This is a genomic window from Betaproteobacteria bacterium (genome assembly GCA_016720855.1).
Classification (GTDB): domain Bacteria; phylum Pseudomonadota; class Gammaproteobacteria; order Burkholderiales; family Usitatibacteraceae; genus FEB-7.
In genome coordinates, this window is the sequence record JADKJU010000003.1 from 452559 (window position 1) to 510229 (window position 57671).

Annotated in this window: 45 protein-coding genes and 4 pseudogenes (2 of these 49 cut by a window edge); 27 read left to right on the forward strand and 22 right to left on the reverse strand. The window is 67.6% G+C overall.

All coding sequences use genetic code 11. From position 1 onward, the window contains the following. Nucleotides 1–619, forward strand: the 3' end of a protein-coding gene (locus IPP91_15765) for a caspase family protein (GenBank protein ID MBL0143521.1). Its footprint begins 959 nt before the window's first position; 619 of the gene's 1578 nt are visible here — the last part of the coding sequence; its start codon lies off the left edge, out of view; the stop codon is at nucleotides 617–619. Between the two features lie 65 nt (nucleotides 620–684). Here the strand turns inward: IPP91_15765 and IPP91_15770 are convergent, their stop codons facing one another. After that, nucleotides 685–1077: a YkgJ family cysteine cluster protein gene (locus IPP91_15770; protein ID MBL0143522.1), complete on the reverse strand. Its 393-nt coding sequence runs from the start codon at nucleotides 1075–1077 to the stop codon at nucleotides 685–687. A gap of 68 nt (nucleotides 1078–1145) precedes the next feature. Beyond that, on the reverse strand, nucleotides 1146–2741 hold the full coding sequence (locus IPP91_15775; GenBank protein ID MBL0143523.1) for a caspase family protein: 1596 nt from the start codon (nucleotides 2739–2741) through the stop codon (nucleotides 1146–1148). A gap of 193 nt (nucleotides 2742–2934) precedes the next feature. On the opposite strand from IPP91_15775, the gene IPP91_15780 reads away from it, so the two are divergent. Continuing rightward, on the forward strand, nucleotides 2935–3501 hold the full coding sequence (locus IPP91_15780; GenBank protein MBL0143524.1) for a hypothetical protein: 567 nt from the start codon (nucleotides 2935–2937) through the stop codon (nucleotides 3499–3501). 15 nt (nucleotides 3502–3516) lie between these two features. On the opposite strand, the gene IPP91_15785 is transcribed toward IPP91_15780, so the two are convergent. Then, complete coding sequence (locus IPP91_15785; GenBank protein MBL0143525.1) at nucleotides 3517–4335, reverse strand: metal-dependent hydrolase; 819 nt, start codon at nucleotides 4333–4335, stop codon at nucleotides 3517–3519. Nucleotides 4336–4435: 100 nt separating this feature from the next. Here IPP91_15785 and IPP91_15790 point away from each other — a divergent pair. The 3 genes and pseudogenes from IPP91_15790 (at nucleotide 4436) to IPP91_15800 (ending at nucleotide 6411) form a co-directional block, all read left to right on the forward strand. After that, nucleotides 4436–5382: pseudogene (locus tag IPP91_15790) on the forward strand (aldo/keto reductase). A gap of 5 nt (nucleotides 5383–5387) precedes the next feature. Then, nucleotides 5388–5636: a hypothetical protein gene (locus IPP91_15795; protein ID MBL0143526.1), complete on the forward strand. Its 249-nt coding sequence runs from the start codon at nucleotides 5388–5390 to the stop codon at nucleotides 5634–5636. 25 nt (nucleotides 5637–5661) lie between these two features. Continuing rightward, entirely contained in the window at nucleotides 5662–6411 is a 750-nt protein-coding gene (locus IPP91_15800) for an SDR family oxidoreductase (GenBank protein ID MBL0143527.1), read from the forward strand. Here IPP91_15800 and IPP91_15805 read toward each other — a convergent pair whose 3' ends face one another. Beyond that, nucleotides 6412–7356, reverse strand: coding sequence for a tripartite tricarboxylate transporter substrate binding protein (locus IPP91_15805; protein MBL0143528.1), 945 nt, complete (start codon nucleotides 7354–7356; stop codon nucleotides 6412–6414). It abuts the gene before it with no gap. Further along, nucleotides 7356–8294 (reverse strand): fumarylacetoacetate hydrolase family protein, encoded by a 939-nt coding sequence (locus IPP91_15810; GenBank protein MBL0143529.1) that lies wholly within the window; start codon nucleotides 8292–8294, stop codon nucleotides 7356–7358. The genes IPP91_15805 and IPP91_15810 overlap by 1 nt, the downstream gene beginning before the upstream one ends. Before the next feature lie 152 nt (nucleotides 8295–8446). Here IPP91_15810 and IPP91_15815 point away from each other — a divergent pair, with 152 nt between their 5' ends. From IPP91_15815 to IPP91_15825, 3 genes are read left to right on the forward strand one after another with little or no spacing between them, the layout of a single operon-like run. Then, nucleotides 8447–9784, forward strand: coding sequence for an aspartate aminotransferase family protein (locus IPP91_15815; GenBank protein ID MBL0143530.1), 1338 nt, complete (start codon nucleotides 8447–8449; stop codon nucleotides 9782–9784). Between the two features lie 10 nt (nucleotides 9785–9794). Further along, the gene (locus IPP91_15820; protein ID MBL0143531.1) at nucleotides 9795–10151 is read left to right on the forward strand and encodes a cyclic nucleotide-binding domain-containing protein; all 357 of its coding nucleotides are present in this window, start codon (nucleotides 9795–9797) and stop codon (nucleotides 10149–10151) included. Between the two features lies 1 nt (nucleotide 10152). Further along, nucleotides 10153–11073: a prenyltransferase gene (locus tag IPP91_15825; protein ID MBL0143532.1), complete on the forward strand. Its 921-nt coding sequence runs from the start codon at nucleotides 10153–10155 to the stop codon at nucleotides 11071–11073. A gap of 253 nt (nucleotides 11074–11326) precedes the next feature. On the opposite strand, the gene IPP91_15830 is transcribed toward IPP91_15825, so the two are convergent. The 5 genes from IPP91_15830 to IPP91_15850 all read right to left on the reverse strand — a co-directional run bounded on the left by IPP91_15830 (nucleotide 11327) and on the right by IPP91_15850 (nucleotide 16383). Further along, entirely contained in the window at nucleotides 11327–12499 is a 1173-nt protein-coding gene (locus IPP91_15830; GenBank protein MBL0143533.1) for a serine/threonine protein kinase, read from the reverse strand. A 2-nt stretch (nucleotides 12500–12501) separates the two neighbouring features. Continuing rightward, nucleotides 12502–13392: a PEGA domain-containing protein gene (locus IPP91_15835; GenBank protein MBL0143534.1), complete on the reverse strand. Its 891-nt coding sequence runs from the start codon at nucleotides 13390–13392 to the stop codon at nucleotides 12502–12504. Between the two features lie 72 nt (nucleotides 13393–13464). Continuing rightward, nucleotides 13465–14196 (reverse strand): nitroreductase, encoded by a 732-nt coding sequence (locus IPP91_15840; GenBank protein ID MBL0143535.1) that lies wholly within the window; start codon nucleotides 14194–14196, stop codon nucleotides 13465–13467. A gap of 69 nt (nucleotides 14197–14265) precedes the next feature. Then, nucleotides 14266–15930: an energy-dependent translational throttle protein EttA gene (ettA, locus tag IPP91_15845; GenBank protein MBL0143536.1), complete on the reverse strand. Its 1665-nt coding sequence runs from the start codon at nucleotides 15928–15930 to the stop codon at nucleotides 14266–14268. Nucleotides 15931–16185: 255 nt separating this feature from the next. Beyond that, nucleotides 16186–16383, reverse strand: a complete 198-nt coding sequence (locus IPP91_15850) for a hypothetical protein (GenBank protein ID MBL0143537.1) — start codon at nucleotides 16381–16383, stop codon at nucleotides 16186–16188. 432 nt (nucleotides 16384–16815) lie between these two features. Here IPP91_15850 and IPP91_15855 point away from each other — a divergent pair, with 432 nt between their 5' ends. Genes IPP91_15855 through IPP91_15865 form a run of 3 tightly spaced genes read left to right on the forward strand, consistent with a single transcriptional unit; the run spans nucleotide 16816 to nucleotide 20249 of the window. Beyond that, nucleotides 16816–18057, forward strand: a complete 1242-nt coding sequence (locus IPP91_15855; protein MBL0143538.1) for a cation:proton antiporter — start codon at nucleotides 16816–16818, stop codon at nucleotides 18055–18057. 30 nt (nucleotides 18058–18087) lie between these two features. Further along, nucleotides 18088–19047 (forward strand): GNAT family N-acetyltransferase, encoded by a 960-nt coding sequence (locus tag IPP91_15860; protein ID MBL0143539.1) that lies wholly within the window; start codon nucleotides 18088–18090, stop codon nucleotides 19045–19047. A 2-nt stretch (nucleotides 19048–19049) separates the two neighbouring features. After that, nucleotides 19050–20249 carry an RtcB family protein gene (locus tag IPP91_15865; GenBank protein ID MBL0143540.1) on the forward strand — a complete coding sequence of 400 codons (1200 nt, stop codon included), beginning with the start codon at nucleotides 19050–19052 and terminating at the stop codon, nucleotides 20247–20249. A gap of 27 nt (nucleotides 20250–20276) precedes the next feature. Here the strand turns inward: IPP91_15865 and IPP91_15870 are convergent, their stop codons facing one another. Beyond that, nucleotides 20277–21521 carry a YIP1 family protein gene (locus IPP91_15870; protein MBL0143541.1) on the reverse strand — a complete coding sequence of 415 codons (1245 nt, stop codon included), beginning with the start codon at nucleotides 21519–21521 and terminating at the stop codon, nucleotides 20277–20279. A 969-nt stretch (nucleotides 21522–22490) separates the two neighbouring features. Between IPP91_15870 and IPP91_15875 the strand changes: the two are divergent. Continuing rightward, nucleotides 22491–23741: pseudogene (locus IPP91_15875) on the forward strand (exo-alpha-sialidase). A gap of 250 nt (nucleotides 23742–23991) precedes the next feature. On the opposite strand, the gene IPP91_15880 reads toward IPP91_15875, so the two are convergent. Further along, the gene (locus IPP91_15880; protein ID MBL0143542.1) at nucleotides 23992–24831 is read right to left on the reverse strand and encodes an NYN domain-containing protein; all 840 of its coding nucleotides are present in this window, start codon (nucleotides 24829–24831) and stop codon (nucleotides 23992–23994) included. Nucleotides 24832–24872: 41 nt separating this feature from the next. Here IPP91_15880 and IPP91_15885 point away from each other — a divergent pair, with 41 nt between their 5' ends. Beyond that, the gene (locus tag IPP91_15885) at nucleotides 24873–25715 is read left to right on the forward strand and encodes an ABC transporter ATP-binding protein (GenBank protein ID MBL0143543.1); all 843 of its coding nucleotides are present in this window, start codon (nucleotides 24873–24875) and stop codon (nucleotides 25713–25715) included. 28 nt (nucleotides 25716–25743) lie between these two features. Next, complete coding sequence (locus IPP91_15890; protein ID MBL0143544.1) at nucleotides 25744–26712, forward strand: tripartite tricarboxylate transporter substrate binding protein; 969 nt, start codon at nucleotides 25744–25746, stop codon at nucleotides 26710–26712. 59 nt (nucleotides 26713–26771) lie between these two features. On the opposite strand, the gene gstA is transcribed toward IPP91_15890, so the two are convergent. Next, nucleotides 26772–27380 carry a glutathione transferase GstA gene (gstA, locus tag IPP91_15895; protein ID MBL0143545.1) on the reverse strand — a complete coding sequence of 203 codons (609 nt, stop codon included), beginning with the start codon at nucleotides 27378–27380 and terminating at the stop codon, nucleotides 26772–26774. A gap of 172 nt (nucleotides 27381–27552) precedes the next feature. Between gstA and IPP91_15900 the strand changes: the two genes are divergently transcribed. Genes IPP91_15900 through IPP91_15910 form a run of 3 tightly spaced genes read left to right on the forward strand, consistent with a single transcriptional unit; the run spans nucleotide 27553 to nucleotide 30173 of the window. Continuing rightward, complete coding sequence (locus tag IPP91_15900; protein MBL0143546.1) at nucleotides 27553–28347, forward strand: fumarylacetoacetate hydrolase family protein; 795 nt, start codon at nucleotides 27553–27555, stop codon at nucleotides 28345–28347. Nucleotides 28348–28349: 2 nt separating this feature from the next. Further along, nucleotides 28350–28907, forward strand: coding sequence for a carboxymuconolactone decarboxylase family protein (locus tag IPP91_15905; GenBank protein MBL0143547.1), 558 nt, complete (start codon nucleotides 28350–28352; stop codon nucleotides 28905–28907). 12 nt (nucleotides 28908–28919) lie between these two features. Continuing rightward, complete coding sequence (locus IPP91_15910) at nucleotides 28920–30173, forward strand: hypothetical protein (protein MBL0143548.1); 1254 nt, start codon at nucleotides 28920–28922, stop codon at nucleotides 30171–30173. Here IPP91_15910 and IPP91_15915 read toward each other — a convergent pair. Further along, nucleotides 30142–30570: a thioesterase family protein gene (locus tag IPP91_15915; GenBank protein ID MBL0143549.1), complete on the reverse strand. Its 429-nt coding sequence runs from the start codon at nucleotides 30568–30570 to the stop codon at nucleotides 30142–30144. The two genes, IPP91_15910 and IPP91_15915, sit on opposite strands and share 32 nt — an antisense overlap. A gap of 86 nt (nucleotides 30571–30656) precedes the next feature. Between IPP91_15915 and IPP91_15920 the strand changes: the two genes are divergently transcribed. After that, entirely contained in the window at nucleotides 30657–31499 is an 843-nt protein-coding gene (locus IPP91_15920; GenBank protein ID MBL0143550.1) for a tetratricopeptide repeat protein, read from the forward strand. Nucleotides 31500–31550: 51 nt separating this feature from the next. Next, nucleotides 31551–33380 carry a bifunctional tRNA (5-methylaminomethyl-2-thiouridine)(34)-methyltransferase MnmD/FAD-dependent 5-carboxymethylaminomethyl-2-thiouridine(34) oxidoreductase MnmC gene (gene mnmC, locus IPP91_15925; GenBank protein ID MBL0143551.1) on the forward strand — a complete coding sequence of 610 codons (1830 nt, stop codon included), beginning with the start codon at nucleotides 31551–31553 and terminating at the stop codon, nucleotides 33378–33380. A gap of 72 nt (nucleotides 33381–33452) precedes the next feature. Here mnmC and IPP91_15930 read toward each other — a convergent pair whose 3' ends face one another. From IPP91_15930 to IPP91_15965, 8 genes are all read right to left on the reverse strand, one after another. Continuing rightward, nucleotides 33453–34619 carry an efflux RND transporter periplasmic adaptor subunit gene (locus IPP91_15930; GenBank protein ID MBL0143552.1) on the reverse strand — a complete coding sequence of 389 codons (1167 nt, stop codon included), beginning with the start codon at nucleotides 34617–34619 and terminating at the stop codon, nucleotides 33453–33455. A 13-nt stretch (nucleotides 34620–34632) separates the two neighbouring features. After that, nucleotides 34633–37002 (reverse strand): FtsX-like permease family protein, encoded by a 2370-nt coding sequence (locus IPP91_15935; GenBank protein ID MBL0143553.1) that lies wholly within the window; start codon nucleotides 37000–37002, stop codon nucleotides 34633–34635. Next, complete coding sequence (locus IPP91_15940; protein MBL0143554.1) at nucleotides 36999–37685, reverse strand: ABC transporter ATP-binding protein; 687 nt, start codon at nucleotides 37683–37685, stop codon at nucleotides 36999–37001. The genes IPP91_15935 and IPP91_15940 overlap by 4 nt, the downstream gene beginning before the upstream one ends. 115 nt (nucleotides 37686–37800) lie before the next feature. Continuing rightward, nucleotides 37801–39228, reverse strand: coding sequence for a tetratricopeptide repeat protein (locus tag IPP91_15945; protein MBL0143555.1), 1428 nt, complete (start codon nucleotides 39226–39228; stop codon nucleotides 37801–37803). A gap of 21 nt (nucleotides 39229–39249) precedes the next feature. Beyond that, the gene (locus tag IPP91_15950) at nucleotides 39250–39555 is read right to left on the reverse strand and encodes a hypothetical protein (GenBank protein ID MBL0143556.1); all 306 of its coding nucleotides are present in this window, start codon (nucleotides 39553–39555) and stop codon (nucleotides 39250–39252) included. A gap of 425 nt (nucleotides 39556–39980) precedes the next feature. Further along, nucleotides 39981–41591 (reverse strand): hypothetical protein, encoded by a 1611-nt coding sequence (locus IPP91_15955; GenBank protein MBL0143557.1) that lies wholly within the window; start codon nucleotides 41589–41591, stop codon nucleotides 39981–39983. 38 nt (nucleotides 41592–41629) lie between these two features. Next, entirely contained in the window at nucleotides 41630–41872 is a 243-nt protein-coding gene (locus IPP91_15960) for a hypothetical protein (protein MBL0143558.1), read from the reverse strand. A 1-nt stretch (nucleotide 41873) separates the two neighbouring features. Beyond that, nucleotides 41874–42050: a hypothetical protein gene (locus tag IPP91_15965; protein ID MBL0143559.1), complete on the reverse strand. Its 177-nt coding sequence runs from the start codon at nucleotides 42048–42050 to the stop codon at nucleotides 41874–41876. Nucleotides 42051–42289: 239 nt separating this feature from the next. On the opposite strand from IPP91_15965, the gene uvrA reads away from it, so the two are divergent. The 8 genes and pseudogenes from uvrA to IPP91_16005 form a co-directional block, all read left to right on the forward strand. Next, nucleotides 42290–48058: an excinuclease ABC subunit UvrA gene (gene uvrA, locus IPP91_15970; GenBank protein MBL0143560.1), complete on the forward strand. Its 5769-nt coding sequence runs from the start codon at nucleotides 42290–42292 to the stop codon at nucleotides 48056–48058. 182 nt (nucleotides 48059–48240) lie between these two features. Further along, nucleotides 48241–48492, forward strand: coding sequence for an SAM-dependent DNA methyltransferase (locus IPP91_15975; protein MBL0143561.1), 252 nt, complete (start codon nucleotides 48241–48243; stop codon nucleotides 48490–48492). 2 nt (nucleotides 48493–48494) lie between these two features. Further along, nucleotides 48495–50798 (forward strand): SAM-dependent DNA methyltransferase, encoded by a 2304-nt coding sequence (locus IPP91_15980; protein MBL0143562.1) that lies wholly within the window; start codon nucleotides 48495–48497, stop codon nucleotides 50796–50798. Beyond that, a complete protein-coding gene (locus tag IPP91_15985; protein MBL0143563.1) occupies nucleotides 50795–51838 on the forward strand; it encodes a hypothetical protein in 1044 nt (347 codons plus the stop codon). Before IPP91_15980 ends, IPP91_15985 begins: the two co-directional genes overlap by 4 nt. Further along, complete coding sequence (locus IPP91_15990) at nucleotides 51825–53939, forward strand: DUF1768 domain-containing protein (GenBank protein MBL0143564.1); 2115 nt, start codon at nucleotides 51825–51827, stop codon at nucleotides 53937–53939. The genes IPP91_15985 and IPP91_15990 overlap by 14 nt, the downstream gene beginning before the upstream one ends. Continuing rightward, nucleotides 53936–55904 (forward strand): annotated as a pseudogene (locus IPP91_15995) (type I restriction endonuclease subunit R). Before IPP91_15990 ends, IPP91_15995 begins: the two are co-directional and overlap by 4 nt. 60 nt (nucleotides 55905–55964) lie before the next feature. Continuing rightward, nucleotides 55965–57132 (forward strand): annotated as a pseudogene (locus tag IPP91_16000) (IS3 family transposase). After that, nucleotides 57132–57671 carry the 5' portion of an RNA-directed DNA polymerase gene (locus IPP91_16005; protein MBL0143565.1) on the forward strand. Its footprint extends 726 nt past the window's final position, so 540 of the gene's 1266 nt are visible here — the first part of the coding sequence; its start codon is at nucleotides 57132–57134; the stop codon falls past the right edge of the window. The pseudogene IPP91_16000 and the gene IPP91_16005 overlap by 1 nt, the downstream one beginning before the upstream one ends.

A 57671-nucleotide genomic window follows, 5' to 3' on the forward strand; every position in this document is an offset into this window, starting at 1 on the left:
GCCCGCTCCGGCGAAAAAGCAATCCTCGGTGCCGGCGAAGGACATTGCCTCGCCAAGGAAGGAGCCTACTGCCCCGGCAAAGGAAACCGCACCTGCCGGCAAGAAGCTGCCGGGAACGCTGGACGCATCAGGCAAGGCGATGGCTGCCGCCCGCCCCGAGGAAACCCGGGTCGCGGCCGCGGCCCCTTCCGTCGTGCGTCGCGAATCCGCCGCGAAGGAATGGGCGCGCCGAATCGAGCTCCTGGAGAGCCAGCGCGGCAAGCTGAGCTTTTCCAAGGCCGTGGCGCTGCTCTTCGAGCCGCTCACCGACGAGCAGCTCCTGGTCCTGGTGGAGAGGGAACGCGGCCAGAAGGACCAGCGCTACAACAGCGCGCTGGCGCTCGGAATCAACGCCGGCGGAAAGCTCGCGCGGGGGCGCACGCAGGGCGAGAGCACGCGTGACCTTGCCGTCAATGCCGCCATCGAGCGTTGCACGCAAGCGGCGGTCGCGCGTTGCGCCGTCGTCGTCGTGAATGGCGATTTCCAGGAAGCCGGCTTCCTCGAATGGGCGAGAAGCGCCTCAGGCAAGAGCATCGTGGCGCTGCGCGGCGACTTCCTTCGCCTTCGCAGCGGGCCATAGGCTGCCCGGGCAGGGCGGGACGCAAGCGGGCGCATTGCCCGTTGCCTGCCGCTGAAGGCATCCTCTCAGGTCAGGGCAATGAACCCGGGGTCGTCCTGGTGGTGGCGCTCGAACTTCAGGAAATCGTAATACCCGCAACGCGAGCCGCCGGGGAAATCGCGGCAGATGCCCGGGCGCGCCTCGTAAACGGTGCAGCGGCGCTTTTCCTGGTCGAGGAATGCGCAGGCCGACTTGAAAATGCTGTCCTTGCGGTGGCGCAGGACGCGCGCCTTGTCGTTCTCGTCCGGGCGGGTGAAGCGCTCCCTGGCCTGCTCGGTGTCGATTCCGAAGTGGCGGGAAAGCCGCGCGATGTCGCGGGCCGTCACGGGAATCTCCTCATAGGTGCAGCAATAGGCGGGGCACTTCTTGCAGGAGAAGTTGACGCGCACGGGGACGGGGAAGGGCTTGCTCTTTTTCATCGCTTGCAGGGTGGGTGGCAAAGCGCGGCATTGTACGCGACTTGCGCGGCGCGGCCGGACTCGGCGCCTCAGCGCTGCTCGAACGACACCAGCTCGATCCGGTCGGAGAACATGATCTTCACATGGCCGCCGACCACCATTCGCCGGGTCTCTTCCTTCGCGACCGAGAGCCGAACGCGCCCGGGCGCGTCCCACCGGGTGACGAAAACTTCCAGGTCAGGGCGCCCAGGCTTCCGGTTGATTCCGCGGGCCTCGATCCGGAAGCAGTCGAAGGTGCCGGCGGGCACCGTGATCGCCTCCCGGGCAGTCACCCGGAAATGCACTTCGACGTTCCCCAGGAACTTCCCGCCCTTCGAAATGGCATATCGCGTCGCCCACTTCTTGCCCACGACATAGTCGAGCGGCTGGTCCTGGCGCGGCGTCATCTCGCGGCCGTCGCGGAACCGGACCTGGTTGCCGAGCAGGTCGCGAACTGCCTCCCCGCCGTTGATGATCACGCGATCGTCGGTGATGGCGGTGACTTCGGCCGTGAACCGCCCCGGCTTCTTCCCGAACAGCGTGTTGTCGAATTCGGCGTAGGTGAAGCGGTCGCCCACCCGGAAGCGCGTGTCGGCGCGGGCCGAGCCGGTCGTGAACGGGTTGCCCTTCGAGGGAGCGGCCTCGACCGGCACTTCGCCCTGGCCGGCCAGCACCTGGTCGAGGCGCTGCTGCGCCAGCTCCGCGAAATGCCCGCTCGGGTAGGCGCGCAGGTACACCTCCAGCGGGCCTGGTTCCTTCGCCGCCTTCGCCTTCTCGAACGCCGCGAGTTCCGCCTGGAACTCGCGCTCCTCCTCCTCGCGCGAGAGTTTCCGCAACTGCTCGGGCGGCAGGAAATAGAAGTCCTCTTCGAGCGACGTGCTTTCCCACGGGATCTGCCGGCCGTTGGAGGCGCGCCGCACGCCGAGGCGAACGCGCTTGAACACGTCCTCGATCTTGGCCTCGCGCACCTGCATCTCGCGCAGCAGATTCTCCGTGTAAAGGCCGTTGGCCCCGGCTCCATCGTCCGCCGTGTTTCCCGGCGCCGTCGCGTAGGCGAGCAGGGTGCCCGTCGGCGCATCCATCTGCGACAGGCCTTTCTGTTCCGCGCGCAGCCCCGTTCCGAACGGGTTGTCGCGGCAGGCATCCAGGATGATCACGTTCATCGGGTTGGCCGCCTTGCGGACGCCCCCCATCAGGCTCGTGACGTCCACGCACTGCGCAGCGACATCGGCGGCAGTCGCAATTTTCGCATCGACGGGAAGGAGAAAATTCTGCCACTGGATCTGCAGGCCGTGACCGGCGAAATAGAAGAGGCCCACGCACTTCCTTGCGGCGAGCGCCTTCGCATACGCCTCGATCGCCGCGAGCATCTCCCCGCGCGTGGCGTCCTGCGCGAGCGTCACCTCGAATCCGGAATCGCGAAGGACATCCGCAATCGCGCGCGCGTCGTTGCCGGGATTCTTCAGCGCCGGCACGCTCCGGTAGGCACTGTTGCCCACGACCAGGGCGATCTTCGGGGCGCGCACGAGCCTGGCGGCACCTCCCGACTGCGCCCAGACCCAGGCCCATGGCGCGGGAAGGAGAAGCGAGCCAGCCGCAAGGCAGCCCTGCAGCACCCGCCGTCGAACAGAGAAGTCCGGTTTCATCGAAAGCCTTTTTCGTCGTGCCGATCGTGCTCGGGCCGCAATCTCCGACGGGCCGCGGGGCGCACCGGGCCGCGTGACTTCTTGACACGGGTCAACGCCACGAATCCGGACCGTTATAGCCTGAAATCACCAGTGCCGGTTGGGAAATGGAATGCAAGGCGTGGCGCGAATGGCCGATGGCAGGGATCATCAAATGATGACTCGGGTGGCGGTTTGCGCCGTCGCCGCGCTGGTGGTGGCCGGATGCTCGGACCTTCTCCCGAAAGCCAGCTCCGAAGTATCGAGTCCCTGGCACAGCTTCGAGGAGGCTCAGCACGCGATCGAGAAGATCGTCCCCTACAAGACGACGACCATGGAACTGAAGGCCGCCGGCATCGACCCGTACGTCACGCCCAACGTCCAGCTCCTCAGCTATTCGGACATCGTGCTGCGCTTCCCCTTCGGCAGCATGCCGATGGAGAGGCTGGACCGGGGCCTTCGCGAATGCCTCGAGGCCGGCAAGGGCTGCCAGGGGTACTTCATTTCCGTGCGCGAGACCAAGCGCGACCGCGTCGGCAACTTCTGGCTGGACGCGCTCAGCTTCTACCGCGTCATCGACGTGCAGGGCTGGTCGTTCAATGCCCTCATCCTGACCGTGGAAGACCGGGTCGTTTACGTGATCCAGGGCGGGCAACCGGTCATCCGCGAGCTTGAGACCAACAAGCAACCGCTGGGCCCGCTGCAGGGCTGGGGCGACGCGCTGCCCGGCTTCATCAAGTAGCCGCGGCTTCCCCGCTCAGAACTCCAGCTTGTCCCCCGGGTGGATGTGATGCACCTTGGTCGAGGTCTTGCCCAGCGCCGCGATGAACTCCTCCGGCGTGCCCTTGAGGAAGATGTTCGTGCCGTAGTGCATCGGCACGGCATGCCTGGGCTTGAGCCAGTTGTTCACGGCGAAGGCCGCGTCCTTCGGATCCAGCACGTAGTGGCCGCCGATCGGGATCAGCACCACATCGGGCTTGTAGTACTCGCCGATGAACTTCATGTCGCCGAAGAGCCCGGTGTCGCCCATGTGGTAGATCTTCAGGCCGTTTTCCAGCTCGATGATGAAGCCCACGGGCTCGCCGCCCGGGTAGACCTGGCTCTTGCCGGTGTCGGGATTCTTCCAGACGAGCTCGGACGAATGCTCGGCGTGCACCATCGTGATCCTGACGCCGTCGAAAGGGGTGATCGTGCCGCCCGTGTTCATGCGCGGCGCGAGTTCGCCGGGAACGATGCCCAGCGTGGCGATCGTGGAGCCCAGGCCCCCGTTGGACCAGATCCTGGCGTTGTGCTTCTTCGCGATGGCCGGGGAATCGCCGAAGTGGTCGCCGTGGGCGTGCGTCACGAGGATGAGATCGACCTTGCCCAGCTCGTCGAGGTTCTTCCATTTCTCGGGCGTCCCGGGATTCGTGGTGAGCCACGGGTCGATCATGATGACCTTGCCGCCGGGCGTGGTGAGGCGGAAGGCGGACTGCCCGAACCACAGCAGCTCGGCCTTCTTCGGCGCTTGCGCAAGCGCCGTCGCGGCGACGAGCAACGCTGCCGTTGTTGCGATGCTGCGAAAGATTGTCTTCATTTTCCATCCCGGGCAGTTGGCGCGACCGGCGAATTCTGCACGGACGCGGCGCCTTGGTAAACGGGCGCTAGAATGAGGCTGTCTGCCTCCTGCCCGTCCCATGGAAAAGCGCCCCCTCGGCCGCTCCGGCCTCTTCGCCTCGCCGCTCGCCTTCGGCGGCAATGTCTTTGGCTGGACGGCGGACGAGGCCACCTCCTTTCGCCTGCTCGACACGTTCGTGGACGCCGGCTGCAACCTCATCGACACGGCCGACGTCTATTCGATCTGGGTTCCGGGAAACGGCGGCGGAGAGTCGGAGGCGATCATCGGCAGGTGGCTCGCGAAATCGGGCAAGCGAGACCGCGTGCTCATCGCGACCAAGGTCGGGCACGACATGAAGGAAGGCGGCAAGGGCCTTTCGCGGGCGCACATCCTCAAATCGGTGGACCTCTCGCTCGCCCGCCTGCAGACGGACCACATCGATCTCTACCAGTCGCACGTCGAGGATCCGGCCACGCCGCACGAGGAGGTGCTTTCGACCTACGCGGAGCTCATGAAGGCAGGCAAGGTGCGCGCCATCGGCGCTTCCAACTTCAGCCGCAGACGCTTCGGGACGCGCTCGAGGTCGCCGGGCGGCTCGGCCTGCCACGCTACGAAACGCTGCAGCCGCTCTACAACCTCTACGACCGCGCGGAGTTCGAGGCCGAGCTGGGCCCGCTGTGCCGCGCCGAGGGCATCGGCGTCATTCCCTACTTCGCGCTCGCCGCGGGCTTCCTTACGGGCAAGTACCGGACGCAGGCGGATCTCGACTCGAGCGCTCGCGGCAAGCGCGCGAAAGGCTACCTCAACGAGCGCGGCCTTCGCATCGTCGCGGCCCTCGACGAGGTGGCCGCGGGCCTCGGCTCGACGCCCGGCAAGGTGGCCGTCGCCTGGCTCATGGCGCAGCCCGGCATCACCGCACCGATCGCAAGCGGCAGGACAGTGGAGCAGGTGCAGGCCCTCATCGACGCGACGCGACTCGTGCTCGATGCAGGCGCGATGGAGAAGCTCGCCCGCGCGAGCGCCTGAGCCCCATGCCCTACCGCAAGCCCCACCCGCCGACATTCAAGCTGCAGGTGCAGGAGGACGAAACCGACCCCCGACTGTGGCACGATGTGCTCGACCCCGCCGGCAGGCTCTACGTCTTCGACAAGGAAGCCGAGGCCCGGGCGAAGCTGGAAGCGCTCTTTCCCGTACTCGTCGGGCTGGAGAAGTTCGCGGCCGGGCCGAAGCGCACGCGCGTCATCGTGATCGCGCGGGACGAGGACGAGGAACCGGAATGAAGCACAACCCCAGGAGAGCAGGAACATGAACGCATCGCTCAAGGTCGCCATCGTCACCGGTGCCGGCACCGGCATCGGCAAGGCATCCGCCCTCGCGCTCGCCAAGGCGGGCTACCAGGTGGCCTTTGCCGGCCGCCGGCAGGACATTCTCGACAAGGCGCTTGCTGAAGCCGGCGGCAACGGCATCGCCGTCGCCACCGACGTGAGCGACCCGGCTTCGGTCAAGGCGCTCTTCGAGGCCGTGAAGACGAAGTGGGGCCGCGTCGACGTGCTCTTCAACAATGCCGGGACGGGCGCCCCGCCCGTTCCCATGGACGAGCTTCCGTGGGAAAAGTGGAAGGCGGCGGTGGACGCGAACCTCAATGGATCGTTCCTCTGCGCGCAGGCCGCGATGGCCCTCATGAAGAAGCAGACGCCGCGCGGCGGCCGCATCATCAACAACGGCTCCATCTCGGCGCATTCACCGCGCCCCAATACGGCCGCCTACACCTCGACCAAGCACGCGATCACCGGGCTCACCAAGTGCATCTCCCTCGACGGGCGCCCCTTCGACATCGCCTGCGGGCAGATCGACATCGGCAACGCCGCCACCGAGATGACCGAGCGCATGGCCAAGGGCATCATCCAGGCCAACGGCCAGATGATGGTGGAGCCGCGCATGGACGTGCAGGACGTCGCGAACGCCATCGTGTTCATGGCCGGGCTCTCGCTCGACTCGAACGTGCAGTTCATGACGATCATGGCGACGAAGATGCCGTTCGTCGGGCGCGGCTAGCTATTGGGGCTTGATCCCCAGGTCGTTCATGAGCTTCGCCCACTTCGCCTGGTCGGCGTGGATGAAGGCGGCGAACTCGTCGGGCCTGTCTCCCGAAGGCTCGCTTCCCAGGGCAAGCAGCCTTTCCTTCACCTCGGGTAACGCGAGGACCGTGTTGGCGTCGGTGCTGAGCTTTTCGACGATCGTCCGGGGCGTGCCCACCGGCGCGAGGAGGCCGAACCAGCCCAGCGCCTCGTAGCCGGGTAGCCCCGATTCCGCGGCGGTGGGGAGATTGGGCAGCGCAGACGCGCGTTTCGCGCTCGTCACTGCAAGCGCCTTGAGCTTGCCGGCATGCACGTGCGGCATTGCCGTCTGCGCCGGCGCGAACATGAGATCGATCTGCCCCGCGAGAAGGTCCGTCACCGCCTGGCCCGTGCCCTTGTACGGCACGTGCAGGAGCTGGATCCCTGCCATGGCCGCGAACAGTTCGCCCGCGAGGTGCGAGGCGGCGCCGGTGCCCGAAGATCCGAACGAAAGTCTTCCGGGCGCGGCCTTTGCCTCGGCGATGAGCTCCTTCACCGTGTTCGCCTTCACCTTCGGGTTGGCGACGATCACGTAGGCCGAGGCCGAAGTGAGCGTCACCGGGGCGAACTGCTTCACGTTCCTCCCGTCGAGCGCCGCGGTGGAGGCCATGAGGAGCGTGTACCCGTCTGCGGGCGACTGAGCCACCGCATCCGCGCCGATGTGGCCGCTCGCGCCCGGCTTGTTCTCCACGATGACCGCCTGGCCCCAGATCCTCGTGAGGTACGGGCCCATGATGCGCGCCAGTGTGTCCGCCCCCCCACCCGGCGGGAAGGGGACGATGACCTTCACCGCCTTCGACGGGAAGGCCTGCGCGAATGCGGCGGGAACGGGAGACAGGGCGAGGAGAAGTACGGCGAGCAGCAGGCGACGACGCAACGGCATCAGGTCTCTCCGGGCGCGACGATGAAGGTGCGCAGCGTGGCGATGCCCTCGATCGAGCACTCGACCACGTCGCCGGGCTTGAGGTAGAGCTCCGCCGCATTGGCCTTGCCGACCGCCACGCCGCCGGGCGCCCCGGTGGAGAACATGTCGCCGGGCTCGACGGGGATGTTGCGCGAGAAATGCTCGAGGATGTCCGGCATCTTCCAGATCTGGTCGCGCGTATTGACGCGCATGCGCTCGACGCCGTTCACGCTGCATATCATCCACAGGTCGTAGGGATCGGCGATCTCGTCCATCGTCACGATCTCGGGGCCGAGCGGACCGAAGCCGGGAATGTTCTTGGCGGTCCAGAAGCGCGAGCCCGAGTCCACTTCCTTCTTCTGCAGGTCGCGGCAGGTCAGGTCGTTCAGGATCGTCACCCCCGCCACGTAGTCCATGGCGTCGGCCTTCTTCACGCCCAGCGCGCGCCGGCCGATCACGAACACCAGCTCCGGCTCGTAGTCCAGGCGCACGATGCCCTCGGGACGGGCGACCTTCGCGTCCTGCCCCACCAGGCACGAATTGAGCTTCACGAACGCCGTGGGCTCCTTGGGAATTTCCTTGATCAGGTCGGTCTTCACCAGCTCGTCGAGGTGCTGGCGGTAGTTCTTGCCCACGCACAGGAACTTGTCGGCATCCGGCACGGGCGGCAACAGGCGAATGGCGCGCTCCTCGAGCATGGCATGGGAGAAGGAGCGAGCCTCTGTCGTCGCGGCCTTGGCGAGCGCCTGCACGCGGGCAAGCGCCCCTCGCCCCGCGGCCAGGAGCGCCCTGACGGACGAGGGCAGGGGCTCGCCTTTCACCCGCGACGCCGCCTCGATGTCGAGGACGCGATGGCCGACCCGAACGCCGGCGCGTGCGGGGCCGGCCGGCCCGACGCAGAAAGTGACGAGTCTCATGGGAATGTCCTGCTGGTGTAGTCGCGTGAAGTCATGCTCGAGCCGCCCATTGTGTTCCCGGCCCGGAGCGCGGGCAAGGCAGCGGTGGTGAGGAACATGGGCATGAGTGCAGAATACGGGTTTTCCCCTCCCGAGCCGACCCGGAATCCGCCATGACGATCCTCTCCGACCCGCCCCACCTGCACCCCGACCAGCTCGACGCCTACTGGATGCCCTTCACCTCCAATCGACAGTTCAAGGCCGCGCCTCGAATGGTGGCGAAGGCCGAGGGCATGTACTACTGGACGGCCGAGGGCCGCAAGATTCTCGACGGCTTTGCGGGCATGTGGTGCTGCAACGCGGGGCACAACCGCAAGCCCATCGTGGAGGCGATCCAGAAGCAGGCCGCGACCATGGACTACGCGCCCGCCTTCCAGATGGGCCACCCGCTCGCCTTCGAGCTCGCCAACCGCATCGTGGAGATTGCCCCGGAGGGCATGAACCATGTCTTCTTCTGCAACTCGGGCTCCGAGGCCGTGGACACCGCGCTCAAGATCGCGCTGGCGTATCACCGCGTGAAGGGCGAGGGCGCGAGGACGCGCCTCATCGGCCGCGAACGCGGCTATCACGGCGTGGGCTTCGGCGGGATCTCGGTCGGCGGCATGGTCGCCAACCGCAAGATGTTCGGCGCGATGCTCGCGGGCGTGGACCACCTGCCGCACACGCACGATCTGGGGCACAACGCATACTCGCGCGGTGAGCCCGAATGGGGCGCGCACCTTGCCGACGAGCTGGAGCGCCTCGTGGCGCTGCACGACGCCTCCACCATCGCCGCGGTCATCGTCGAGCCGATGGCGGGCTCCACCGGCGTGCTGGTGCCGCCGAAAGGCTACCTCAAGCGGCTGCGGGAGATCACGAAGAAGCACGGCATCCTCCTGATCTTCGACGAGGTGATCACGGCCTTCGGGCGCCTGGGCGGCGGAACCGCCGCGCAGATCTATGGCGTCGTGCCCGACATGATCACCTTCGCCAAGGGTGTCACCTCGGGAAGCGTGCCGATGGGTGGCGTCATCGCGTCCTCGGAAGTGCACGGCGCCTTCATGGTGGGCCCTCCCGGCGCGATCGAGCTTTTCCACGGCTACACCTACTCGGCGCACGTGCTCGCGTGTGCCGCCGGCGTGGCCACGCTGCAGCTCTACAAGGACGAGGATCTCTTCGCGCGCGCACGGAAGATGGCACCGGTGCTGGAGGAGGCGCTGCACGCGCTCAAGGGAACGCGACACGTGATCGACATCCGCAACTGCGGGCTCGCAGGCGCGGTGGAACTGGAGTCTCGCGCCGGCGCGCCGGGCGCGCGCGCGTTCGACACCTACCTCGGCTGCTGGGAGAAGGGCCTGCTGGTGCGCCAGGCCGGCGAGACCGTCTGCTTCTCCCCCGCGCTCATCGTCGAGGAATCGCACATCGCGGAGATGGTGGGCACGCTTCGCACCGTGCTCCAGGGCGTCAACTGACCGGGGCGCCATGCCGAACCTTTCGCTCTTCCGCGACGCCGGCGACACCCAGGCGTTCGCGCCCGGCGACACCATCTTCGTCGAGGGCGACGAGGGCCGCCTCATGTACGTGGTCCTCGAAGGTTCGGTGCGCCTGTCGGTCACGGGACGCACCGTCGAGAAAGTGGTCAAGGACGGCGTGTTCGGGGAAATGGCGCTCATCGACGCTGCACCGCGCAGCGCCACCGCGAGCGCCCTCACCGCCTGCACCCTGGTACCGGTCACCGCGCAGCGCTTCAGGTCGCTGGTGAAGGAAAACCCCGACTTTGCCCTCGAGATCATGCGCGTCATGGCCGCACGCCTGCGCAGCATGGACCGACGGCTCTAGGATGGCAGGCTACTCCGGCACCCGGCCTGCTTTCGCTGACCTGCTGAAGATCGTCGATATCCGGACCAAGATCGTGAGCGTCTCCTCGCTGCTCATCGGCAGCGGCTGGGCGCTCGCCACGGCGCCGGATCGATTCTCATGGGGCCTGCTCGGCCTCATGGCCGCGGCCACGCTGCTCATCGACATGGGCACCACCGGGTTCAACAGCTACTTCGATTTCGTCTCCGGCGTGGACACGCGCGAGTCGGACCAGGAACGGTTCAAGGCCCTCGTGCAACGCGACATCGACCCGAGGATCGCGCTGCACCTGTCCTTCGTCCTGTTCGCCGTCGCCGTGCCCCTCGGGCTCGCCATCGGTGCGCGTGCCGGCCCCGGAGTCGTGGCAACAGGCGCCTCCTGCATGCTCTTCGCCTACTTCTACTCCGGGGGCCCGCGCCCGATCTCGCGCACGCGCGCCGGGGAGTTCTTCGCGGGCGGGCTGCTGGGCGGCGTGCTCATCGTCGTCGCGGCGTTCGTCCACACGCGAAGCCTCGACGCCGCCACGATCCTGGTTGGCGTGCCTTCGTCGTTCCTCATCGCGGGCATCCTCTCCACCAACAACGCCTGCGACCGGGTCGGCGACGCCCGGGCCGGACGGCGAACGCTCGCCATCGTGCTGGGCCCGGATCGTTCCCACTGGCCCGTATTCGCGCTCGTCGCGGCCGCCTACGTCGCGGTGGCGCTCCTCGCGGCCCTGGGCGTGCTCGCGCCGTGGGCGTTCCTGCCGATGGCGCTTTCCGCGGCGCTCGCCTGGCGCACCCTCGCGGCCATGAGGCATCGCGGGTGGTCGCACGCGACCAAGGCACCGAACATGGGCGGCATCTCGCTCGTGTTCGTCGTCTTCACGGCGTGCCTGCTGGCGAGCTTCGCCCTGGGCGCGTAGGGCGAAGGTGTGGCTGCTGGCGAGCTTCGCCTCGGGAGCGTAGGGCGAAGGCGTGCCTGGTGGCGAGCTTCGCTAGGGAGTGAGCAAAAACAAAAGTGAGGTGGGTTTTACATTGGTCTTTGGCCAGGTCAAATTGCTTCTGGCGTCACGGTTCGAGCCTGCATCGAGGTCGCCCCGGAGTCGAAGCTATCAGCAATCTCATCTGGCCAAGGACCAATGTAAAACCCACCTCACTTTTGTTTTTGCTCACTCCCTAGCGAAGCACAATCACGGCCGCGACCACCGTCGCGACCAGGTAGCCCGCCACCACCATCACGAAGGGCAGGTCGATGCGCCGGAGCGCGCGCCGCGACCTCGTGCCCTTGGGCACCGTGAACCCCGCTCGCGAACGCGTGGCGTCGGCGTCCACGGGAAGGACCGCGAGGCGCGCAAGGCCCTCGACGCAGTCAAAGCGCGGAGCGGGGCGCAGTTCCACCACCTCTTCGCTACGATCGAGGGATGACGTCCCGTGCGCAGCAGTGCGCGTGCCGTCGAGATCGGGCACCGTGCTCTCCCCGCCGGCCTCCGCGCGCGCCCGCACTGCCGCCTCTGCCTCGAGGACGTCGGGAATCGAGTCGCGCAGGTCAAAGGCGAATTCCGCGGCGCTCGCGTAGCGCTCGTCGGGGCTCTTCTTGAGCGCCCGGGCGAGGATGTAGTCGAGAACCGGGGGCAGCGTCCGGTTCACATGGCTGGGGGGCGCGATGGCCGCGTTCACCACCTGGTGCATGAGTTGCGTGATGTCCTCGCCCGAGAAGGGCGTCACCCCGGTGAGCATCTCGTAGAGGACGACGCCCAGCGAGAAGACGTCCGCGCGGTGGTCGAAGTTCCTTCCGGCCACCTGCTCGGGCGGCATGTAGCGCGGCGACCCCAGCATCAGACCGGTTGCCGTCTTCACCGCGGGGTCGCGAAGCCTCGCGATGCCGAAGTCCATGATCTTCACGCGCCCGTCGGAGAGCACCATGATGTTCCCGGGCTTCACGTCGCGGTGGATCACGCCGCACTCGTGGGCGCAAGCCAGGGCCTCGGCCACCCGGGCCGCGATCTCCACGGCTTCGGAGGGCGCGAGCGAGCCGCCGCGAATGAGGTCGCGAAGCTCCCGCCCCTCGAGCATTTCCATGGCCATGAAGGCGACGTCACCCTCGCGGCCCACGTCGTAGATCGTGATGATCGACGGATGGCCGATGCCGCCGGCCGCACGCGCCTCCTGGAGGAAGCGCGCCTCGAAATGCTCCCGCTCCTCCTCGTTGCCGGTGAGCATGACCGTCTTGATCGCCACGATCCGGCCCAGCGCGGGATCCTCCGCGCGCCACACCACCCCCATCGCGCCTCGCCCGAGCTCGCCCAGGACGCGGAAACGGCCGAACTGCGCGGGAACCGGCTCGGCCATCGTCAGAATCCGAGATTGCGCTTGAGGTCGCGCCAGAACCCGCCGGACCTGGCCACGGGACGCTCGCCCGCGAAGGTGTGCGCAATCGACATGCGCTCGCCAGGCTCCAGGTTCACCGTGATGTCCAGCGGCGCGAAATTTCCATTGCGCACCTGCACGTGGTGCTTGCCCGGCGGCAGCTCCACCTGCCGCAGGGGAGAGGCGCGCCCGTGCGAATAGCCGTCGATCACCACGTCGCCGCGCGGCCTCACGTCGAACTCGACCACGGCCGGACGGGGCGGAAAGAAGTGCCGGTTGACCTGCCGGCCGGCAAAGCCGAGCGCGAGGATGCACGCCATGCCGACCAACGCGTAGGTCGCGAGCCGGTTCCTGCGCTCGATGAGGCGGCGGGGCTCCGGCGTGTAAAAGGAATGCAGGCGAACGCGCCCGTCCGTGAATTCCCCTGCCGGGGCGAGTTCGGCGGCGCGGTCGGGGCGCGTGGCCTCGAGCATCTTCGCGAAGGGGGCGGTGACGAGAAGCCGTTCGCCCGTGGCGAATCGTGCGGCGGCGGCGGCGGCGGCAAGCCCGTCACCGAACACCATCGCGCCAGCGTCGCGAGCGGTGACGGCGATCGGTCCGTGGTTCAGGCCGACCTTGAGAGACTCCTCGCCCGGCATCGCACGCAGGGCCTGTGCCATGTCGAGGGCCCGGACAGGTTCGCCGAAGAAGACGAGCGCCATCCCGTCGGTGGCGTCCAGCACGATGCGCTCCTCGGCGGGAATGCCCGAAATCGCATCCCGCACGCGCGCCTCCAGACGCTCCTTGAGCGCCGCCTGCTCCACGACGGGGCGCTCGTCGAAGCGCGGAAAACGCAGGTAGGCGATGTTGGCGAAGGCGGGAGGGGCGATGCGCATTCGGCGGCGGGCCGTGACGGGATGGCCATTGTAATCGTTCGCCGGCACGGACCTTTGGCCGCGAATCCGGGGTCAGCGCGGCGCGAGCAGCAACTCGGCGGCCGGCGAGCGCCCCGGATTGAATTGGTTGACGCCGCTTGTCGATGCGTATCCGAGGCTGATCCCGCAGATGAGCTTGTAGTCCGGCGGCACGGCGAAGGCGCGCTTCGGTGGCCCGGCCCAGTTGGCAAGGGCACCTTGCGCGCATGTGGCCAGACCGCGCGCCTGCGCAGACATCATGAGCGACTGCAGGAGGATGCCCGCATCGAGCACGCTGAACTCACGCAGCCCCCGATGCACGAAAAGGAAGATCACGGTGGGCGCGCCGAAGAACTCGAAGTTGCGGCGCATCTGGCGGTTGCGCGCGGCCATGTCCTCGCGCGCGATGCCGAGCGCCTTGTACAGGCCGAAGCCGGTTGCGCGTCGGCGCGGAAGGAGATCCGCAGGGTAGGGGAAACGCGTGTTGAAGTCCCCGTCGGGCCTGCCTTCGGCACCGAGCGCCAGGCGCAGCTTTCCGATCGCACCCGACTTGAGCGCGGCGAGGCTCGCGTCCCAGGCCGCGCAGTACTCGGTCGCCAGTCGATTGCGCAGTTCGCCGGAAGCGACGGCCAGACGGTAAGGCTGGGTGTTCGACCAGCTCGGCGACTGGCACGCGTCGGCGAGAATCGCCTCCAGCACCTCGTCCGGGACCGGGTCGGGCCTGAAATCACGCACGCTGCGGCGCTGCCGCAAGAGCTGCGTGAGCACAGTGGCATTTCCGGTCATGTCTCCCCCGTTTGACCCACTCTGTAACAATGGGGTCAGGTTCGCGAACCTGACCCCATTGTTACAGGGCTACTTGAGCGCCTTGAAGCGCAGGCGATGCGGGGCGGCGCCTTCGTCGCCCAGGCGCTCGCGCTTGTTGTCCTCGTACTCGTGATAGTTGCCCTGGTAGAAGGTCCACTGCGAGTCGCCCTCGGCGGCGAGGATGTGCGTGCAGATGCGGTCGAGGAACCAGCGATCGTGGGAAATGACCATGACGCTTCCCGCGAACTCGGACAGCGCGTCCTCGAGGGCGCGCAGCGTCTCCACGTCGAGATCGTTGGAGGGCTCGTCGAGGAGAAGCACGTTGCCCCCGTCCAGCAGCGTCTTCGCGAGGTGCAGCCGGCCGCGCTCGCCGCCGGAGAGGTTGCCCACCAGCTTCTGCTGATCCTGGCCCTTGAAGTTGAAGCGGCCCAGGTAGGCGCGCGACTGGATCTCGAACTTGCCGATGGTGAGGATGTCCTGGCCGTGGGAGATCGCCTCCCACACGTTCTTGTCGTTGGGGAGCGATTCGCGCGACTGGTCCACGAAGGCGAGCTTCACCGTGTGGCCGACCTTCACCTCGCCGGAATCGGGCTTTTCCTTGCCGGTGATCATGCGGAAGATCGTGGACTTGCCCGCGCCGTTGGGGCCGATGATGCCGACGATGGCGCCGGGCGGGATCTTGAAGGACAGGTTGTCGATGAGGAGCCGGTCGCCATAGCCCTTGGAGACGTTCACGAACTCGATCGCCTCGTTGCCCAGGCGCTCGCCGACGGGAATGAAGATCTCGGAGGTCTCGTTGCGCTTCTGGTATTCGTAGGAGTTGAGCTCCTCGAAGCGCAGCAGGCGCGCCTTGTTCTTCTTCGTCTGCCCCTTGGCGTTCTGGCGGACCCACTCGAGCTCCTTCTTGAGCGCCTTCTGGCGCGCGCTCTCGGAGGATTCCTCCTTCTTCAGGCGGTCGCTCTTCTGCTCCAGCCACGAGCTGTAATTGCCCTCCCAGGGGATGCCGCGGCCGCGGTCGAGCTCGAGGATCCACTCGGCGGCGTTGTCCAGGAAGTAGCGGTCGTGGGTGACCGCCACCACCGTGCCGGGATAGCGCAGGAGGAACTGCTCGAGCCAGTCCACGCTCTCCGCGTCGAGGTGGTTCGTGGGCTCGTCAAGCAGCAGCATGTCGGGCTTCGACAGGAGCAGGCGGCAAAGGGCCACGCGGCGCTTCTCGCCGCCGGAAAGATTGTCGATCTGCGCATCCCACGGCGGCAGCCGCAAGGCGTCGGCTGCGATCTCGAGCTGCGCTTCCAGCGAGGCGACGTCTGCGGTCGCAAGCACCTTCTCCAGCCGCTCCTGCTCGGCGGCGAGCTTCTCGAAATCGGCATCGGGCTCGGCATAGGCCGCATAGACCTCGTCCAGGCGCTTCTTGGCGCCCAGGACCTCGCCCAGGCCTTCCTCGACGGCCTCGCGAACGGTGTGGCCCGGTTCGAGCTGCGGCTCCTGCGGCAGGTAGCCGATCTTGATGCCCGGCATGGGCGTGGCTTCACCCTCGATCTCCTTGTCGAGGCCAGCCATGATCTTGAGCACGGTCGACTTGCCCGCGCCGTTGAGCCCCAGGAGGCCGATCTTGGCGCCCGGAAAGAAGGAAAGGGAGATGTCCTTGAGGATCTGGCGCTTGGGCGGGACGATCTTGCCCACGCGGTTCATCGTGTAAACGTATTGCGCCATGGCGGTACTTTCGGGCGAAAAGGGGCAGGACAGGATGGAAAGCCTTCTATTTTAACCTGCCTTGAGGGACAGGTCCCTAACGCTGCCAGGGGCCGGTCTCTCAACGCGCGTTTCCGACCGCGGCCGGCCCCGGGGGGCCAGCCGCTTCGTCGTCGTACCCGCGCAGCGCAGGAAGGCGTCCCTCCATCGCGCTTGCGGGCGGCAACCCGAATTCCTCGCTAGGCGGGCCGCGCACAGCCCGCGAAGTTGCCGGTGCTACACCATCAGCCAGTCGCGAAGCGCAGCGCGGGCCTCCATGTCGAAGCGCGCGTGGGCATTGGCCACCCGTCCCGGTAGCCCGGCGCGGCGCTCGGCCTCGTAGAGCGCGTAGCCCGCCTCGGGACGCTTGAGGCGCACGGCGCGGGCGGGCTTGCCTACCCACCACGCCGCCTTCAGTGCATTCGCCGCATTCATCGTCTATTCCCTCGTCATCGTTTTAGGTCCGCAAAAGCGCGAAGCCCGGAGTCCTTTCGGGTCTCCGGGCTTCGCGAGGGATTCTTCGCTGACGATGCGGCGTTCTACCCGATCGTTCTCCCGGAGACGTTGCCGTCCATGGCGCCGCACGCAACGTGCGCCTGCCACAGGCAGGACACGCGCGGTCGCGCGATGGCCGGTTTGGAAATGAAGGTTGCGTTCATGTCTCTCGAAAAAACTCTCGGTGATTCGTACAGCCCCGATGCTGCCATGCAGCATCACCGATCGTCAAGCGCCGCCAAAGGAAAAAATTGTGGGGAACCGGCCGGCACGGCAATGGGCCACAACGGCATCGACGGACGCAGGACACAGGGCGACACCGATGCACCGGCATGATCGACGCTAGTGCTAGACTCGCGCGCCATGCCCGCCATCGACCCCGAGATACTCGTCCTCGCGCTGATCTGCGGCCTGCTCGTCGTCCCGCGTGCCCTGCAGCGCTTCCGCATTCCGGCCCCGCTCACCTGCGTCGCGCTCGGCATCGGGGCAAGCATCGCGGCTTCGGAGTTTCGCGAAGACGTCACTCTCACGCTGCTCGCCACGCTGGGCATCTCCTCGCTGTTCCTGTTCGCGGGCATCGAGATCGACCTGAAGGGCCTGTGGAAGGGCAAGGGCATGCTCGCGGGCCACCTCGCGATCCGTGTCGCGTCGGTGACCACCGTCGCCTGGGCGGGCGTGGAGTACCTCGGGCTCGGCTGGCCCGAGGCCACGCTCCTTGCGATCGCCCTCCTCACCCCTTCGACGGGCTTCATCCTCGAATCGCTCTCCCGCCTGGGGCTCACGGAGGAGGAGCGGTTCTGGGTTTCCAACAAGGCGATCTCCGCCGAACTCGTCGCCCTGGCGGTTCTTTTCGGGGTTCTCCAGTCCACCTCCCTCGAGCGCCTCGGCACGGCCTCAGCCGCGCTCGCGGCGCTGATCGTCCTCCTGCCCTTCGCCTACCTCCTGCTCGGCAGGCTCGTCGTCCCGCATGCGCCCGGCTCGGAATTCTCGCTGCTCGTGATGGTGGGCCTGGTGGCCGCCTACGTGACGAAGCTGCTGGGCGCCTACTACCTCGTGGGCGCGTTCCTGGCGGGCCTGACCGCGCGCCTGCTGCGGCGTCGCATGCCTGCGCTTTCGTCGGCGGCGAACGAGCACGCCGTGAAGGTCTTCGCATCCTTCTTCATCCCCTTCTATTTCTTTGCGAGCGGCATGCATGTGCCGGCAGAGGCGCTCACGTGGGACGCGCTCGGGATAGGGCTTGCGATTTCGGCAATCATCCTGCCCCTGCGTGTCGGCACCGTGTGGCTGCATCGCCGCCTCTTCCTGCGGGAAAGCCCGGAGAGCAGCCGGCGCGTCGCCGTCGCGCTGATGCCCACGCTCATCTTCACTCTCGTACTTGCCGCGATCCTGCGCGAGCGTTATGGCATCGACGACGCCCTGTTTGGCGGATTGCTCGTCTATGCGGCCGTCTCCACCGCGCTTCCTTCGCTCCTGCTCGCCGGACCGGTCGATTTCGGGATGTTGTTCGACGAGGAGGAGCAATCCCCACCGGCGTCGCCCGCCCTTCCGCCCGCCGCGATGGAGTCGGTGCCCGAGGCCGGGGCCGGCGGGCCCGAAAGCGAGCGCGCATCATGAGGATTTCCGGCGCGAAGGCGGACCAGCAGCATGGTCGATGAACGGGCGAGCGGCGGACCTGGCGTCAACATCCTCAGCGCCGGCGCCGCACAGGGGCTGGCGAGCGCCGTGGCGGCGCAGGCCGGCATCGAGCTCTCCGGCACTTTCGGTGCCGTGGGCGGCGTCATCGAGCGTTTCCTCGCCGGCGATGCCTGCGATGTCGTCATCCTCACGCATGCCCAGGTAACGCAGCTCACCGCGCGCAACCGCGTGGCCCTTGATTTCTGCGCCGACCTGGGCGTCGTGCGCGCCGCGATGCGAGCGCTTTCCGAAGCCGGCGGCCACCCCATCGGGTGCGCGCAGACCACGGAGATCGTGGCGACCCCCGGAGTTGCGCTCGTCGCGCCACTGCCCAGGGAACACCAGCTGGCGACGGTGTACACGGTCGCCCTGAAGGCGGGAACGGCAAGTGCGCATGCGCGCGACTTCGCGCAGCGCCTGACGGGCGCGGATACGGTTGCGGCGCGGTCGGCTGCGGGATTCGAGGGCGTGGCCATCCGGCGGGCGACGGGCGCAGACGCCGCCGGCACGCGCGAAGTCGTGTTCGGCGCCCTCGCGGAATACGGGCTCGTGCCCGAACCCTTCGGCACCGACGCGGACCTGATGGACCTGGACGCGCATTATTTCTCGCGCGGCGGCATGTTCGATGTCGCGATCGACGGGAACGGTCGCATCGTTGCCTGCTGCGGGTTGAAGCCCATGGCCGGCGGCGCCCTCGAGTTGCGCAAGATGTATGCACAACGCGATTTCCGCGGAAAAGGGCTCGGCCGGCGGCTGCTCGAACGCTCGCTTGCCTTCGCCCGCGCCACCGGCAGCGCCCGCGTCGAGCTGGAAACGGCCTCCGTGCTGAAGGAAGCGATCGCGCTCTACGAAAGCGCCAGCTTCGTCCCGCGTCCCGGAAAACTCGACACCTGCCGCTGCGACCGCGCGTTCGTACTCGCGCTTTCCTGACCGTGCCGATCCTCGCCACCCTCACGAAGGGCCGCGTTCCCGTGAAGGCCTGGACGGGCGACATCGAACCCGAAGCGCGGCGCCAGCTGGAAAACGTGGCCAGCCTCCCGATCGTTCATGGCCATGTGGCGGCCATGCCCGACGTGCACCTGGGAATCGGCGCCACGGTGGGCAGCGTCATCCCCACGAGGCGGGCCATCATCCCGGCGGCGGTCGGCGTGGACATCGGCTGCGGCATGAACGCGATGCGGCTGTCCCTCACCGCGAACGACCTGCCGCAGAACCTCGGGCGAATCCGCTCGGCCATCGAGGCCGCGGTGCCCGTCGGCTTCGACCAGCACAGCGAATGCCCGATCGAGGACGGGCGCGTGCTGCGCACGATGGATCGCCGCCTGCAGGCGATCGCGCGCAGGCATCCCGGGCTCGTGAAGCTGCAGAGGAATTTCGAGCAGACGTGGGCGCGCCAGCTGGGCTCGCTGGGCGGCGGCAACCATTTCATCGAGCTGTGCCTGGACGAGTCGCAGCGCGCGTGGGTGATGCTTCATTCGGGATCGCGCGGCGTGGGCAATGCCATGGGCCGCTACTTCATCGAGCGCGCCCGGCGCGAGGCCGAGCGCCTGGACCGCCGCCTGCCGGACCGAGACCTGGCCTGGCTGGACGAAGGCACGCCCCTCTTCGACGACTACGTGGCGTCGGTGGGCTGGGCGCAGGACTACGCGCTCGCCAACCGGCGCGAGATGATGCGCCTCATCGTGGAGGCCCTGCGCCGCCACCTGCCCGCGTTCTCCCTCGAGAGCGAGGCGATCAACTGCCACCACAATTACGTGGCGCGCGAGCGGCACCTGGGCGAGGATCTCTACATCACGCGCAAGGGTGCCATCCGCGCGGGCGTGGGCGAACTCGGCATCATTCCCGGCAGCATGGGCGCCCGCTCCTTCATCGTGCGCGGCCTCGGCAACGAGGCTTCGTTCTGCTCGTGCTCGCACGGCGCCGGCCGGCGCATGAGCCGCACCGAGGCCAGGCGCCGGTTCTCGCGCGACGATCTCGAGCGGCAGACGACGGGCGTGGAATGCCGCAAGGACGGCGGCGTGATCGACGAGATCCCGGCCGCGTACAAGAACATCGATGAAGTGATGGCGCAGCAGTCCGACCTCGTCGAGGTCGTGCACACGCTCAGGCAGGTGGTGTGCGTGAAGGGGTGACCCGGGCGGGGCCACCCCATGCAGTCGCTACTTGATCGCGCCCACGTCCTTCATCGATTCGAGCTTGCCGAGGTCGAGCGAACCCACCCCCGACCTGAGCGCGTCGATCGCAACGCCCTGGCCCCGGGCGCTCACGACGAACCGCTCGCCCAGAACCACGGTGTACTCGTTGTCGCCGCCGCGCTTCGAGATCTCCTCGTGGACCGTGCGGTTGCCCTCGCGGCGCGTGCGCTCGATGCGCCCGTCGTTTTCCTTCTCGCCCTGGATGTTCATCCAGCCCGCCAGCCCCATGAGGCCGCCGGCGCCGCCGGTGTCCGACACCTCGAGCTCGACGCGCTTGCCGGCGCCGTCGCCGTACTTCGCCTCGACCTTCGACATCTGCAGCCCGGCAATGCCGCCCTTCTCCGCGTCCTGGCTCGTGCGCGGCAGGCCGGCGAATTTCTCCGGAACCATCGGCTTCAACTGCTCGATGCCGACGGGCTCGAAGCGCTTGCCGCCGCCCATCACCACGCCCAGCCCCTCCATCGCGGCCTTCATCTGCGCGTTGGGGTCGCCGCTCTTCTGCGCGGCCTCCATTTTCTTGCCCACACCTTCCATCTGCTTGCTGAATCCCTCGAGCTTGCCCATCGGGGAATCCTTGTCGAAGGTGACGGCCGGCCCGCGCCCGCCGTGCATTCCGCCCATCATCGGACCGCCGCCCGTGAGCGCCATCAGGCCGCCCGCCATCAGCGAGAACACGATTCCGATGACGATGGCGCAGATCACGACCACGGCGGTGTAGCCGATCGACTTCTCCTCCGGATTCTTCATCAGCCGCGGCAGCCCCAGGTAGAGGAGGTAGAGGCCGTAGAGCGAGATGAGGACGCCGATGAGGCTCAATGCCGGGATGATGCCGAGGACGCCCGCGATCCACGCGGGCGTGTAGGAATAGACCGCGACCTTCAGTGCCTGCGCCGGGTTCTTCTCGCCGCCGAACTTGGGCGCGAGCGCATTGATGATGAGCGACAGGATGAAGGTGCCGACGAAGGCCATCGCGAACGAGAAGACGGCAACCCCGATCCCCGCGAGGACGGGCGTGCGGTACGTGCCGATGAAGGGCAGGCTCATGCCCACGAGGGATTGGCCGACGAAAGCGCAGAGCACGCTGATGCCCGCGAGCGGGGCGACATAGCCGCCCATGAGCTCGCCGGTGGTCGACGCCTCTCCCGCGATCACGGGCCATTCGGTCTTTGGTGTGAGGAGGATGTTCTTGACGCGGTCGATCAGGCTCATGGCGTGCTCCCTGGCGGCTGGTTGTATGGGAAAATCTTACCCCTTTCACCCTTGCCATCGGGAGGCCGGATGCCGTCACGCTTGCGCAAGGCCGCAGTCGCCGCGCTCACGGTCCTCCTCGCCACGGGCGCCGCGCCGGCGCTCGCCCAGACCTTCTCCGGCCTCATGTCCGGCTCGTGGTGGGACGCATCGCGCTCGGGCGAGGGACAGTTCATCACCTTCGAGTCCACGGGCGGGCGCAACGTCGTCTACCTCGCCTACTTCACCTACACTCCGGACGGCACCGCCACCTGGCAGGTCGGCAACATCGATTACGCTCCCGGCGCGACGACGATTGAAATCCCCCTCGTGACCGGTTCCGGCCCGGGCTTCGGCTCCGGATTCAATCCCGCAGCGCTCGCCACGGCAAGCGCCGGCACGGCGACCCTCGAGTTCGTCTCCTGCAGCCAGATGCGCATGCGCCATTCGGCGATCGCCGGGATCACCCTGAGCCTGCGCAGGCTCGTGGGCCCCCTGGCCGGGGCCGATTGCACGGCCGCGGCCCCACCCTCCGCGGCAGCCGCTTCCCCGACGAGTGCCTTCAGCGGCGGCTGGTGGAATGCGGCGCGCAACGGCGAGGGGCAGTTCATCACCCTTGAGTCGGTGGGAACGCGCAACGTGGCCTATCTCGGCTACTTCACCTACACGGCCGACGGCCGGGCCAGCTGGCTGGTGGGCAACGTCGACTATTCGCCGGGCACGACCAGCATCACGATCCCCCTCCTCACCGGCTCCGGTCCGCGCTTTGGCGCGGCCTTCCAGACGGCCGACTTCCGGTCCACCCCGGCCGGCTCGGCCCGGCTCGACTTTGTCTCCTGCTCGCAGGTTCGCCTGACTTACGCAGGAGCGCAATCGTTCGCCCTCGACCTCGCGCGGCTGGTGGGCCCACTCACCGGCTACACGTGCAGCGACCGGCCGACGGCGACCGTGGTGTCGGGACCTTCGCCGTTCCCCGCGGCCTGCGGCGCGGGCGCCGGCACCTTGTACGTGAACGCGGAAGTCGAGCCGAGCCTCGCCGCCAATCCGGGCAATCCGGATCACCTGCTGGCCATGTGGCAGCAGGACCGGTGGTCCAACGGCTCCTCGCGCGGGCTGGTTTCCGCCGTTTCCTTCGACGGCGGCGCCACATGGAGCACACAGCCGATGGCCTTCTCGAGCTGCGGCGGCGGGACGGCGGTAAACGGTGGCAACTTCGACCGGGCCACGGATCCGTGGGTGTCCTTCGGCCCCGATGGCACCGCGTGGGCCATGTCGCTCTCGACGGCCGGCTCGCGAAACGCGATGCTCGTCTCGCGTTCCGGCGACGGGGGCCGGACATGGGGCCCTTCGGTTCCCCTCATCACCGATACGACGTTCTATTTCAACGACAAGAACTCGTTCACCGCGGATCCGCAGGATGCCCGCTTCGCGTATGCGGTCTGGGATCGCATCTCGGACGTCGGCGGCGGACCGGCCACGTTCGCGCGCACCATCGACGGCGGCGCGACCTGGGAGCCCGCCCGCGCGATCTACGACCCCGGCATTTCAAGCCAGACCATCGCCAACCTCATTGTCGTGCCCACGGGCGGCACGCTGGTCAACGTCGCTCTCCAGATCGACAATTCGCCCGCCACCGGCCGGGAGGCCTACGTGATCGCCATGCGTTCGCTGGACCGGGGGCAGACGTGGTCCGCGCCGGTTCGTATTGCGAGTGACCTTGCCATCGGCGTGCGCGACCCGGAGAACGGCACGCCGGTGCGCGACGGCAACATCGTCCCGACGGCGGCCGCCGGGCCGGGGGGCGTGGTGCACGTCGTCTGGCAGGACTCGCGGTTCAGCGCCGGCGCCCGCGACGCCATCGCCTATTCGCAGTCGACAGACGGCGGCACCACCTGGTCCGCCCCGGTTCGCGTGAACCGGAATCCCGCGGTGCAGGCATTCGTTCCGACGGTTCACGTGCTGCGCGACGGCACCGTCGGCGTGAGCTATTTCGACCTGCGCGACAACACCCCCGATGCGGCCACGCTCTGGGCCGGCTACTTCCTGGCCCGATCGACGGACGGCGGACAGACGTGGCAGGAGACGCGGCTCGCGGATCCCTTCGACCTGTCGACGGCGCCCAACGCGAGCGGGCTCTTCCTCGGCGACTACATGGCGCTGGCCGGGAGCGGCGCCGATTTCCATGCGCTGTTCGTGCGCACAACGGGCGAAGCCGGCAACCGCAACGAGGTGTTCCATTCGCGAATCGCAGGGGCCAAGGCGTCCGCCGCGTCGAGCGACAAGGCGGCGCCCGAAACAGGGGCGTGGAGCGCGCCCTGGGCCGCCGAGGCGGCCGCACCCTTCGACGTTTCCTCCGCGTGGCAGGCGCGAACGAGCCAGGCCATCGAGCTCGCGCTGAAGCGGCGCGGCAGGCCCGCCCCGGAATAGCCCCGCGCTACCCGGAGGGCGCCGGCTAGTCCTCGTCCGGCGCGACGCTGCGGATGGTGTAGCCGCCGCTCTTGTCGTCGCGCTCCAGCTCGAGGAGACCCTTGGCCTGCAGTTCCTCCAGCAGCTGGTTGAACGAGCGATAGCCGTAGTAGCTCTCGCTGAAGCCGGGCTTCCTGCGCTTGATCGCCTGCTTCACCATCGAGCCCCAGAGCGTCTCCTCGACGCCGCGCTCGTCGACAAGGTCGTCGATCGTCTCCAGGACCAGGTCGATGGCTTCCTGCTTCTTGCCGCCGCCCCCGGTGTTGTCGCGTTCCTTTTCCTTCTTCTCGTCCTTGTCCTTCGCGGCGGCCGCGGGCTTGTCCTCCGCCTTCCTCGCGGCCTGCCGCTTCGGCGGGTGCGCGCGCACCAGGTCGTCGTAGTAGATGAACTCGTCGCAGTTGGCGATGAGGAGGTCGGAGGTGCTCATCTTCACCCCGATGCCGATCACGGTCTTCGCGTTCTCGCGCAGCTTGGAGACGAGCGGGGAGAAGTCGGAGTCCCCGCTCACGATCACGAAGGTGTCGACGTGGCTCTTGGTGTAGCACAGGTCGAGCGCGTCCACCACCATGCGGATGTCGGCGGAGTTCTTGCCGGACTGGCGCACGTGCGGAATCTCGATCAGCTCGAAGGAGGCCTGGTGCATGGGCGCCTTGAATTCCTTGTAGCGCTCCCAGTCGCAGTAGGCCTTCTTCACCACGATGCTGCCCTTCACCAGCAGGCGCTCGAGCACCTTGCTGATGTCGAACTTGTCGTATTTCGCCTCGCGGACGCCGAGCGCGACGTTCTCGAAGTCGCAGAAAACGGCGAGGTTGCGGATTTCCGCCATGGTCATCTCCCTGTGTATGGGCGCTAGCTTACAATGCCACCATGCTCTCTGCCGACTGCGACAACCTGATCGAGATCCGCGACCTGCATTTCGCGTACGGCAAGCGGCAGATCCTGAGGAAGCTCGACCTCGACATCCCGAAGGGGAAGGTCGTCGCGATCCTGGGCGCCAGCGGCTGCGGGAAGACGACGCTCCTGAAACTGATCGGCGGCGCGCTCAAGCCGGCGCGGGGCACCGTGAAGGTGTGCGGGCACGACGTGCACGCGCTCGACCACGAGGGGCTCTACCGCCTGCGCCGGAGAATCGGCATGATGTTCCAGAAGGGCGGGCTGTTCAGCGATCTCACGGTGTTCGAGAACATCGCCTTTCCGATTCGGGAGCACACGCAGCTTCCCGAGGACATCATTGCCGGGCTCGTGAAGATGAAGCTGAACGCGGTGGGGCTGCGCGGCGCGCGTTCGCTCTACCCCGGCGAGCTCTCGGGCGGCATGTCCCGGCGCGTGGCGCTGGCGCGCGCCATCGCACTCGACCCCGATCTCGTCATCTACGACGAGCCCTTCGCCGGCCTGGACCCGATCACGCTCAACGTGATCTGCCACCTGATCCGCACGCTGAACGACGCGTTGGGAAGCACCTCGGTGGTCGTGACCTACGACGTGCCCGAAGCCCTGAAGCTCGCCGACTACCTCTACGTGATGGGCGAAGGGCGCATCATCGGCCACGGGCCGACGAAGGAAATGCTGGCTTCCGACGACCCGTTCGTGCACCAGTTCCTGCACGCCGAGCCCGACGGGCCGGTGCCGTTCCATTTCCCGGCGATGCCGATCGGCGAGGAGCTGGAACTTGCGGCGCCCAGGAAGGCGCGAGGGCTCGCTTCGCGCTAGCATGGCGCCGATCCACCCAGGAGAAATCATGTTCCTTCGCCTTGCCGGGGCCGCATGCGCCGCCCTCGTTCTCGCCGTTCCCGCCCACGCCCAGACCGAGTACCCCACGCACACGGTCACGATGATCGTGCCGTTCCCGCCCGGTGGCGTGGCCGACATCACCGCGCGGCCTGCCGCCGAGGCGATGGGCCGCTACCTGAAGCAGACGGTCATCGTCGAGAACAGGGCCGGCGCCGGCGGCGGCATCGGCATGCAGTACGTCGCACGCGCGAAGCCGGACGGCTACACGGTGCTGCTGGCGCTGTCGTCGATCTCGATCATCCCGGAGGCCGACAGGATCCTCGGCCGCGCTCCGATGTACCAGCTCTCGCAACTCGTCCCCATCGCGCGCTTCACCGCCGATCCGACCGTGCTCGCCGTGCGCGCCGACAGCCCGTGGAAGAGCGCGAAGGACATGATCGACGCCGCGAAGAAGGCGCCGGGCGCCATCCCCTACGGCTCGTCGGGAAACTACGGCACGATGCACGTGCCGATGGAGATGCTCATGGGGGCGGCGGACACGAAAATGCTGCACGTGCCGTTCACTGGCGCCGGCCCCGCAGTGGTCGCCCTCCTGGGCGGCAGCGTGGACGCGCTCTCCACCGGCCCGTCGTCGATCATGGGGCACGTGAAGGCCGGCAAGGTGCGGGTGCTGGCGAGCTGGGGCGATTCCCGCCACCCGGCCCTGCCCGACGTGCCCACGCTCAAGGAGCTGGGATACGACGCGCAGTTCTCGCAGTGGACGGGGCTCTTCGTCCCGGCCGGCACGCCGGAGCCCGTGATCGCGAAGCTGCGCGAGGCCGCGAAGGCCGTCGCGTCCGACGCCACCTTCCTCGCGGCTCTCGCGCGGGTGGAGACTCCGCCCCAGTACCTCGACCAGCCGCAGTTCCGTGCCTTCTGGGATGCCGACGCGAAGAAGCTCGCCGACGTCGTGAAAAAAATCGGCAAGGTCGAATGAGCCCATGAAAAAGGGGACAGGCCCCTTTTCCGGAAAAGGGGCCTGTCCCCTTTTTTTCTCTACTCCGACAGGCCCTCGGCCACGAGCACTTCCTGCACCTTCGGCCTCGCGGCGACGCGGGCGATGAAATCGCGCAGCTTCGGCCACGGCGCCATGTCCAGCTTGACCCAGGGGGCCCAGCTCGCCACGCTGAAGAGGTAGGCGTCGGCCACGGTGAAGCCCTGGCCGGTGAGGAACGGCTGACGCGCGAGTGTCTGCTCGACGAGGTCGAGGCGGCGGGCGAGCGCCACAAGGGCGGTCGTGCGGGCCTCCGGAGCGAGCTTTGCGTTCCACAGGGGACCGAAGCCCTTGTGGATCTCCGTCGAGATGTAGCCGATCCATTCGAGCACGCGATAGCGCTCCATCGTGCCCGCGGCCGGGATGAGGCCGGAGGACGGCGCCCGGTCCGCGAGGTACTGGATGAGGGCCGACACCTCGGTGAGCACGGAGCCGTCGTCCAGGCGCAGCGCCGGGACGTAGCCCTTGGGGTTCACGGTGTTGTAGTCCTCGCCGGTGGCGGTGCGCTTCGAGCCGAGATCGACCTTCTCCAGCTCGAGGGGAATGCCCGCCTCGCGGGCGACGATGTGCGGCGCGATGGAGCACGCGCCCGGGAAATAGTAGAGCTTCATGGTGTCTGCGCCTGGGCTGGATCGGGAAAGGGAAGTCTGCACCGACAAGACTACTCGCGTTCGGGGGCTTCGGGACTTTGACCTGGGTCATCGGCGCGGCCGGCGCCGTTCGGCTAGCATGGGATCGGCCCGGCAAACGACCGGACAATCGACCACCCCAGGAGGAGTATCGATGAGCGCTTCCAGAAGACAGTTCCTCAATGCCGGTGCGGCCGTCGGCGCCGCGGCCGTTGCCGCATGCGCAACGCCGCAACAGGCCGGCGCGGGCAACGACAGCCTCTTGTTTCCCCAGGCTCCGACGACCGTGCCCATCGTCGGCAGCGACAAGCAATTCCAGGTCCGCCGCATCTACTGCGTCGGCCGCAACTACGCGGCGCACGCCCGCGAAATGGGTTCCGACCCCACGCGCGAGCCGCCGTTCTTCTTCCAGAAGCCCACGGACGCGATCCAGGTCGCGCCGCCGGGAGTCACCATCGATCATCCGTACCCGCCGATCACCAAGAATTACCACTACGAGGTGGAGCTGGTGGCCGCGCTCGGCAAGGGCGGCCGCAACGTGACGGCGCAGCAGGCGCTCGACATGGTGTACGCCTACGCGGTCGGCCTCGACATGACCCGCCGCGACCTGCAGCGCGCCATGGGCGACCAGAAGAAGCCGTGGGAAGTGGGCAAGAGCTTCGACAAGTCCGCGGTCATCAGCCACCTCCACCCCGCCGGAAAGACCGGGCACCTGACCAAGGGCGCGATCTGGCTCAAGGTCAACGGGGCGATCAAGCAGAATGCCGACCTGAACCAGATGACCTGGAACGTGGCCGAGCAGATCGCCAACCTCTCGACTTTCTATGAACTCTTCCCCGGCGACATCATCTATTCGGGGACGCCGGCGAATGTGGGCCCCGTGGTTCGGGGCGACATCATGACCGGGCACATCGACGGCATCTACGAAATCAACGCGAAGATCGTCTAGCCATGGGACCCGACCGCCTCCCCCCGCTTCCCGACGCAAGCCTCAGCCCCGCGCAGCAGCGCGCAGCAGCGGAGCTCGCGAGCGGACCGCGGGGGGCGGTGTTCGGTCCGTTCGTCCCCCTGCTGCGCAGCCCCGATCTGCTCTCGCCCCTGCAGAAGGCCGGCGAGTACCTGCGGTACAAGAGCGCGCTCCCGCCCAGGCTTTCGGAATTCGCGATCCTCATCGTGGCCCGCCGCTGGAACCAGCAGTTCGAATGGCACATCCACGCGCCTATCGCCGAACGCGCCGGCGTTGCGGCCGCGCATGTCCGCGCGGTGGCCCAGGGCCAGCGCCCCGACGACATGGCCCCCGACGAGGCCGTCGTGCACGACTTCCTGCAGGAGCTGCATGACAACCTCGGCGTCAGCGACACGACCTACGGCCGCGCCGTGGAGCACTTCGGGGAACGCGGGGTGGTCGATCTCTGCGGCCTGTGCGGCTACTACTCCACCCTCGCGATGGTGATGAACGTCGCGCGCACGCCGCTGCCCGACGGCGTCCCCCCGCCCTTCGAGACGTAGGCGTCAACGGCCATGCACGGTCGCCGCCGCTTCCTGGGAGCCGCTCTCGCCACCCTGGCGTCCGGCTCCTCGCTCGTCCATTCGGCGCCGCAGGCAGGCCGCCCTGTGCGCGATTTCGACGCGCTCTGGCGCGAGATCGACGAGAAGTACGCCTATCTCGAGCGCGGTCAGGACTGGCGCTCCGCCAGCGCGCGATGGCGCCCGCGGGCCGCGGCCTCCCGCTCGCGCGACGAACTCCTCGCCGCCCTCGAGGGAGCGATCGCGGAGCTGAACGACGAGCACGTGACGCTCGACGCACACCTTCCCGGCTCGGCGCGGCCGGTGCCCACCGCCACCGACGTCTGGGGCGAGTGGATCGGGCCGGAGGCGGTGATCTCCGCGGTCCGCGCGGGCAGCGTGGCCGATGTGGCGGGCGCCGTGCCGGGCATGCGCGTGATCTCGATCGGGAAGGCGCCCGTCGATGTCGCGGTGAACGCGCTGCTGCGACGCGGCCGCCAGACCGATTTGCGGGCGCGGGACTGGGCCCTGCGCCGCCTGCTCGCGGGACCCTGGGCGGGCAAGGTCGCCGTCGATGCGACGATCACGGGCCGCGCGTCCCGCCTCGAGATCGACCGCCTCGACATACCGCCGGTCGGCACGCCGCCGCTCATCGCGCGCCGCATCGGCGAGGACCGCAACCTGGGCTACCTGCGCGTGAAGAACAACCTGGGCGAGGCGACCCTCGTCGCGCATTTCGACGCGGCATTGCTGCAGATGCGCGGAACGCGAGGCCTGATCCTCGACCTGCGCGAGACGCAGGCCGGCGGTTCCCCCGCCGTCGCCCGTGCGCTGCTCGGGCGTTTCGTGACCACCGAATCACCCTGGATCGTGCGCGCCCCGCGCTCCGTGAAGCGGGGTGCGGACACTGCACCCGAGCGGGTTGCGCCCCGCGGACCCTACACGTACTCCGCGCGCACCCTGGTGCTCGTGGACCGCTGGACCGCCGGCGAAGGCGAGTCGCTGGCCATCGGGCTCGAGGCGGCCGCCAGGGCCACGCTGGTGGGCACCGCGATGGCGGGCTTGCGCGGCGACACCCGGGAACTGAGGCTGCCGGAATCGGGCATCGTCCTTCGCTACCCCGCGGCCCGCGTCTTCCACATCAACGGCACACCCCGGGAGGTCGCGCGCCCGCAGGTGACGGTGGACATCGTCAAGCCGAACGGCGGGCCCGGCGACCCCATCCTCTACCAGGCGCTCAAGCTCCTGGAGGCAAGCGCCCCCGCCTAGCCGCCTTCTCGCGCACGCGCTCGTCGAAGCGCGCGAGATTCACCACCACGCGCTCGTGCGTGCCCTCCCCGATCAGGTCTTGCTCGTCTTCCGCGCGGACGTGAAAGCGGATGGTGCGCCCCTCGACACCGACGACTTCCGCGGTGGCCCGGACGCGCATGCCCACGGGTGTCGCGGCCACGTGCGTCACGTCCAGGTGCGTGCCCAGGCTCTGGTGCTCCTCCGGCAGCGATTGCTCGACCGCGGCGAGCGCGGCCGCCTCGAAGAGATTGATCATCACCGGCGTGGCGAGGACGCGGATGCGCCCGCTGCCCACGCGCGGCGCCGTGTGCTGCTCGCCGACCACCAGCTCGGCGGTGCCGGTGAGACCTACCGGCAGGTTCAGCTGCAAGGCCATGGACTGGGAAATCCCGTTTCCCGGGAATCGGGAGGTTGCGCCATTATCTTGAACTTGGGCCCTGCTGTCGCCATATAACTCCCATGATCGATGCCACCCTTGCCACTTTCGAACGCGACGTGCTCGAAGCCTCGCGCGATGCGCCCGTTGTCGTCGATTTCTGGGCGCCCTGGTGCGGCCCCTGCCGCGCGCTGGGCCCTCTCCTCGAAAAACTGGAGCGCGAGTCCGGGGGGCGCTGGAAGCTCGTCAAGGTGAACTCCGACGAGAACGCCGAACTTTCCGCCCAGTTCGGCGTGCGCTCGATTCCCTTCGTCGTCGCCTTCGTGGATGGCCGGCCGGTGTCCCAATTCCTCGGGGCGCAGCCCGAAGGCACGATCCGCGCCTTCCTCGACAAGCTGGTGCCGGACCCGAGCGAGCTCGAGCTGCGCCATGCGCGCGCCGCGCTGGCGAGCGGCCAGGCATCCCTCGCCGAGGATCACCTGCGCAACGCGATCGCGCTGGACCCGTCGAACGACGCCGCGCGCCTGGACATGGTCGCCATCCTGATGGATCGCCGCGATCTCGCCGGCGCACGCGTACTGTGGCCGCTCCTTTCGCCCAAGGCCCCGCAGGCCTCCGCTTACGCCACGGTGCTGGCGCGCCTCGAAGCCGCGGAACGAGCGGCCACGCTGCCGGCCGCCGGTGATCTCGAGCGCCGCATCGAGGCCGATCCCGGTGATCTCGGTGCGCGCCTCGACCTGGCCGAGGTGCGCATCGCCAACCGCGAATTCGGCCCCGCCCTCGAGCAATTGCTCGAGATCGTCAGGCGTGATCGCGCGTTCGGCGACGATGTGGGCCGCCGCAAGATACTGGCCGTGTTCGAGATGGCCGCGGATCAACCCGACCTCGTGGCCGATTACCGGCGCCGTCTCTCCGCGACGCTCTACTAGGGTCGCGCGGCCGCGCCCGGAGCGCCACGACCCTGGCGGTATCATGCGGACATGACCGGCCGCTCCGTCTGCGTGGTACCCGCCCGACTCGAGCGCACGCCCGAAGGCGTGCCCTACGCGCCGCAATTCCAGGACATCTACCATTCGGCCGAGGGCGGGCTCGCCCAGGCCCGCCAGGTTTTTCTCGCGGGCAACCGGTTGCCCGAGCGATGGCGCGGGCGCGACTCGTTCACCATCCTCGAGACCGGCTTCGGGCTCGGGCTCAACTTCCTGGCCGCCTGGGATGCGCTGCGCGCCGATCCCCTCGGCCCGGCGCGGCTGCATTTCGTCTCCGTCGAAAGGCATCCGTTCGCTCCCGGCGACCTGGCGGCGGCCCTGGAGCCGTTCGAGGAGTTGCGCCCGCTCACGACCGCGCTGCTGGCCGTATGGCCGCTCCCGCTGGCCGGGTTCCACCGCCTGGCGTTCGACGGCGGACGCGTGCACCTCACGCTCATGGCCGGGGATGCGCGCGCGCTGCTGCCCCAGCTTGAGGCCAGCGCCGATGCGCTGTTCCTCGATGGTTTCTCGCCCGCGAAGAATCCGGAGATGTGGTCGCCGGAAGTGGTGCGCGAGCTGGCGCGGCTTGCCGCCCCGGGGGCCACGCTGGCGACCTGGACGGTGGCCGGCGGGGTTCGCGCAGCGCTTGCGGGAGCGGGGTTTCACGTCGAGAAGCGCGAGGGGTTCGGCCCGAAGCGGGAGATGCTCGTCGGCACCCGGGACGGCGAATCCGCGCCGACGCCACCCACGCAACGGCGGGCCGTCATCGTGGGCGCCGGACTCGCCGGCACGATGTGCGCCGAGCGACTCGCCTCGCGCGGCTGGGAGACCTGGCTCATCGACACCCGCGAGAAGCGCCCTGTCGAGACCGCGGGACTGGTGCGCCCCATTGCCAACCTCCGCGATGCCGTCAATGCGCAAGTCTCGCGACCCGCCTTCCTGTTCGCCCTGCAATTCTTCCGCGCGCTGCAGCACGACGGCTATCACCTCGTGTGGAACCGCTGCGGCGTGCTGCAACTGGCCGACGGAGACGACGAGGCGGCGCGCATGGCGGCGATCGTCGAGGCGCAGTGCCATCCGCCGGATTTCCTGCGCTACGTGGACGCGGCCGAGGCGCGCGCGATCGCCGGCCGGCCGGTTCGCGGTCCGGGATGGTGGATGCCTTCGGGTGCGTGGATCTCGCCCGGCAGCCTTGCCATCGCGCTCCTCGCCAGGGCGGGCGGGCGCGTGCGCCGACTCATCGGCCGGTCCGTGGAGCGACTCGAGCGCGAGGGCGCCGAGTGGCGGGCCATCGACGCCGACGGCGCGGTCATCGCCGAGGCGCCCACGCTCATCGTCGCCAACGCCTTCGATGCAAAGCGCCTGCTACCCGAGGCCCGCCTCACGCTTTCGCGCGTGCGTGGCCAGGTGACGTTCGTGCCGCCCTCGGCCACGCGCGTGCTCGACGTCGTCGTGAGCGGAAGCGGCTATATCTCGCCCCTGCCGGACGGCGGGCACGTGGCCGGTGCCACCTACCAGCATGACGACGCCGGCGAGGACATCCGCGTCGCCGACCATCGCGACAATCTCGCCCGCCTCGATAAGATGCTCCCCGGCTTTGCGGGCGACCTCGACCCCGCGAGCCTTTCGGGACTCACCGGCTTTCGCGCGACCGTGCCGGACCGGCTGCCGATCTTCGGCGCAACCCTGGTCCCGGGCATCTGGACGGCCACCGGGCTGGGCTCGCGCGGCCTGCTGTGGGCGCCGATCGGCGCCGAACTCATCGCCTCGCGTCTCGAAGGTGAACCATCACCCCTGCCGCGCGACCTGGCGGGCGCGATATCGCCGCGCCGGTTCCTGTCCTAGTCCCGGGGGCGCGGGACAGAACCCTAGCTTCCGGACCGCTCCCGTCGCGGCCCCGGCGAAACAACGCGGCAATCAGCGCCTCGGCCTGACACGCGCACCGTCGGCCAGGTCATTGCCCGGATACAGGACGACTTCGTCGTTCGCCGCCGCGCCGGCCACGATCTCGGCTTCGCGCGCCCCGAGCAGGCCGACCTCCACGACACGGGCCGCGAGCCGGCCTCCGGACACCACGAAGACGTTCCACTTCCCGTCGCGGCGGAAGAGCGCCCCCACCGGCACGCGCAGCGTGTCGGCCTTCTCCGCGACGACGATGCGCGCGTCCACGCGATAGGCGTCGCCGATGCCGGGCGGCACGGCCTTGAAGTCGGCGATGACGTTCACGCGCTGCTCCTCGACGCCGAGCGCCGAGATCTTCTTGAAGGCCGCCGGCTCCACCAGGCGCACGACGGCCTCGACCGCGTCGGTTCCGCCCCAGCCGGTGATGAGCATGCGCATGCCGGGCTTCACGCGCACCGCATCGTTGGACAGCACGTCGACCACGATCTCGAGCGCCTTCGGGTCGCCCACGGTGACGAGCACGGTGCCCGGTTGCACCACGCGCTCGCTTCTTTCCGCGACCCGCAGCACGCGCCCGCTCACCGGGGACGCGACCCGCAAGATGGGCGCCTTCTCGCGCACGGCGATGAGCGTCGCCCGCGCGGCCTCGACATCCGCCGCCGCCGCCACCGCGCGCGAGCGTGCCGCCAGGAGGTCCACCGCCTTCATCTTGGCCGCCGCGTCCGCCTGTTCCAGCGCCTGCTCGGACATGAACTTGCGCGCCACGAGGTCGGCCACGCGCACGCGCTCGCGCTCGGCCTGCGCGGCGTCGGTTTCTGCCCGGCGCACCCGTTCGCCGGCCTCCCGCCCGAGCGCACGCGCCGACTCGAGCTTCGCCTCGAGCATGTCGCGATCCGCCGCCGAGATGGGCAGCGGCGCGATTTCAGCCACCACCTCCCCGGCCTTGACCGTGTCGCCGTCGCGCAGGGTGACTCGCAGCAGCCGCCCGGCCACCGGGGCGGCCACGCCGAAGCGATCGATCGCGCGCGTCTCGCCATCCTCCTCGATCGTGACCTGCACCGGCCCGCGCGCCACTCGCGTTGTCTCGACGGGGCGCGGCTCCGGCCAGGCCCACCACGCAAGAAGCGCGGCCACCGCAAGCGCCGCGCCCGAATAGCCGATCGTTCTCCTCGAGACGTTCATGGACTTCTCCGCATCATTCGCGCGCTTTCAGGGCCGCCACGAGATCCATTTTCCGCAGCCGCCACGCGACGGCCCCGCCCGATGCGGCCGCTGCGACTGCCACCGCCGTCATCGCCCCGACGAGATTGGCGCCGGTCATCACGTAGGGCATCCGCCACATCTGCGTGGACAGCATCCAGATGAAGTAGAGCGTGAGCGCGATGCCCAGCGCAAGCCCCGCGGGCAGCCCCACGCCCGTGATCACGCCCTGCTCCCCGAGCAGGAGGGAGGCGGTCTCGCGCTGGGTAAAGCCCAGGACCCGCAGCGTGGCCAGCTCGTAGCCGCGCTCCGACAGCGCGATGCGCGCGCCGTTGTAGACGAGCCCGACCGCGATGATCCATGCGAACACGAGGTTCATGGTGATCATGATGCCGACGCTGCGGTCGATCATGGCGGAAAACTGCGCGTAGGCGGCCTCGCGCAGGTTCGCGCCCGCCACCTCCGGCATCGACTTGAGCTCGGCGAAGACGCGGGCCCGCTCGTTCGCGTCGATGCGCAGGTACGCGCCGGTCAGCACGTCGCCCTCGCCCATGAGCCGGTTGGCCGTCGCTCGCGACACGTAGGCGGCATAACCGATCGGCTCGTCCACGATACCCATGACGAGCATCGCCACGCGCGCGCGCCTGCCTTCCATCACCTCGACCTCGATCGTGTCGCCGGCGCGCACCTCGAGGGTCTTCGCGAAGATGGCCGTGAGCAGGACGCCCTCGGGAGGGATCGCCCAGGCCGTGCCGTTGCCGTCGACGACCCGCCGCAGGGAAGGGTTTTCCTCGAGTCCGAAGAGCACCCCGCGCTTCATGCGGTAGCCACTGTGCATCCGGGCCGGGGCCAGGCGGAAGGGTTCCACCTCCATCACGCCGCGCAGGGACCTGAACGCGTCGAGGGCCGGGCGCGCGCGCGGTTCCGTGAGCAGCACCTGCACGTCCTCGCGCTGCACGGTCGTGAATTGCCACGCCATGAGGTAGCGCACGCCGTCGAGCATCGCGGACATCATCACGAGGAGCGACACGGCGATGGCGATCCCGGTCACGTTGGCCGCGAAGCGCAGGGGGCGCCTCGCGAGGTTGCGGATCAGCATCCGGCCCGCCGGACGAAGGTTGCGCCGCAGCCCCCAGCGTTCGAGGACGCCGGCGTGAAAGCGCGGTGGCGGCTCGGGGTGCATCGACTCCGCCGGCGCCAGCCGCGCACCGCGAAGCGCGGCGGGAACGGCGCCCAACACCGCGGCGGCGACGGCCAGCGCGACTCCCGCCGCGGCGACGGATGCCTGCTGGTTGCCGGCGTACAGGGGGAAGAAGTAGTACTCGGCATAAAGGGCGAGCATGTGGCGCGCGAAGGGCAACCCGGACGCCACGCCGAGCGCCGCGCCGAAGAGCGAGATCACGAGCGCGAGCTTGAGGTAATGCAGCGCGATCTCGGCGCCGGAGTAGCCGAAGGCCTTCAGGAGCCCCACCTGCGAGCGCTGCATCTGCACGAGGCGCGTGAGGATCGTATAGAGCAGGAAGGCGGCGACCATCAGGAATATGGTCGGCGTGATCCGCGCCATCGTGCGGTTCTGCGCGATCTCGTCCGACAGGAACCGGTGCGAGAGCTGGTCCTCGCGGTCGTAGGCGCCCACGCCGCCGTAGGGGCCGAGCACGGCATCCATCTCGTTCAGCACCGCGCGCACCGAAGCGCCGGGGGCCACGCGCGCCGTGACGTCGTTGAACGCGCCCTCCATGTCGTAGGCCTTCTCGAGCCCCCGGCGGTCCATCCACAGGATGCCGTAGCGCCGGTTGTCCGGGACCAGTTGCCCGGGGCCCAGCGCGTAGATGAACTCCGGGGAGATCGCCACGCCGCACACGCGTAGCGCCTGGAACTTGCCGTTGATCACGCCACGGATCGAGTCGCCCGGCTTCAGGTCATTGGCCAGCGCGAACGCCTCGCTTGCCAGCACCTCGTCCTGGCTGCCCGCCGCCGGCATCCGCCCGCGGCGCAGGTGCAGCGCGTTGAGCCCGCCGTCGGCCGCGCGCGAGATGGAAACGATTCGGCCACGCGCCGGCTCCGCGAGCCCGGGCACGTCGAGGTTCACGCGGGCCACCACGCGCGTCTCCAGCGCCGCCACGCCCGGAATTCGCGCGAGTGCCGCGGCGACCGACTGCGGCGCGCGCACCGCGCCCGCGAACACATCGGCGAAGCGATACTCCTCGTAGAAGGCAGCCTGCGAGGCCGCGAGCGTGCGGTTGACGGATGACAGCGACACGAAGGAGTTGATGCCACCCGCCACGACCAGCGCGCAGGCGAGGATCTGGCCGCGGATGTGCCAGGCGTCGCGCAGGATCTTGCGGTCGAGTGCCGGGATCCTCACCACACGAGCTCCGAGGCCGGCAACCGCTTCGCATTGGCCGTGAGTTCGATGATTCGGCCGCTCGACATGCGGATCACGCGGTCGCCCATCGCGGCGATGGAGGCGTTGTGCGTGATGACGGCGGTGATGGTGCCCATCTCGCGGTTCACGCGCTCGAGGACCTCGAGCACCAGGCGCCCCGTTTCCACGTCCAGCGCGCCGGTGGGCTCGTCGCACAGCAGCACGTCCGGCCTCTTCGCCACGGCGCGCGCGATGGCCACGCGCTGCTGTTCGCCGCCGGAAAGCTGGGCGGGAAAGTGGTCCGCCCGCTCGGCAAGCCCGACGAGCGCGAGGGCCTCGCGGGGATCCATCGGCTTCGAGGCGATGTCCGTGACGAGCGCCACGTTTTCCGCGGCCGTGAGGCTGGGGATGAGGTTGTAGAACTGGAAGACGAAGCCCACGTGCTCGCGGCGGAAGGCGGTCATGCGCTCGTCGCCGCCCTCGGAGAGCGAATGGGCCAGGTAGCTGACCTCGCCCGTGGTCGGCACGTCGAGGCCGCCGAGCAGGTTGAGGAGCGTCGACTTGCCGCTGCCCGAGGGGCCGAGCAGCACGATGAACTCCCCGGGGAAGAGATCCAGGGACACATCGCGAAGCGCAACCACTTCCAGGTCTCCCACGTGGTAGACCTTGGACACGTCACGCATGCGGAAGACGGCTGCGGACACTATCCCTCTCAAGGCGAACCGCGATCGATTCAGGATGCTACGCTACGAGGCCACGCTGACTGATCCCGATCAAGGCCGCCCGGTTCGCTCCACGTCAGTTCGGCGAACGCCGCAGCGCGCGGTCCAGGTTGATTTCGACGATCTCGTTGTCCGGGTCCAGCCGGCTTGCCGCGCGCAGCGCGCGTTCCGCCTGCTCCCAGCAGCCGGCCTCGATGCAGGCCGCCCCCAGGTTGTTCAGGACGCGCAGCTTGGGGGGCGAATCGCGTTCAGCCGCCTCCCAGAGGGTCACCTCGCTGCGGTATTCCCGGTTTCGATCCGCGCTCAGGAGCGCCAGCACGCCCAGCAGAAGCACGGTGAGCGCCTGCCCCGCGATGCGCTCGGATCGCGCTGCCGACGAAACCAGCGGGACCAGGATCGCGCCGACGAGCCAGCCCAGGCTCCACACGGCCGCGTAGGCGTGGCGCTCCGCGACAAGGTCGTGGCGGATCGGCAGCACGTAGACCGGCAGGAGCCACAGGGCCGCCCAGGCGAGCGCCACCAGCGCCATCGGCCGGCGCCGACGTGCGCGCAGGGCAAGCGTGGCGGCGAGCAGGAGTCCGGCCGCCAGGATGAACGCCTGGGGCCAACTGGCCGCAACCGGCGTGGGGTCGATGTTCGGGGCGCACACCAGCGCCGCGACGCACCCCAGGTAACCCAGCGCGGTGGCCATCGCGGGCTCGTGAAGGCGGGCCGCAAGGATGCGCGCGGAAAGCTCGAGCAACGGGCCGTAGCGCGGGTGGCTCGCCATCCAGGCAAGGAACGCGACGCAGCCGACGGCCACCAGGCTCGCCAGGCCGATGAGCAGGCGCCGGCGCGCGCGCGGGTCGGCGTCCGGCCGAACCCGCAGCCATTCGACCAGCAGGAACACGAGGGGCATCGCGGCAGCCACTTCACGGCTTCCGCAGGCGATCGCCCAGGCCGCCAGGCCACCGATCGCGCACGCCACGCGCCGGGCGCCGCGCGCTTCGCGCGCATCGAACCAGCACAGCAGCGCGAGCACCGAGGCCAGCGTCGCAAGCGAAGCCGAGCGTGCCGAGAGATAGCTCACCGCCTCGGTCGACAGCGGGTGGAGCGCGAAGACCGCGGCCGCCAGCCAGGCGTGCGCGCTGCGCGATGACGGTTCGCGCCACGGTTCCAGCATTTCGCTCACCCGCGACCCGAAGAGAAAGAAGGCGAGCGTGGCGGCCAGGTGAATGGCGAGGTTTCCGATGCGATGTCCGGTCGGAAGATCACCCACGACATGCCCGAGAGCGCCGGTCAGCACGAAGCTCGCCTTGAGCAAGGGGCGGACATGCGTGCCGAGGTTCTCCCACCACGCGGCGAGCGAACGCGCCCCGGGATCGGTCGCCACGGTGACGTAGTCGTCGAACTGGAACGGCCCCGCGATTCCCGGAAGATAGGCGAGCACGGTGAGCACGCACACGCCGGCGAGGGCGGCGCGGATACCCGGTGTCACCGGCTTCGTGGGTGATGCGCCAGGCATGGCCCGCCCGCGAGCCGCGGACTAGCGATGCTTACACTGGGAGTCCTGCCGATCCGGACGCGGTTTCGGCGGCGGGCATGGCTCGATCGTGGGGATGCGCGGCGGTCCCGGCGGCTCGGCCGGCAACCCCCGGCACGGCGGCTTGTTGCGCGAAAGACGCGTGAGTTCGTCGCGAACGTGGTTCATCTCGGTGTAGTAAGCCGTGCGTTCCTCGTTGAGGAGATCGACCATCGTCGTGCCCTCGCGGAAGTCGGTGAAGAGCCCGCGCAGGGAAGCGAAGAAGCCTTCCTTGTCCCTGTCGTTTCCCCACTGCTTGCATACCGTCACGTGAATGCTTTCGTGGGCCGTGAGGACCTCCTTGAGACACGACGTGGAATCCCCCCTTGTAGGTGATCTGGCAGGCGTTGTTGGTGTCGGCCGTCGGGCGGTGCGCGGCCGAGTCGGTGACCGAGTTGATCGCCTCCTGCACGCACGGCTGGACGTGCTCCTTGTAGCGCGCCACCGTGTACATCACCGGATCGCCGGTCTTGTTCTCCTGGGCGCGAATCATCGAGATCTGCCTGGTGTACTCCGCGCCCGCCGCGCGCGCCTCGCACAGCCGGTTGCGCAGGTCGGTGACATCGGCGCAGTCGCACGCCGATCCCAGCGCCCGTGCCGGACCCGCGGCCGCGGCGACCAGGACCAGGGCAATGAACGCCAATCGGTGAATCGTCGGCATCTGCATTTCCACTCCGTTCGGCCGGAAGGTTGGATCAATAGAGCTTGTCATCGGATGCCGGCTGCCCCTGGGACGCCGGCGCGGCCGGCTTCGCGCTTGCGGGATCGAGCGACGCCGCCTCGACCTTTTCACGCGCGCCGCCCGGGCGGACCCGCAACATCAGCCCGATGGGACGCATGCCGTTGTCGGGCGCCTCGCGCCAGTCCCCGGCCAGCACCTCGCCGTCGGGACTGCGGCGCACGCCCCACCCCAGCACGATCGGCCCCCAGAGCCGGCCCTGGTAGACGGTGCCGTCGGGCATCGTGATCTTGCCCGGCCCCATCGCGCGGCCCCCGGAGAACGTGGCTTCGACGCGGCGCCCGTCGCGGTAGACGCGCACTCCCGGGCCATAGAGGTAGCCGCTGTAGAACTGCCCTTCCATCCGTTCCCCGCTGGGCCACACCTTGCTGCCCTTGCCGTGCAGCCGACCCTCGACGAAGGTGCCTTCGGTGCGCGTGCAATCGCTCGAGACCGCCACGCCTTCGCCTTGAGCGGGCGCCGCCTGATAGGTGCACCCCTGGCCCGGTGCGGCAGGGGTCGGCAGCGCGACCGGCGCGGGCGCCGCGCGGCGGTGCAGAAACTGGTAGGTGCCTGCTCCCAGCGCGGCCAGCAGCAGCGGCACGCCGATCAGGACGCTCCAGAATTTCCCCATCGTCCCGCCCGCGAGCGACCGCGTTTCGGCGAGCGACGAGTCGAGCGCCGACTCCGCCTGCGCGCGGCTGCGGTCGATCGACGCGACGCCCTCGATCGCCTCGACGAGCGCGGGGTCCCGGACGGCGGAATCGTAAAGCGCCGTCCCGAGATCGAGGAAAGTCCCGGCGCGATCCTTCTGCACGGCGCTTGCCTGCTGCGACGCACCCTGCGTTTCCGACTGCACCCGGCGCAGGTTGGTGTCGATGTGGGCGATGGCCGCCTTCTGTTCCGCATCGATGGCGGCGATCTCCGCGGCGTGCTTCTGGCTTTCGGCGGCGAGGCTGCTCTCCTGCGTCGCGTGCGCCGGCAGCTCCGCGCGCGATGCCGCCAGCTTCGCACCCAGTTCGTTCTGCTCGGCGGCGAGCGTCGCGCGCTCGGACTGCAGGGTGGCGAGCTTTTGCTGCGCGTCGGCCGCTGCGCCAGCCCCCGGGGAGGCGATATCGCGATCCAGCACGGCGAGCCTGCCGGCGATCGCCGCCAGTCGCGATTCCCCCTGCCTGATCGCCTGCTCGCATGCGCTCTTGCGGGACCGCGCCTCGCGCAGCGCCGCATCCACGGGACTCTTCTTCGTTTCAACCGCCTTTCGGCCGGCGGCAAACTTCTCGAGCTCGGTGCTCCGCTCGCGCTCGAGGCCTTCCTTCTCCTGACCGAGCTTGTTGGCCGTCTCCGAAATCTCGCCGACGCGGGTGTCGAGGCCGGCGAGCCGGTCGCGAAGGCCGGCGAACGCGGCGAGGTCGATCTTGGTTTCCCACGCCTGCCGGCCGAGGGCGGTGAGGGCGACGGCGCGATCCGCTTCCTGCTGCCGTATCGTGCGGCGCGTCTTCGAACGGACCAGCTTGCGGCCCATCTCGCGATAGCCTTCGGCGAGGAAGTGGCCGCGGCCGGAATCGCCTGTCTTCTGCTTGTCTGTCACTTCGTGGTCCCTTCCCGCTGGGGCGGATTTCCGCCGCGTCAGTAGTCGCCGCCCTCCCTCAAGCGGTCGATGAGGTCGTTCGTGACGACGGCACCCCGCTTGGGGAAAGGGCGGAATCCGAACACGGTTCGAGGCAAGTCGGTCGGCAGCGATTCGGCCGTAGAGCCCAGGGTAGCGCGTGCCAGCTCCGAAATGACCTCCCCGACCGTCTTGCCTTCGCTTCGCGCGCGTTCCCTGGCGGCGCGAAGGACATCGTCGGCGATATCGAGGGGGGTCCTCATCCTATTTCGCCAGTTCGCGGTACACGCTGCCGAACTCCTCGAGACTGGCGGCGAACGAACCCATCACATGGCGGCGCGGGCTGTCCGTCTGCTGGCCGTCCATGCAATCGTTCAGGGCTTCGCCCAGCGCCTCGGGCGCTGCCTTGGAGGAGAACCTATCGTTGGTAGTCATGGCCATGGCGTGCTCCATCATGGCTCTTCTTGATGATTCATGAAAGGGCGGAACGATCGAGGGGGCCACTCCGCCCGGGCCCAGCTCCCATACGGGAATGGCGCTGAAGCGTTGCCTTCCCGCGAAGTTATCCACATTGCTTGTCCCCAGGGCCTACATACGCCACGGCGGCCTCGTTCCATGCCTAGAATGACCCTTTCCCCGCACCGAAGCCCGGCCCCGTGGCCACCGCCGATCCCGGAACCATGACCGACCTCTCCAAGCCCCCCATCCCCGCCGACGCCGAGTCCCGCGAGAAAATCGCCATCCGCGGCGCGCGCCAGAACAACCTCAAGAACCTCGACGTGGACTTCCCCACGGGCGAACTGGTGGTGGTGACGGGGCCTTCGGGGTCGGGCAAGAGCTCGCTCGTCTTCGACACGCTGTACGCCGAGGGGCAGCGCCGCTACGTCGAAACCTTCTCGCCCTACGCGCGGCAGTTCCTCGACCGCATGGACAAGCCGCAGGTGGATTCCATCGACGGCATCCCGCCCGCCATCGCCATCGACCAGACCAACCCGGTGCGCACGTCGCGCTCGACGGTGGGGACGATGACGGAGATCAACGACCATTTGAAATTGCTCTTCGCGCGGGCAGGAAGGCTTTCGTGCCGGAAGTGCGCGCGGCCGGTGCGACGGGACTCTCCCGAGTCGATCTTCGCGGAGATGGCAAGCCGGGCGAAGGAGGCGGGCGATCCGAGGCTCTCCATCACCTTCCCCATCGACGTGCCGAAGAACTTCACCGAGGCCGAGATCCTGCAGCACCTCGAGGCGCAGGGCTATGCGCGCGTGCATGCCCGCAAGGGCTCGCGGCTGGACGTCGTGCAGGACCGCATCCGCATGGGCTCGGCCGAGAAGGCGCGCGTGGTGGAGGCGATCGAGGCGGCGCTGCGGGTGGGGGCGGGGCGCGTGAACGTGTTCGTGGATGCCCTCACCCCCGACGCCTCGCCCGCAGGCAAGGGAGCGGAGCAGGCGTGGCGCTTCTCCAACGACCTGCACTGCCCCGACTGCGACATCCACTATTCCGACCCCAGCCCCGCGCGCTTCTCGTTCAACTCCCCCGTCGGTGCGTGCGAGAAGTGCCGCGGCTTCGGGCGCGTGATCGGGGTGGACTACGGGCTCGTGATCCCGGACGAGTCGAAGTCGCTGGGCAACGGTGCGGTGAAGCCCTTCCAGACGGCGAGCTTCGACGAGTGCCAGGACGACATCGAGAAGTACGCCAAGCGCCACGGCGTGGCCCTCGACATCGCCTGGCGCGACCTGCCGCCGGAGCATCGCCGCTGGGTGATCGAGGGCGACGAGGGCTGGATCGGCTGGAAGAAGACGGGCAAGACGCACTGGTACGGCGTGGCGCGCTTCTTCGAGTGGCTGGAGACGAAGGCCTACAAGATGCACATCCGGGTCCTCCTCTCCAAGTACCGCGCCTACACGCCCTGCGCGGACTGCGACGGCGCGCGCCTGAAGCCCGAGTCGATGCTCTGGCGCGTGGGCACGAAGGCCGAGGCCGACGCGGTGCTGGCGCCCGAGAAGCGCTATCCCCCGCGCGGCACGCTGTGGAGCCTCGACGAGCTGGCCGCGCTCCCCGGCCTGTGCCTGCACGACGTGATGCTGCTGCCCATCGAGCGGGCGCGGACCTTCTTCGAACGGCTCGCCCTCCCTCCGCCGATGGACGAGGCTACGGAGCTGCTGCTCGAGGCCGTCAACGCACGGATGCGCTACGTGTGCGAAGTGGGCCTCGGCTACCTCACGCTGGATCGCCAGTCGCGCACGCTCTCCGGGGGCGAGGTGCAGCGCATCAACCTCACCACGGCGCTGGGCACTTCCCTCGTGAACACGCTCTTCGTGCTGGACGAGCCGTCGATCGGACTGCATCCGCGCGACATGGGCCGCGTGATCGGCGTGATGAAGCGGCTGCGCGACGCGGGCAATTCGCTCGTGGTCGTGGAGCACGACCCGCAGATCATGCTGGAGGCCGATCGCCTGATCGACATGGGGCCGGGGCCGGGCGAGCGCGGGGGCGAGATCGTGTTCTTCGGCACGCCGGAGGAGCTGAAGCACGCGAAGACGGTGACGGCGGAATACCTCTCGGGCCGGAAGCGTGCGGATGCAGGCGTGGCTTCCCGGCCGCCAGCCATCGACACGCCGCGCCTCACCCTCCGCGGCGTCACCGAACACAACCTCAAGGACGTGGACGTCGAGTTCCCGCTCAACCGCCTCGTGTGCGTGACGGGCGTCTCGGGATCGGGGAAATCCACGCTCATCCAGGACGTGCTGCACCCGGCACTGCGCAAGCACCTGGGCAAGCCGACGGAATCGCCCGGCGACTTCCGCGAGATGCATGGTGCCGCGCGCGTGAACGACGTCGTCTTCGTGGACCAGTCGCCCATCGGCCGCACCACGCGCTCCAACCCCGCGAGCTACGTGGGCGCGTTCGACGCCATCCGCGAGATCTTCTCCCGCGCGCCGGAATCGAAGTCGCGCGGCTACACGGCCGGCACCTTCAGCTTCAATTCCGGCAACGGGCGCTGCCCCACGTGCAGCGGCAACGGCTTCGAACACGTGGAGATGCAGTTCCTCTCCGACGTGTACCTGCGCTGCCCGGACTGCAACGGCAGCCGCTACCGCGACGAGGTGCTCGAGGTGAAGGTGGCCGGGCGCTCCATCGCGCAGATGCTGGAACTGACGGTAAACGAGGCGCTCGCCTTCTTCTCCGGCGAGAAGGACGTGGTGGCGCGCCTGCGGCCGCTGGCGGACGTGGGCCTCGATTACCTGCGGCTCGGCCAGCCGGTGCCCACGCTCTCCGGGGGCGAGGCGCAGCGCCTGAAGCTGGCGGGGCACCTGGTCGAGGCGGGGGGCGGCTCCGTGAAGATGCTGCCCAAGCGGCCGGCGGAGGTGGTGATCGTGGCCCTTCGTCCCCCCGTCGCACCGGCCCGTACGCGGCTCTTCCTCTTCGACGAGCCCACGACGGGGCTGCACTTCGAGGACGTGGCCAAGCTCCTCACGGCCTTCCGCCGACTCATCGCCGCGGGCAATTCGCTCATCGTCATCGAGCACAACCTCGACGTGATCCGCGCCGCCGACTGGATCGTGGACCTGGGGCCGGAGGGGGGTGATGCGGGGGGCGAGGTGGTCGGTGCCGGCACGCCCGCGCAGATGATGGCGATGAAGGCCTCGCACACGGGGCGGGCGTTGAAGGATTACGAGGCGGCGCTCGCGAGGCCTTTGGGCGCGCTCGTCGCCGCGGAACCGCGTTTGCACCCGGCCCGCGCGGCCATCAACCCAAACATCGTCGTGCGCCACGCCCGCGAGCACAATCTGAAAGGCATCGACGTCGAGATCCCGCGCGGCAAGTTCACGGTGGTGACGGGTGTCTCCGGCTCCGGCAAGTCCACGCTCGCTTTCGACATCCTCTTCGCCGAGGGGCAGCGGCGCTACCTCGAGTCGCTCAACGCCTACGCGCGCCAGTTCGTGCAGCCGGCCTCGAAGCCCGACGTGGACGCGATCTTCGGCATCCCGCCCACGGTGGCCATCGAGCAGCGCACATCGCGCGGGGGTTCGAAGAGCACGGTGGCCACGCAGACGGAGATCCACCATTTTCTCCGTTTGCTCTTCGTGAAGCTGGGCACGCAGCACTGCCCCGAGTGCGACGTGCCCATCGAGCCGCAGAGCCTGGAGTCGATCGCGGCGCGCATCCTCAAGGAGCATCGCGGGAAGCGGGTGGGGCTGCTCGCCCCGCTCGTGGTCAACCGCAAGGGCCTTTACACGGACCTCGCGAAGTGGGCGCGCGGCAAGGGCGTGTCGCACCTGCGCGTGGACGGCGAGTGGCTGCCCACGGAGCGCTGGCCGCGGCTGGATCGCTTTCGCGAACACACGCTGGAGTTGCCCGTCGCGGAACTCAAGGTCGATGCGGCGAACGAACACGCCCTTCGCGATGCGCTCGCGCAGGCGGCGGATGCGGGCAAAGGCGTGGTGCACCTGCTCGCGGGCGGCTGGGGCGCGGGCGACGTACAGGTGTTCTCGACCAAGCGCGCTTGCCCCTCGTGCGCGAGGAGCTTCCCGGAGCTGGACCCGCGCCTCTTCTCGTACAACTCGAAGCACGGCTGGTGCCCCGATTGCTATGGCACGGGCGTGAAGCTGGAGGGCGTGGACTGGAGCGACGAGCGCGCCAAGACCGGCACCGAGGACCACGTGCTCGACTCGTGGGTGTCGTGGCTCGAGCTGGACGAGGCCTGCCCAGCGTGCGAGGGCAAGCGACTCAACCGCGAGGCGCTGGCCGTTCGCTTCCGTGGAGAGTCGATCGCCGCCATGAGCGCGCAGCCCATCTCGGCCGCGCACCGCTTCTTCGACAAACTCCGTTCTCCCTCTCTCCTGAGAGAGGGTCGGGGTGAGGGTCTCACGGCGCGCGAGTCCGAGATCTCTCGCGACATCCTCGCCGAGCTTTCCACGCGGCTCGACTTCCTCGAGCAGGTGGGGCTGGGGTATCTGTCGCTGGATCGCGGCGCGCCCACGCTCTCCGGCGGCGAGGCGCAGCGCATCCGGCTCGCGGCACAGCTCGGCTCCAACCTGCGCGGCGTGTGCTACATCCTCGACGAACCCACCATCGGCCTGCACCCGCGCGACAACCGCATCCTGCTCGACACGCTCGCCAAGCTGAACGCCAAGGGGAATACGCTGGTGGTGGTGGAGCACGACGAGGACACCATCCGCCACGCGCAGCACGTGATCGACCTGGGACCGGGGGCGGGACGGCTGGGCGGGTGGGTGGTGGCGGAGGGGACGGCGGAAGAGCTCTCACGGCATCCGGATTCGATCACGGGGCGTTTTCTCCGCGAGCCGCTCAAGCATCCCGTGCAGCCGCGTCGGCCGGTGAATCGCAAGACGCCTTCCATTGACGTTGTCGGCGCGAACCTGCACAACCTCCAGGACATCACGGTGCGCTTTCCGCTGGCGCGGCTCACAGTGGTGACTGGCGTCTCGGGCTCGGGCAAGTCCACGCTCGCGCGCGATGTGCTGCACGAGAACCTGGAGAGGCTGGTGGGGGCGGCGCGGGATCGGAAGGCCGCTCCTTCCGTGTTCGGCTGCAAGTCGATCACCGGCTGGGAGAGCGTGTCGCGCGTGCTGGAGGTGGACCAGACGCCCATCGGCAAGACGCCGCGCTCGTGCCCCGCGACCTACGTGGGGTTCTTCGACACGATCCGGAAATTGTTCGCGGATACGCAGGAGGCGCGCATCCGCGGCTACACCGCGAGCCGGTTCTCGTTCAACGCGGGCGGCGGCAAGGCGAAGAGCAAGGGGCGCGGCAAGGTGGTGTCGGATGCCGGGCGCTGCGCCGCGTGCGAGGGCCAGGGAATCAAGACCATCGAGATGAGCTTCCTCCCGGACGTGAAGGTGCTGTGCGAGGCGTGCGGGGGAGCGCGGTTCAATCCCGAGACGCTGGCGGTGCAGATGCGGGGGAAGTCGGTCGGCGAGGTGCTGGGGATGAGCGTGGATGAGGCTGTCGAATACTTCGCGGCGCACCCGTCTATTCACCATGCGCTGCGGCTGCTGCAGGATGTGGGGCTGGGCTATCTCACGCTGGGGCAGCAAAGTCCGACCTTGTCAGGCGGGGAGGCGCAACGGATCAAGCTGGTGACTGAACTCGCCAAGGTGCGCACGATCGATGATCCTCGGCGGCGGCCTGGTACCGCGCACACGCTTTACGTGCTGGACGAGCCGACGGTGGGGCTGCACATGGCGGACGTGGAGAAGCTGATCCGCGTCCTACATCGCCTCGTGGATGCGGGGAATACGGTGGTGCTGATCGAGCACAATCTGGACGTGATTGCGGAGGCGGACTGGATCGTGGATCTGGGGCCGGAGGGGGGAGACGGCGGCGGGAAGGTGGTGATGGCGGGGGTGCCGGAGGAGTTTTTGGCACCTGCGGCGAGGGGGTCGCATACGGCGGGGGCGATGCGGGGGTTTCTGAAGATCCGCTAAGCGGCCTGTTGCCCATCGGCTGCGAGCGCTGGGAGGCTTCACAGGTCCTTCCCAGGCTGGCCGCCCGCAATAACACCCGTTAGACTTGGTCCTTAAAGCAGGATAGACGGAGGGTCAGCGGATTCGTTACCGCACGTAACCCGTCGGATAGCTCAATGGCCACACCACGAAAAGACAAACCATTGGCAAGCAGCGACTCCGCCGCCACCGTCGGCAATGAGGCCCACCTCGTGCAGATGGCCGACGCCCTTCGCGGCAGCACGGACGCGGCCGAGCACAAGCACGCCGGTCTTGGCCTGCTCTTCCTCAAGCACATTTCGGACGCCTTCGAGGAGCAGCACAACATGCTCGTCGCCGACAAGAAAGGCGGTGTCGACCCTGAGGGCCTGGACGAGTACTGCGCCCGGATCACCCATCCACTTGGAGCCGCTTGAACATGGATCAAGCTACCCACAACAAGATCGTCTCCTTCATCTGGGGAATCGCCGACGACGTGTTGCGCGACCTCTTCAAGCGCGGCAAGTACCCTGACGTCATCCTGCCGATGTGCGTCATTCGCCGCATGGATGCGGTGCTCGAGCCGACGAAGAAGAAGGTGCTCGAGACCAGGAAGATGCTCGATGAGGCGCGCATCACCGGGCAGCGCGCCGCCCTGTGCGACGCCGCGGGGCAGGCCTTCTACAACACCTCGAAGTTCACGCTGCGCGACCTCAAGTCGCGCGGCAGCCAGCAGCAGCTCCTGGCCGACTTCGAGGACTACCTCAACGGCTTCTCGCCCAACGTCCAGGACATCCTCGACAACTTCAAGTTCCGCAACCAGCTCCAGACGCTGTCGAAGGCCGACGCCATCGGCACGCTGATCAACAAGTTCCTCGACCCCGACATCGACCTCTCGCCGGCCGGCATCGACAACCACTCGATGGGCACGGTCTTCGAGGAGCTGGTCCGCAAGTTCAACGAAGACAACAACGAGGAAGCCGGCGAGCACTGGACCCCGCGCGACGCCGTGCGCCTGATGGCGAACCTCGTGTTCCTGCCCATCGAGGCCGAGATTAAGTCCGGCACCTACCTGCTGTACGACTGCGCCTGCGGCACGGGCGGGATGCTCACCGTCGCTGAGGAGACGCTCACCGCAATCGGCGACAAGCGTGGTCAGCAGGTCAAGTGCCTGCTCTACGGACAGGAGATCAACCCCGAGACCTACGCCGTCTGCAAGGCGGACATGCTGCTGAAGGGCGAAGGCGAGAGCGCCGACCACATCGTCGGTGGCGCGGAATGGTCCACGCTCTCCCACGACGCCTTCCCTGCGCAAGAGTTCGACTTCATGCTCGCCAACCCGCCCTACGGGAAGAGCTGGAAGAAGGACCTGGAGGCGATGGGCGGCAAGGACGGCATGCGCGACCCGCGCTTCAAGGTCATGCACCAGGGCGAGGAGCTGTCGCTCGTCACGCGCTCCAGCGACGGACAAATGCTCTTCCTGGCCAACATGGCCTCGAAGATGAACGAGAAGTCCGCGCTCGGCAGCCGCATCGCCGAGGTCCACAACGGCTCGTCGCTGTTCACCGGCGACGCCGGCCAGGGCGAGAGCAACATCCGCCGCTGGCTGATCGAGAACGACTGGCTCGAGGCCATCGTCGCCCTGCCGCTCAACCTCTTCTACAACACGGGCATCGCCACCTACGTCTGGGTGCTGTCCAACAAGAAGCCCTCGCATCGCAAGGGCCAGGTGCAGCTCATCGATGCCAGCCAGTGGTTCAAGCCGCTGCGCAAGAACCTCGGCAAGAAGAATTGCGAACTCTCGCCTGAGGACATCGCGCGCATCAGCCGTGCCTTCCTCGACTTCAAGGAAACGCCGGAGTCGAAGATCTTTCCCAACGCCGCCTTCGGCTACTGGAAGGTCACGGTCGACCGCCCGCTGCGCCTGCACAGCCAGCTCACGCTCAAGGCCATCGAGACGCTGCGGTTCACCTCGGGTGACGAGGACATCCGCGCGACGCTCTACGAGGAGTTCGGCGACGACCTCTTCACCAGGTTCGCCAAGGTCTCAGCCGCACTGGAGAAGCGCCTGGCCGACTGGGGCAATGACGAGGACGAGGGCGACGACGAAGAGGGCGGCAGCGCCAAGAGGGGTCTGCCCGAGAAGAAGCGCAAGAAACTGCTCGATGCCAAGACCTGGGAGCGTGACAGCCGCCTGGTCGAAGTCGCCACCAAGCTGCGCGTGGCACTGGGCGACACGCTATTCGAGGACCACAACCTGTTTCGCGACCGCGTGGACGCCGCGCTCGACAAGGCCAGCATCAAGCTCGCCGCCGCCGACCTGAAGCAGATTCTCAAGGCCGTGAGCTGGCGCGTCGAGACCGCGCCGCCCGTCCTCGCCAAGGTACACAAGCCCGGCAAGGCCAAGGCCGACCCGCTACGCGGCCTGTTCGAGGCGACCGTGGACGGCAAGCCCGCCGTCGTGGAGTACGAGCCCGACTCCGACCTACGCGACACCGAGCAGGTGCCGTTGCTCGAAGAGGGCGGCATCGAAGCCTTCATCCGCCGCGAGGTGCTGCCCTACACCCCTGACGCGTGGATTAAGGAAGATGCCACCAAGAAAGGCTACGAGGTCAGCTTCACGCGCCACTTCTACAAGCCGCAGCCGCTGCGCACGTTGGAGGAGATCAGCGCCGACATCCTCGCTATCGAGAAGGAGGCCGAGGGGCTGCTCGGCGATCTGCTTGGAGGGCGTGTGTCATGAGTGAGCGGGACGATCTTTTGGCTTCAATCGCTCACACCATCGAGGACTATCGAGCCGGCGAAATCGCCAAGCCATCGCCCGACCATGTGGACCGATGGGTCAAGCAGTTTGACGCGGACGTGCAAATGCCACTGCTGACCGAGATGGACCATACGCTAGGGCAAACCTATTTCGCCACGAGCGCCGTCGCTGAATTCTTCGCCCATCAGATAAAACACCACGTGCTCGCTGGTGCATCGCCTTGCGACTTTTGGAGAGCGGCGCATGTTCTCGATATCCAGAAGCAGGGACACAGCCAGCGCGAGATTCGCCAGCTGTTCGGCATTGCGCTGCAAGAGCAATGTAGCTTGGCACTCAAGGATTGCGGCTCGGCTGGTGGCGCGTACATCTACCTCGACGATGTGCTTTTCACTGGCGGGCGAATAGGTACCGATCTCTCGGCGTGGATCACAGACCAAGCGCCAGCCGAGTTCACCGTCCATATTCTGGTAATCGCTACCCACCGGCTAGGCGAATGGCAGTGCACCGAGCGTTTGAAGAAGGCTGCCGCGGATGCTGGCAAGAAGATGCACATTCACTGTTGGGCGGCCATTCGCCTGGAGAACCGGAAAGCGAAGCGCGACACGTCCGAAGTGCTCTGGCCAGCGGTAATCCCGCAGGCCCCGTCATTGGAGGCCTATCTGGCCGAGGAGGAGAAGTTCCCCTTCCAGCCACGTCAGCCCGGCGGAAAGTGCGAGCACGGCATCTTTTCCTCAGAGGCTGGGCGGCAACTGCTTGAGGAGCAGTTGCTCCTTGCAGGCATGCGCATTCGTTCGTTCAGCAAGAACCCGAGCCGGGCGCTCCGGCCACTTGGTTTCAGCCCGTTTGGGCTGGGCTTTGGTTCGATGATCGCGACTTTCCGCAACTGCCCGAACAACGCGCCGCTTGCGCTGTGGTGGGGCGACCCTGATGCACACGCGGGACACCCATTTAGAAACTGGTACCCCTTGCTGCCACGCAAGACCTACGCCGGTGTGGAGGGCTTTGATGTCATCCACTGACCGCCGCCACGCGGAGCAGACCCGCACCTACGACCGCGCCAGCAGTGTCGTCTTTCTCAAGACTGACGCACCGTTTGGCGGGCTGTCGAACATGGCCGGAGGGTTTCCGTTGTGGGTGAACGGCATTCGTATCCTCACATCGGAGGCGCTGTACCAGACCTGCCGGTTCCCGCATCGGCCGGAGGTTCAGGCGCTAATCATCGAGCAGAAGAGTCCGATGACGGCCAAGATGAAGAGCAAACCCTATCGGCATAATTCGCGGCCGGACTGGGACCAGGTCCGCGTCAAGATCATGCGGTGGTGTTTGCGGGTGAAGCTCGCGCAGAACTGGCGCACATTCAGCGAACTGCTGCTAGAGACGGGCGAGCGGCCAATCGTTGAGGAATCGCGGAAGGATGCCTTTTGGGGCGCCAAGGCAAACGACGACGGGACCCTGGTCGGCATAAACGTGCTCGGCCGCTTGCTGATGGAGTTGCGGGAAGCTATCAGGGATGAGGGCCGTGAGTCGCTTATTCAAGTGAAGCCTCTCGACATTCCTGACTTCTTGCTGGGAGGGCGGCCAATTGAGATCGTCGCCTCGCAGGCTCCTGAACGCGATCTTGAATCGGTCAATGCTGCCATTACGCCCGTTCGCGGTAATGCCGGTGGCCGCGTCCATAAGCAGCCGTCGCTGTTCGATGCGCCTGTTGTGAAAGAAGCGCCTCCTGCTCTATACGAGACCGATAGTGCGAAAAGCGTGCAGGTCGCCTACCTCAAGCCCTATGCGGAATACAAGGAGTCGGGGCTGCCGTGGCTCGGGCAGGTGCCGGGGCATTGGGATGTCCGGCAGGCTCGCCACATTGGCCGACTGTTCAAGGGCGTTGGCGGCACGAAAGAGGACGCTGTTGCGGAGGGTTTGCCCTGCGTGCGCTACGGCGAGTTGTACACGACCTACAAGAACTTCATTCGCACGACCAGGACTTTCATCAAGCCCGAGCGAGCGTCCGATTACACGCCGATTCGTTTTGGCGACGTGTTGTTCGCCGCATCTGGTGAAAAGATCGAGGAGATCGGCAAGTCCGCGGTCAATCTGATGACGGCTCCGGCAGTCTGCGGCGGAGACGTCATTGTCCTGCGCCTTAGCGTCGCTGCTCATGCGCCGTATTTGGGCTACGCATTCGACTGCCACCATGCGGCGAATCAGAAATCCACGATGGGCCGTGGCACTACCATCAAGCACATTTATCCAGATGAGTTGAGGGGACTCATCGTCACACTTCCTCCGCCCGACGAGCAGGCGGCGATTGTGCGGTTTCTGGATTGGGCGAACGGGCGGCTGGAGCGGGCGATCCGGGCCAAGCGGAAGGTGATCGCGCTGCTGAACGAGCAGAAGCAGGCCATCATCCACCGCGCCGTCACCCGCGGCCTCGACCCCTCCGTCCCCCTCAAGCCCTCCGGCATCCCCTGGCTCGGGGATATTCCGCAGCATTGGGAGGTGCGCAGGCTGAAGCACTTGGCGCGATTCGAGAGCGGCGACGGAATTACTTCCCTGGAAATCGAAGCGACCGGGCCGTATCCGGTCTACGGCGGTAACGGCCTGCGAGGTTACACGACCCGATATACACATGACGGACACTACGCACTCATTGGGCGCCAAGGTGCCCTTTGCGGAAACATCAACTTCGCCATTGGGCAGTTCTTCGCCTCTGAACACGCTGTAGTCCCGACGCTGCAGCCAGACATGTCTGTAGTTTGGTTCGGTGAGCTTCTTCGGGCAATGAACTTAAATCAGTACTCACAATCGGCGGCTCAGCCTGGCTTGGCGGTTGAGCGCATAAAGAATCTCTACGCCCCAGTTCCTCCCGTCCGTGATCAGAAGGCCATCGTCGAGAGTTTCAAATGCGACACTGCTCCACTTGCCGCTGGCATCTCCCGCCTCGAACGCGAGATCGAACTCCTGCGCGAATACCGCACCCGCCTCATTGCCGACTTGGTGACCGGCACGCTCGACGTACGCGAAGCGGCAGCACGGCTTCCCGACGAAGCGCCGCTCGATACAAACGAGGACGACGCTGAGCTGAGCGACGAGACCGACACCGCTGACGAGGAGGCCGCGTTATGACCACCGACACCAGCGAGAAGGGCCTCGAAACGCTGATCATGCGGCACATGACCGGCACGGACGGTCTCGCGGCCGCACCGAACGTGGTCGCCGAGCGTCCGCCGCCCTACGGCGGCACGGGCTACACCGCCGGCAGCGCGCAGGACTACGACCGCGCCCACGCGCTCGACGTACCGCAGCTCTTCGCCTTCCTGCGCGGCACGCAACCCGAGGCGTTCACGAAGCTGGCCATGGCGGACGCGAACGACGCCAAGGACATCAACCGCCTCAAGTTCCTCGCCCGCCTCTCCAGCGACATCGGCAAACGCGGCGTCATCGACGTGCTGCGTAAGGGGGTGGAGCACGGGCCGCTGCACTTCGACCTGTTCTATGGCACGCCGTCGCCGGGCAACGCCAAGGCCGAAAGGCTCCACGCCGAGAACCGCTTCTCGATCACGCGCCAGCTTGCCTACAGCACTGACGAGACGCGCCGCGCGCTTGACCTTGGTCTGTTCATCAACGGCCTGCCCATCGCCACCTTCGAGCTGAAAAACAGCCTCACCAAGCAGACGGTCGAGGATGCCGTCCAGCAGTACAAGCGCGACCGCGACCCGCGCGAGCGGCTGTTCGAGTTCGGCCGCTGCGTGGTGCACTTCGCCGTGGACGACAGCGAGGTGCGGATGTGCACCGAACTGCGCGGCAAGGGCTCGTGGTTCCTGCCCTTCAACAAGGGCCACAACGACGGCGCGGGCAACCCACCCAACCCGCATGGCCTCAAGACCGACTACCTGTGGCACGAGGTGCTCACGCCGGCGAGGCTGACCAATATCCTCGAGAACTACGCGCAGATCGTCGAGGAGAAAGACCCGCGCACGGGCCGGAAGAAGCGCAGGCAGGTGTGGCCGCGCTTCCACCAGTTGAGCCTCGTGCGGCAGGCGCTGGGCGATGTGCGCATGCACGGTGCAGGCAAGCGCTACCTGATCCAGCACTCGGCGGGCAGCGGCAAGTCGAACTCCATCGCCTGGCTCGCGCACCAGCTCATCGGCCTCAAGCGCGACGGCGATGCAGCAAACGGGGAGGTCTTCGACTCGGTCATCGTGGTGACCGACCGGCGGCTGCTCGACGACCAGATCCAGACCACCATCAAGCAGTTCATGCAGGTGGGCGCGACCGTGGGCCACGCCGAGCGCTCCGGCGACCTGCGCAAGTTCATCGAGGAGGGGAAGAAGATCATCGTCTCGACGGTGCAGAAGTTCCCCTTCATCCTCGACGAGATCGCGACCGAGGGCGGCAAGACCTTTCGCCATCGTCATCGACGAGGCGCACTCCAGCCAGGGCGGCAAGACCTCGGCGGCGATGAGCCAGGTGCTCGGTGCACAAGCTGACGACGAGGACGCGGGCCCCGACCCGGAAGACACGGTGAACGCCGCCCTCGAGAAGCGCATGGCGGCACGCAAGATGCTGACCAACGCCAGCTACTTCGCCTTCACCGCCACGCCCAAGAACAAGACGCTCGAGATGTTCGGCGAGGCGCTGCCGCCCGACGCCGAAGGCAAGGTCAAGCACCGCCCGTTCCACAGCTACACCATGAAGCAGGCGGTCGACGAGGGCTTCATCCTCGATGTGCTCAAGGCCTACACGCCGGTGGACAGCTACTACAAGCTGGTCAAGAAGACCGAGGACGACCCGGAGTTCGACACCAAGAAGGCGCGCAAGAAGCTGCGCCGCTATGTGGAGAGCCACGACCACGCGATCCGGCTCAAGGCCGAGATCATGGTAGACCACTTCCACGACCAGGTGATGGCTACGGGCAAGATCGGCGGTCAGGCGCGCGCAATGGTGATCACCAGCGGCATCGAGCGGGCCATCCAGTACTTCCACGCCTTCAAGGCGTACCTGGTGGAGCGCAAGAGCCCGTACCAGGCCATCGTCGCCTTCTCGGGCGAGCACGAGTACCACGGCGCGAAGGTGAGCGAGGCGTCGCTGGAATTCCCCCGTTTCCCCGGACACATCTGATGATGCCAACCTGGCAATTGGAGGTGTTCGATGGCAACAAAGCAAAGACGGAAGTTTACGGCCGAGTTCAAGCGCGAGGGAGTGAAACTCACACAGCAACCTGGACGATCGGTGTCGGCGGTTGCGCGTGAGCTTGGCGTGGAGCGTTCGGTCCTGAAGGGGGTGGGTGGACAACTTCGCGGCAGGTCGATACGAGAAGGACCGGGCATTGCCGTTGAAGGCTGCGCAGCAGCTGGAGAACGAGCAGCTTCGGCGAGAGTTGGCGAAAGTTCGAATGGAGCGCGACATTCTAAAAAAAGCGCTGGGCTACTTCGCGAAGGAACCAACGTGAGGTATGTGTTTGTAGCCCGCTATCGGCCGGTGTGGCCGACCCGGATGATGTGCCGCTTGCTCGAGGTGTCGTCGAGTGGGTTCTACGAGTGGCTTGGACGCTCGCCGAGCGTGCGCTCGATCGCCAACGCGGGCTTGCTGGTGCTGATCCGGGAAAGCTTCGCCTTGAGTCACCAGACCTACGGCTCGCCGCGGGTCTGGAAGGACATGGTCGTCGCAGGCCAATCCTGCAGCGAGAATCGAGTGGCGCGACTGATGCGAGGGGCTGGCATGAGCGCGCAGCCCAAGCCGCGGCGCATGCCTACCGACATTGGATTGCGTCCGGAACACAGCATCGCACCGAACGTGTTGGAGCGAGACTTCGCCGCTGCTGCTCCGAACCGGAAGTGGGCAGCCGATTTCACCTACATCTGGACGGGCGAGGGCTGGTTGTTCCTGGCCGTTGTGGTGGATCTGTTCAGCCGGCGCGTGGTCGGCTGGTCTATGCAACCCACCATGACCGCGCAACTGGTGCTGGACGCGTTGATAATGGCGCTGTGGCGACGCGGCAAACCTTCGGAGCTTTTGCACCATTCCGACCAGGGCAGCCAATACACCAGCGAGGACTTCCAGCGCCTGCTGTCGGCCGAGGGCATCACCTGCAGCATGAGCAAGCGCGGCGACTGTTGGGACAACTCCGCGGTCGAGAGCTTCTTCGCCTCGCTCAAAAAAGGAACGTGTCTATCGCAGGACGTACGCCACGCGCGAAGTCGCGCGCGCCGACATCTTCGACTACATCGAAGTGTTCTACAATTCCCGGCGCCGACATTCGACGCTTGGGCAGGTCAGCCCGATGGAGTTCGAACGTACTCATGCGGGCTTAGCGTAGTGTCCGGAGAAGCGGGGGAATTCCAAACTGTCTACACACACTCCATCCCGTGGGCACTACACGGCAAGGCCACAGCGAAGAAGAACAGAAGAGTCACTCCCAAATACTTCGGGAACCTGCTCGACTTGGCGATACGCCAATGTCAAGACGAACAGACGTTCGGGCTCCCCATCGGCCCCGACACATCGCACATCATCGCGGAGTGCATCGCGACGACAATCGACGTTGAACTCGGGAAGAGACTGCGTGCAATACCTGCCGGCTTTAGGTACGTCGACGACTACTACCTCTTCTTTGAGAGCTATGCCGCCGCTGAGTCCGCTCTTGCGCAACTTGTTAGGTGCCTGAAGGATTTCGAACTTCAGGTCAACTTCGATAAGACCCGGATCTGCAAGACTGAGGAGTTGAATGAGGATTTCTGGACCCATAGACTGCGGAGCTTTGCGATAGCTACCGGCGGCCAACGGCAGCGGTCCGATTTCAATCACTTCTTTGAACTCTCTCGTGACCTTGCAAAGACGCACAGTGACGAGAGCGTC

Coding starts and splice junctions, on each gene's coding strand:
- IPP91_15835 (MBL0143534.1), bottom strand. CDS start 13,392: ATGCGCATCGCCCCTCCCGCCTTCGCCAACATCGCCTACCTGCGTTTT.
- IPP91_15805 (MBL0143528.1), bottom strand. CDS start 7,356: ATGCCGTTGCGTCGTCGCCTGCTGCTCGCCGTACTTCTCCTCGCCCTG.
- IPP91_15860 (MBL0143539.1), top strand. CDS start 18,088: ATGGTCGATGAACGGGCGAGCGGCGGACCTGGCGTCAACATCCTCAGC.
- IPP91_15945 (MBL0143555.1), bottom strand. CDS start 39,228: ATGCCTGGCGCATCACCCACGAAGCCGGTGACACCGGGTATCCGCGCC.
- IPP91_15900 (MBL0143546.1), top strand. CDS start 27,553: ATGAGCGCTTCCAGAAGACAGTTCCTCAATGCCGGTGCGGCCGTCGGC.
- IPP91_15820 (MBL0143531.1), top strand. CDS start 9,795: ATGCCGAACCTTTCGCTCTTCCGCGACGCCGGCGACACCCAGGCGTTC.
- IPP91_15780 (MBL0143524.1), top strand. CDS start 2,935: ATGATGACTCGGGTGGCGGTTTGCGCCGTCGCCGCGCTGGTGGTGGCC.
- IPP91_15910 (MBL0143548.1), top strand. CDS start 28,920: ATGCACGGTCGCCGCCGCTTCCTGGGAGCCGCTCTCGCCACCCTGGCG.
- IPP91_15905 (MBL0143547.1), top strand. CDS start 28,350: ATGGGACCCGACCGCCTCCCCCCGCTTCCCGACGCAAGCCTCAGCCCC.
- IPP91_15800 (MBL0143527.1), top strand. CDS start 5,662: ATGAACGCATCGCTCAAGGTCGCCATCGTCACCGGTGCCGGCACCGGC.
- IPP91_15985 (MBL0143563.1), top strand. CDS start 50,795: ATGAGTGAGCGGGACGATCTTTTGGCTTCAATCGCTCACACCATCGAG.
- IPP91_15880 (MBL0143542.1), bottom strand. CDS start 24,831: ATGGCGGAAATCCGCAACCTCGCCGTTTTCTGCGACTTCGAGAACGTC.
- uvrA (MBL0143560.1), top strand. CDS start 42,290: ATGACCGACCTCTCCAAGCCCCCCATCCCCGCCGACGCCGAGTCCCGC.
- IPP91_15960 (MBL0143558.1), bottom strand. CDS start 41,872: ATGAGGACCCCCCTCGATATCGCCGACGATGTCCTTCGCGCCGCCAGG.
- IPP91_15980 (MBL0143562.1), top strand. CDS start 48,495: ATGGATCAAGCTACCCACAACAAGATCGTCTCCTTCATCTGGGGAATC.
- mnmC (MBL0143551.1), top strand. CDS start 31,551: ATGACCGGCCGCTCCGTCTGCGTGGTACCCGCCCGACTCGAGCGCACG.
- IPP91_15915 (MBL0143549.1), bottom strand. CDS start 30,570: ATGGCCTTGCAGCTGAACCTGCCGGTAGGTCTCACCGGCACCGCCGAG.
- IPP91_15825 (MBL0143532.1), top strand. CDS start 10,153: ATGGCAGGCTACTCCGGCACCCGGCCTGCTTTCGCTGACCTGCTGAAG.
- IPP91_15930 (MBL0143552.1), bottom strand. CDS start 34,619: ATGAACGTCTCGAGGAGAACGATCGGCTATTCGGGCGCGGCGCTTGCG.
- IPP91_15885 (MBL0143543.1), top strand. CDS start 24,873: ATGCTCTCTGCCGACTGCGACAACCTGATCGAGATCCGCGACCTGCAT.
- IPP91_15850 (MBL0143537.1), bottom strand. CDS start 16,383: ATGAATGCGGCGAATGCACTGAAGGCGGCGTGGTGGGTAGGCAAGCCC.
- gstA (MBL0143545.1), bottom strand. CDS start 27,380: ATGAAGCTCTACTATTTCCCGGGCGCGTGCTCCATCGCGCCGCACATC.
- IPP91_15840 (MBL0143535.1), bottom strand. CDS start 14,196: ATGACCGGAAATGCCACTGTGCTCACGCAGCTCTTGCGGCAGCGCCGC.
- IPP91_15795 (MBL0143526.1), top strand. CDS start 5,388: ATGCCCTACCGCAAGCCCCACCCGCCGACATTCAAGCTGCAGGTGCAG.
- IPP91_15965 (MBL0143559.1), bottom strand. CDS start 42,050: ATGGCCATGACTACCAACGATAGGTTCTCCTCCAAGGCAGCGCCCGAG.
- IPP91_15990 (MBL0143564.1), top strand. CDS start 51,825: ATGTCATCCACTGACCGCCGCCACGCGGAGCAGACCCGCACCTACGAC.
- IPP91_15940 (MBL0143554.1), bottom strand. CDS start 37,685: ATGCGTGACGTGTCCAAGGTCTACCACGTGGGAGACCTGGAAGTGGTT.
- ettA (MBL0143536.1), bottom strand. CDS start 15,930: ATGGCGCAATACGTTTACACGATGAACCGCGTGGGCAAGATCGTCCCG.
- IPP91_15890 (MBL0143544.1), top strand. CDS start 25,744: ATGTTCCTTCGCCTTGCCGGGGCCGCATGCGCCGCCCTCGTTCTCGCC.
- IPP91_15770 (MBL0143522.1), bottom strand. CDS start 1,077: ATGAAAAAGAGCAAGCCCTTCCCCGTCCCCGTGCGCGTCAACTTCTCC.
- IPP91_15815 (MBL0143530.1), top strand. CDS start 8,447: ATGACGATCCTCTCCGACCCGCCCCACCTGCACCCCGACCAGCTCGAC.
- IPP91_15830 (MBL0143533.1), bottom strand. CDS start 12,499: ATGGCCGAGCCGGTTCCCGCGCAGTTCGGCCGTTTCCGCGTCCTGGGC.
- IPP91_15785 (MBL0143525.1), bottom strand. CDS start 4,335: ATGAAGACAATCTTTCGCAGCATCGCAACAACGGCAGCGTTGCTCGTC.
- IPP91_15870 (MBL0143541.1), bottom strand. CDS start 21,521: ATGAGCCTGATCGACCGCGTCAAGAACATCCTCCTCACACCAAAGACC.
- IPP91_15775 (MBL0143523.1), bottom strand. CDS start 2,741: ATGAAACCGGACTTCTCTGTTCGACGGCGGGTGCTGCAGGGCTGCCTT.
- IPP91_15810 (MBL0143529.1), bottom strand. CDS start 8,294: ATGAGACTCGTCACTTTCTGCGTCGGGCCGGCCGGCCCCGCACGCGCC.